56 protein-coding genes (2 of these 56 cut by a window edge) are annotated in these 54710 nt (G+C 71.4%); 23 read left to right on the forward strand and 33 right to left on the reverse strand.

Annotation, left to right across the window (positions count from 1 at the left end; translation table 11 throughout):
- From MQN93_RS30155 to MQN93_RS30165, 3 genes are all read right to left on the reverse strand, one after another.
- On the reverse strand, positions 1 to 125 hold the beginning of the coding sequence (locus tag MQN93_RS30155; RefSeq protein ID WP_037782640.1) for a TerD family protein. 454 nt of this gene lie to the left of the window's left edge; 125 of the gene's 579 nt are visible here — the first part of the coding sequence; the start codon lies at positions 123 to 125; its stop codon lies beyond the left edge, outside the window.
- Between the two features lie 159 nt (positions 126 to 284).
- On the reverse strand, positions 285 to 2423 hold the full coding sequence (uvrB, locus tag MQN93_RS30160) for an excinuclease ABC subunit UvrB (RefSeq protein ID WP_242712024.1): 2139 nt from the start codon (positions 2421 to 2423) through the stop codon (positions 285 to 287).
- 40 nt (positions 2424 to 2463) lie between these two features.
- Positions 2464 to 3330 carry an MHYT domain-containing protein gene (locus MQN93_RS30165; protein WP_242712025.1) on the reverse strand — a complete coding sequence of 289 codons (867 nt, stop codon included), beginning with the start codon at positions 3328 to 3330 and terminating at the stop codon, positions 2464 to 2466.
- A 279-nt stretch (positions 3331 to 3609) separates the two neighbouring features.
- Between MQN93_RS30165 and MQN93_RS30170 the strand changes: the two genes are divergently transcribed.
- The 3 genes from MQN93_RS30170 to fdhA all read left to right on the forward strand — a co-directional run bounded on the left by MQN93_RS30170 (position 3610) and on the right by fdhA (position 6458).
- Positions 3610 to 4521 (forward strand): glycerophosphodiester phosphodiesterase, encoded by a 912-nt coding sequence (locus MQN93_RS30170; protein WP_242712026.1) that lies wholly within the window; start codon positions 3610 to 3612, stop codon positions 4519 to 4521.
- Between the two features lie 50 nt (positions 4522 to 4571).
- Positions 4572 to 5126: a methylated-DNA--[protein]-cysteine S-methyltransferase gene (locus tag MQN93_RS30175; protein WP_242712027.1), complete on the forward strand. Its 555-nt coding sequence runs from the start codon at positions 4572 to 4574 to the stop codon at positions 5124 to 5126.
- A 105-nt stretch (positions 5127 to 5231) separates the two neighbouring features.
- Entirely contained in the window at positions 5232 to 6458 is a 1227-nt protein-coding gene (gene fdhA, locus MQN93_RS30180; RefSeq protein ID WP_016436086.1) for a formaldehyde dehydrogenase, glutathione-independent, read from the forward strand.
- Between the two features lie 84 nt (positions 6459 to 6542).
- On the opposite strand, the gene MQN93_RS30185 is transcribed toward fdhA, so the two are convergent.
- Positions 6543 to 6971 carry a VOC family protein gene (locus tag MQN93_RS30185; RefSeq protein WP_242712028.1) on the reverse strand — a complete coding sequence of 143 codons (429 nt, stop codon included), beginning with the start codon at positions 6969 to 6971 and terminating at the stop codon, positions 6543 to 6545.
- A 92-nt stretch (positions 6972 to 7063) separates the two neighbouring features.
- On the reverse strand, positions 7064 to 7858 hold the full coding sequence (locus tag MQN93_RS30190; protein ID WP_242712029.1) for a methyltransferase: 795 nt from the start codon (positions 7856 to 7858) through the stop codon (positions 7064 to 7066).
- 205 nt (positions 7859 to 8063) lie between these two features.
- Here MQN93_RS30190 and MQN93_RS30195 point away from each other — a divergent pair, with 205 nt between their 5' ends.
- A complete protein-coding gene (locus MQN93_RS30195; protein ID WP_016436083.1) occupies positions 8064 to 9191 on the forward strand; it encodes a magnesium and cobalt transport protein CorA in 1128 nt (375 codons plus the stop codon).
- 18 nt (positions 9192 to 9209) lie between these two features.
- On the opposite strand, the gene MQN93_RS30200 is transcribed toward MQN93_RS30195, so the two are convergent.
- The 3 genes from MQN93_RS30200 to MQN93_RS30210 form a co-directional block, all read right to left on the reverse strand.
- Entirely contained in the window at positions 9210 to 9638 is a 429-nt protein-coding gene (locus tag MQN93_RS30200) for a CBS domain-containing protein (RefSeq protein WP_016436082.1), read from the reverse strand.
- A 154-nt stretch (positions 9639 to 9792) separates the two neighbouring features.
- On the reverse strand, positions 9793 to 10206 hold the full coding sequence (locus MQN93_RS30205; protein WP_242712030.1) for a PPOX class F420-dependent oxidoreductase: 414 nt from the start codon (positions 10204 to 10206) through the stop codon (positions 9793 to 9795).
- A 49-nt stretch (positions 10207 to 10255) separates the two neighbouring features.
- On the reverse strand, positions 10256 to 10888 hold the full coding sequence (locus MQN93_RS30210) for a nucleoside/nucleotide kinase family protein (RefSeq protein ID WP_037782638.1): 633 nt from the start codon (positions 10886 to 10888) through the stop codon (positions 10256 to 10258).
- 177 nt (positions 10889 to 11065) lie between these two features.
- Between MQN93_RS30210 and MQN93_RS30215 the strand changes: the two genes are divergently transcribed.
- The 6 genes from MQN93_RS30215 (at position 11066) to MQN93_RS30240 (ending at position 19165) form a co-directional block, all read left to right on the forward strand.
- Entirely contained in the window at positions 11066 to 11761 is a 696-nt protein-coding gene (locus MQN93_RS30215; RefSeq protein WP_016436079.1) for a DUF2293 domain-containing protein, read from the forward strand.
- Positions 11762 to 12011: 250 nt separating this feature from the next.
- Entirely contained in the window at positions 12012 to 12491 is a 480-nt protein-coding gene (locus MQN93_RS30220; RefSeq protein WP_016436078.1) for an anthrone oxygenase family protein, read from the forward strand.
- Positions 12492 to 12581: 90 nt separating this feature from the next.
- Positions 12582 to 14069 carry a glutamate synthase subunit beta gene (locus tag MQN93_RS30225; RefSeq protein WP_242712031.1) on the forward strand — a complete coding sequence of 496 codons (1488 nt, stop codon included), beginning with the start codon at positions 12582 to 12584 and terminating at the stop codon, positions 14067 to 14069.
- A gap of 980 nt (positions 14070 to 15049) precedes the next feature.
- Complete coding sequence (locus tag MQN93_RS30230; RefSeq protein ID WP_242712032.1) at positions 15050 to 17422, forward strand: PEP/pyruvate-binding domain-containing protein; 2373 nt, start codon at positions 15050 to 15052, stop codon at positions 17420 to 17422.
- Positions 17419 to 18339: a hypothetical protein gene (locus MQN93_RS30235; protein ID WP_242712033.1), complete on the forward strand. Its 921-nt coding sequence runs from the start codon at positions 17419 to 17421 to the stop codon at positions 18337 to 18339. Before MQN93_RS30230 ends, MQN93_RS30235 begins: the two co-directional genes overlap by 4 nt.
- A 199-nt stretch (positions 18340 to 18538) precedes the next feature.
- Positions 18539 to 19165 carry a protein-tyrosine phosphatase family protein gene (locus tag MQN93_RS30240; RefSeq protein WP_242712034.1) on the forward strand — a complete coding sequence of 209 codons (627 nt, stop codon included), beginning with the start codon at positions 18539 to 18541 and terminating at the stop codon, positions 19163 to 19165.
- Positions 19166 to 19214: 49 nt separating this feature from the next.
- Here the strand turns inward: MQN93_RS30240 and MQN93_RS30245 are convergent, their stop codons facing one another.
- The 3 genes from MQN93_RS30245 to MQN93_RS30255 form a co-directional block, all read right to left on the reverse strand.
- Positions 19215 to 20021 (reverse strand): SAM-dependent methyltransferase, encoded by an 807-nt coding sequence (locus MQN93_RS30245; RefSeq protein ID WP_242712035.1) that lies wholly within the window; start codon positions 20019 to 20021, stop codon positions 19215 to 19217.
- Between the two features lie 99 nt (positions 20022 to 20120).
- Positions 20121 to 20375, reverse strand: a complete 255-nt coding sequence (locus MQN93_RS30250) for a DUF397 domain-containing protein (RefSeq protein WP_016436072.1) — start codon at positions 20373 to 20375, stop codon at positions 20121 to 20123.
- Positions 20376 to 21236: a Sco1979 family transcriptional regulator gene (locus tag MQN93_RS30255; RefSeq protein WP_037783015.1), complete on the reverse strand. Its 861-nt coding sequence runs from the start codon at positions 21234 to 21236 to the stop codon at positions 20376 to 20378. It lies immediately after the preceding gene.
- Positions 21237 to 21497: 261 nt separating this feature from the next.
- On the opposite strand from MQN93_RS30255, the gene MQN93_RS30260 reads away from it, so the two are divergent.
- The 3 genes from MQN93_RS30260 (at position 21498) to MQN93_RS30270 (ending at position 24652) form a co-directional block, all read left to right on the forward strand.
- The gene (locus tag MQN93_RS30260) at positions 21498 to 22124 is read left to right on the forward strand and encodes an ATP-binding protein (protein WP_242712036.1); all 627 of its coding nucleotides are present in this window, start codon (positions 21498 to 21500) and stop codon (positions 22122 to 22124) included.
- Complete coding sequence (locus tag MQN93_RS30265) at positions 22115 to 22555, forward strand: hypothetical protein (protein ID WP_242712037.1); 441 nt, start codon at positions 22115 to 22117, stop codon at positions 22553 to 22555. Before MQN93_RS30260 ends, MQN93_RS30265 begins: the two co-directional genes overlap by 10 nt.
- Positions 22556 to 22789: 234 nt before the next feature.
- Positions 22790 to 24652, forward strand: coding sequence for an ABC transporter ATP-binding protein (locus MQN93_RS30270; RefSeq protein WP_242712068.1), 1863 nt, complete (start codon positions 22790 to 22792; stop codon positions 24650 to 24652).
- A gap of 7 nt (positions 24653 to 24659) precedes the next feature.
- Here MQN93_RS30270 and MQN93_RS30275 read toward each other — a convergent pair whose 3' ends face one another.
- From MQN93_RS30275 to MQN93_RS30295, 5 genes are all read right to left on the reverse strand, one after another.
- Positions 24660 to 24842 (reverse strand): DUF8839 family protein, encoded by a 183-nt coding sequence (locus MQN93_RS30275; RefSeq protein ID WP_037782965.1) that lies wholly within the window; start codon positions 24840 to 24842, stop codon positions 24660 to 24662.
- A gap of 167 nt (positions 24843 to 25009) precedes the next feature.
- Positions 25010 to 25699 (reverse strand): DUF899 domain-containing protein, encoded by a 690-nt coding sequence (locus tag MQN93_RS30280; protein WP_242712038.1) that lies wholly within the window; start codon positions 25697 to 25699, stop codon positions 25010 to 25012.
- 66 nt (positions 25700 to 25765) lie between these two features.
- Positions 25766 to 26947 (reverse strand): cytochrome P450 family protein, encoded by a 1182-nt coding sequence (locus tag MQN93_RS30285; RefSeq protein ID WP_242712039.1) that lies wholly within the window; start codon positions 26945 to 26947, stop codon positions 25766 to 25768.
- Between the two features lie 16 nt (positions 26948 to 26963).
- On the reverse strand, positions 26964 to 27179 hold the full coding sequence (locus MQN93_RS30290) for a hypothetical protein (RefSeq protein ID WP_242712040.1): 216 nt from the start codon (positions 27177 to 27179) through the stop codon (positions 26964 to 26966).
- 115 nt (positions 27180 to 27294) lie between these two features.
- Positions 27295 to 28647, reverse strand: coding sequence for an amidohydrolase (locus tag MQN93_RS30295; RefSeq protein WP_242712041.1), 1353 nt, complete (start codon positions 28645 to 28647; stop codon positions 27295 to 27297).
- Positions 28648 to 28784: 137 nt separating this feature from the next.
- On the opposite strand from MQN93_RS30295, the gene MQN93_RS30300 reads away from it, so the two are divergent.
- Entirely contained in the window at positions 28785 to 29750 is a 966-nt protein-coding gene (locus MQN93_RS30300) for an endonuclease/exonuclease/phosphatase family protein (RefSeq protein WP_242712042.1), read from the forward strand.
- Positions 29751 to 29775: 25 nt separating this feature from the next.
- Here MQN93_RS30300 and MQN93_RS30305 read toward each other — a convergent pair whose 3' ends face one another.
- Positions 29776 to 30549: a class I SAM-dependent methyltransferase gene (locus MQN93_RS30305; protein ID WP_242712043.1), complete on the reverse strand. Its 774-nt coding sequence runs from the start codon at positions 30547 to 30549 to the stop codon at positions 29776 to 29778.
- Positions 30550 to 30724: 175 nt separating this feature from the next.
- Here MQN93_RS30305 and MQN93_RS30310 point away from each other — a divergent pair, with 175 nt between their 5' ends.
- Both MQN93_RS30310 and MQN93_RS30315 read left to right on the forward strand, forming a co-directional pair.
- Positions 30725 to 31927 (forward strand): sensor histidine kinase, encoded by a 1203-nt coding sequence (locus tag MQN93_RS30310; protein WP_242712044.1) that lies wholly within the window; start codon positions 30725 to 30727, stop codon positions 31925 to 31927.
- Complete coding sequence (locus MQN93_RS30315) at positions 31924 to 32550, forward strand: response regulator (protein ID WP_242712045.1); 627 nt, start codon at positions 31924 to 31926, stop codon at positions 32548 to 32550. Before MQN93_RS30310 ends, MQN93_RS30315 begins: the two co-directional genes overlap by 4 nt.
- 66 nt (positions 32551 to 32616) lie before the next feature.
- On the opposite strand, the gene MQN93_RS30320 is transcribed toward MQN93_RS30315, so the two are convergent.
- Complete coding sequence (locus MQN93_RS30320; protein WP_242712046.1) at positions 32617 to 33378, reverse strand: nucleotidyltransferase domain-containing protein; 762 nt, start codon at positions 33376 to 33378, stop codon at positions 32617 to 32619.
- Positions 33379 to 33575: 197 nt separating this feature from the next.
- Between MQN93_RS30320 and MQN93_RS30325 the strand changes: the two genes are divergently transcribed.
- Both MQN93_RS30325 and MQN93_RS30330 read left to right on the forward strand, forming a co-directional pair.
- A complete protein-coding gene (locus MQN93_RS30325) occupies positions 33576 to 34175 on the forward strand; it encodes a gamma carbonic anhydrase family protein (protein ID WP_242712047.1) in 600 nt (199 codons plus the stop codon).
- Positions 34176 to 34189: 14 nt separating this feature from the next.
- Entirely contained in the window at positions 34190 to 34666 is a 477-nt protein-coding gene (locus MQN93_RS30330) for a GNAT family N-acetyltransferase (protein WP_242712048.1), read from the forward strand.
- A 54-nt stretch (positions 34667 to 34720) separates the two neighbouring features.
- Here MQN93_RS30330 and acs read toward each other — a convergent pair whose 3' ends face one another.
- From acs to MQN93_RS30350, 4 genes are all read right to left on the reverse strand, one after another.
- Positions 34721 to 36712 carry an acetate--CoA ligase gene (gene acs, locus MQN93_RS30335; RefSeq protein ID WP_242712049.1) on the reverse strand — a complete coding sequence of 664 codons (1992 nt, stop codon included), beginning with the start codon at positions 36710 to 36712 and terminating at the stop codon, positions 34721 to 34723.
- Positions 36709 to 37359 (reverse strand): acetate uptake transporter, encoded by a 651-nt coding sequence (locus MQN93_RS30340; RefSeq protein ID WP_242712050.1) that lies wholly within the window; start codon positions 37357 to 37359, stop codon positions 36709 to 36711. Before MQN93_RS30340 ends, acs begins: the two co-directional genes overlap by 4 nt.
- 110 nt (positions 37360 to 37469) lie before the next feature.
- The gene (locus MQN93_RS30345) at positions 37470 to 38204 is read right to left on the reverse strand and encodes an aspartate/glutamate racemase family protein (RefSeq protein WP_242712051.1); all 735 of its coding nucleotides are present in this window, start codon (positions 38202 to 38204) and stop codon (positions 37470 to 37472) included.
- A 5-nt stretch (positions 38205 to 38209) separates the two neighbouring features.
- Entirely contained in the window at positions 38210 to 39661 is a 1452-nt protein-coding gene (locus MQN93_RS30350) for an NCS1 family nucleobase:cation symporter-1 (RefSeq protein ID WP_242712052.1), read from the reverse strand.
- Positions 39662 to 39804: 143 nt separating this feature from the next.
- Here MQN93_RS30350 and MQN93_RS30355 point away from each other — a divergent pair, with 143 nt between their 5' ends.
- Positions 39805 to 40482 (forward strand): GntR family transcriptional regulator, encoded by a 678-nt coding sequence (locus MQN93_RS30355; protein ID WP_242712053.1) that lies wholly within the window; start codon positions 39805 to 39807, stop codon positions 40480 to 40482.
- Positions 40483 to 40495: 13 nt separating this feature from the next.
- Here MQN93_RS30355 and pip read toward each other — a convergent pair whose 3' ends face one another.
- Entirely contained in the window at positions 40496 to 41458 is a 963-nt protein-coding gene (gene pip / locus MQN93_RS30360; RefSeq protein ID WP_242712054.1) for a prolyl aminopeptidase, read from the reverse strand.
- A gap of 38 nt (positions 41459 to 41496) precedes the next feature.
- Complete coding sequence (locus MQN93_RS30365) at positions 41497 to 42189, reverse strand: uracil-DNA glycosylase (protein ID WP_242712055.1); 693 nt, start codon at positions 42187 to 42189, stop codon at positions 41497 to 41499.
- 96 nt (positions 42190 to 42285) lie between these two features.
- Here MQN93_RS30365 and MQN93_RS30370 point away from each other — a divergent pair, with 96 nt between their 5' ends.
- The gene (locus MQN93_RS30370; RefSeq protein WP_242712056.1) at positions 42286 to 42819 is read left to right on the forward strand and encodes an RNA-binding S4 domain-containing protein; all 534 of its coding nucleotides are present in this window, start codon (positions 42286 to 42288) and stop codon (positions 42817 to 42819) included.
- Positions 42820 to 42925: 106 nt separating this feature from the next.
- Here the strand turns inward: MQN93_RS30370 and MQN93_RS30375 are convergent, their stop codons facing one another.
- Together MQN93_RS30375 and MQN93_RS30380 are read right to left on the reverse strand one after the other, a co-directional pair.
- Positions 42926 to 43372, reverse strand: coding sequence for a DoxX family protein (locus MQN93_RS30375; RefSeq protein ID WP_242712057.1), 447 nt, complete (start codon positions 43370 to 43372; stop codon positions 42926 to 42928).
- A 100-nt stretch (positions 43373 to 43472) separates the two neighbouring features.
- Complete coding sequence (locus MQN93_RS30380; RefSeq protein WP_016435961.1) at positions 43473 to 44372, reverse strand: acyltransferase domain-containing protein; 900 nt, start codon at positions 44370 to 44372, stop codon at positions 43473 to 43475.
- Positions 44373 to 44441: 69 nt separating this feature from the next.
- On the opposite strand from MQN93_RS30380, the gene MQN93_RS30385 reads away from it, so the two are divergent.
- The gene (locus MQN93_RS30385) at positions 44442 to 44717 is read left to right on the forward strand and encodes a DUF6343 family protein (RefSeq protein ID WP_037782602.1); all 276 of its coding nucleotides are present in this window, start codon (positions 44442 to 44444) and stop codon (positions 44715 to 44717) included.
- Positions 44718 to 44744: 27 nt separating this feature from the next.
- Here MQN93_RS30385 and MQN93_RS30390 read toward each other — a convergent pair whose 3' ends face one another.
- The 4 genes from MQN93_RS30390 to rpsA all read right to left on the reverse strand — a co-directional run bounded on the left by MQN93_RS30390 (position 44745) and on the right by rpsA (position 48442).
- Positions 44745 to 45125 carry a tetratricopeptide repeat protein gene (locus tag MQN93_RS30390; protein ID WP_016435959.1) on the reverse strand — a complete coding sequence of 127 codons (381 nt, stop codon included), beginning with the start codon at positions 45123 to 45125 and terminating at the stop codon, positions 44745 to 44747.
- 79 nt (positions 45126 to 45204) lie between these two features.
- Positions 45205 to 45804, reverse strand: a complete 600-nt coding sequence (coaE, locus tag MQN93_RS30395; RefSeq protein WP_242712058.1) for a dephospho-CoA kinase — start codon at positions 45802 to 45804, stop codon at positions 45205 to 45207.
- 45 nt (positions 45805 to 45849) lie between these two features.
- Positions 45850 to 46788: a PAC2 family protein gene (locus MQN93_RS30400; protein WP_016435957.1), complete on the reverse strand. Its 939-nt coding sequence runs from the start codon at positions 46786 to 46788 to the stop codon at positions 45850 to 45852.
- A gap of 154 nt (positions 46789 to 46942) precedes the next feature.
- Positions 46943 to 48442 (reverse strand): 30S ribosomal protein S1, encoded by a 1500-nt coding sequence (gene rpsA, locus MQN93_RS30405; RefSeq protein WP_016435956.1) that lies wholly within the window; start codon positions 48440 to 48442, stop codon positions 46943 to 46945.
- Between the two features lie 380 nt (positions 48443 to 48822).
- On the opposite strand from rpsA, the gene MQN93_RS30410 reads away from it, so the two are divergent.
- Together MQN93_RS30410 and hrpB are read left to right on the forward strand one after the other, a co-directional pair.
- Positions 48823 to 49635, forward strand: a complete 813-nt coding sequence (locus MQN93_RS30410) for a class I SAM-dependent methyltransferase (protein ID WP_037782600.1) — start codon at positions 48823 to 48825, stop codon at positions 49633 to 49635.
- A gap of 4 nt (positions 49636 to 49639) precedes the next feature.
- Positions 49640 to 52117 carry an ATP-dependent helicase HrpB gene (hrpB, locus tag MQN93_RS30415; RefSeq protein ID WP_242712059.1) on the forward strand — a complete coding sequence of 826 codons (2478 nt, stop codon included), beginning with the start codon at positions 49640 to 49642 and terminating at the stop codon, positions 52115 to 52117.
- An 18-nt stretch (positions 52118 to 52135) separates the two neighbouring features.
- On the opposite strand, the gene pgfA is transcribed toward hrpB, so the two are convergent.
- The 3 genes from pgfA to MQN93_RS30430 form a co-directional block, all read right to left on the reverse strand.
- Entirely contained in the window at positions 52136 to 53128 is a 993-nt protein-coding gene (gene pgfA / locus MQN93_RS30420; RefSeq protein ID WP_242712060.1) for a cell envelope lipid trafficking protein PgfA, read from the reverse strand.
- Between the two features lie 25 nt (positions 53129 to 53153).
- Positions 53154 to 53288, reverse strand: coding sequence for an SPW_0924 family protein (locus tag MQN93_RS30425; RefSeq protein ID WP_016435952.1), 135 nt, complete (start codon positions 53286 to 53288; stop codon positions 53154 to 53156).
- Between the two features lie 158 nt (positions 53289 to 53446).
- A protein-coding gene (locus MQN93_RS30430; protein WP_242712061.1) for a lytic transglycosylase domain-containing protein crosses the window boundary here: on the reverse strand, positions 53447 to 54710 show its 3' portion. 455 nt of this gene lie beyond the right edge of the window; 1264 of the gene's 1719 nt are visible here — the last part of the coding sequence; the start codon falls outside the window, past its right edge; it ends in the stop codon at positions 53447 to 53449.

Genomic DNA, 54710 nt, shown 5'->3' on the forward strand with positions numbered 1-54710 from the left:
CGCGAGCCGAACAGGCCGCGCCGGGGAGCCGCCTGCCAGCCGAGACCCATGCGCACCGCGGCCAGACTGCCCCCGTCGTTCTTCTGCAGACTGATGGCCTGACCCTTTGTCATGTTGACGGTCACGCGCTGATTCCCCTCTCGAGCTGTCCCCTGTTGCCGCGGCATCCGCGGTTGACCAGAACCCTACGCAGGCGCACCGACCGTGCCGTACCCCGATCCGTACTTTGTGTCGGTCTTGCAACACAGAGCGGATACACCGAGGTCGGCACGGGAGGCGCCAGGTCAGGCCAGGCCCGCCTCGCGCATCTGGCGCAGTTCCTTCTTCATCTCGGAGATCTCGTCGCGCAGCCGGGCCGCGATCTCGAACTGGAGGTCGGCGGCGGCGGCACGCATCCGTGCCGTCATCTCCTCGATCTGTCCGGTCAGTTCGGCCGCCGGGCGGTCGGTCGGGACCGTCTCCTTGGCCTTGCCCTTCGCGGCCTTGGCCCCGCCGGCCGCCTTGCCGCCGAGGGCGGGCACGGGTGCCTTGGCGCCCTTGCCGTCCTTCGACTTGCGGTAGCCCGAGCCGAGCAGCTGTTCCGTGTCGACGTCCTCGCGGGCGATCTGCGCCACGATGTCGTTGATCTTCTTGCGGAGCGGCTGGGGGTCGATGCCCCGCTCCTTGTTGTAGGCGACCTGCTTCTCCCGGCGGCGGTTGGTCTCCTCGATGGCCTTCTCCATCGCCGGGGTCATCTTATCGGCGTACATGTGGACCTGGCCGGAGACATTGCGCGCCGCGCGGCCGATGGTCTGGATCAGGGAGGTGCCGGAGCGCAGGAAGCCCTCCTTGTCGGCATCGAGGATCGCCACGAGCGACACCTCGGGCAGGTCGAGGCCCTCACGCAGGAGGTTGATGCCGACCAGGACGTCGAACTCGCCCGCGCGCAGCTCGCGCAGCAGCTCGACACGGCGCAGGGTGTCGACGTCGCTGTGCAGATAGCGCACCTGGATGCCGAGTTCGAGGAAGTAGTCCGTGAGGTCCTCGGCCATCTTCTTGGTGAGCGTGGTGACCAGGACGCGCTCGTCCTTCTCGGTGCGGGTGCGGATCTCGTGCACCAGGTCGTCGATCTGGCCCTCGGTGGGCTTGACGACGACCTCCGGGTCGACGAGGCCGGTGGGGCGGATGATCTGCTCGACGACGCCGTCCCCGCGCGAGAGCTCGTAGGTGCCCGGGGTGGCCGACAGATAGACGGTCTGGCCGATGCGCTCCTGGAACTCCTCCCACTTCAGCGGACGGTTGTCGAGGGCGGAGGGCAGCCGGAAGCCGTGGTCGACGAGGGTGCGCTTGCGGGAGGCGTCGCCCTCGTACATGGCGCCGATCTGCGGGACCGTGACATGCGACTCGTCGATGACGAGGAGGAAGTCGTCCGGGAAGTAGTCCAGCAGGGTGTTGGGCGGGGAGCCGGGCAGCCGGCCGTCGAAGTGCATCGAGTAGTTCTCCACGCCGGAGCAGGAGCCGATCTGGCGGAGCATCTCGAGGTCGTAGGTCGTGCGCATCCTCAGGCGCTGGGCCTCCAGGAGCTTGCCTTGCTTCTCCAGCTCGGACAGGCGCTCGCCGAGCTCCTTCTCGATGTCGTTGACGGCGCGCTCCATGCGCTCGGGGCCCGCGACGTAGTGGGAGGCCGGGAAGACGTACAGGTGCTGGTCGTCGCTGATGATCTCGCCGGTGACCGGGTGGAGCGTGGACAGGGCCTCGATCTCGTCGCCGAACATCTCGATGCGGACGGCCAGCTCCTCGTAGACCGGGAAGATCTCGATGGTGTCGCCGCGGACGCGGAAGGTGCCCCGGGTGAACGCGAGGTCGTTGCGCGTGTACTGGATGTCCACGAAGCGGCGCAGCAGCTGGTCCCGGTCGATCTCGTCGCCGACCCTGAGGGGGACCATGCGGTCGACGTACTCCTGGGGCGTGCCGAGGCCGTAGATGCAGGACACCGAGGCGACCACGACGACGTCGCGGCGGGTGAGCAGCGAATTGGTCGCGGAGTGGCGCAGGCGCTCCACCTCCTCGTTGATCGAGGAGTCCTTCTCGATGTAGGTGTCCGACTGCGGGACGTAGGCCTCGGGCTGGTAGTAGTCGTAGTATGAGACGAAGTACTCCACCGCATTGTTCGGCAGGAGCTCGCGGAACTCGTTCGCCAGCTGGGCGGCCAGGGTCTTGTTCGGTGCCATGACGAGCGTGGGGCGCTGGAGCTGCTCGATCATCCACGCCGTGGTGGCGGATTTGCCGGTGCCGGTCGCGCCGAGCAGGACGACGTCCTTCTCGCCCCCCTTGATGCGCCGGGCGAGATCGGCGATGGCCTGGGGCTGGTCGCCGCTGGGCTGGTAGGGACTGACGACCTCGAAGGGCGCCACCGTGCGTTCGATGCTGGAAACGGGCCGCATGGGATCCACCGTACGACCCGGCACTGACAACGCGGTCCGGTCAGCGGTTCTGCGGGGTGCGTGAGGTGCGCCGGCCCTGGTGCCGGACGGGGCGGAGCGGCCGGCGGCGGGGCGGGTGGTGGACCGCCGGATGGGCCGGGACACCCGGCTTGTGCTCGACGGGGGTCCAGTCGGGCTTGCCCATGACCAGCATCGGGTCGAACATCACGACCACACCGGCGATGACGAGGAACGCGAGCGGGCCGACGAGCATGGGCCACAGCAGTGAGGCGGGCGATTCACCGGTGACGGGAGCGCCGGAATGGTGGAGGTGGACGCTGAGGGCCGCCATGCCCGTGTAGTGCATGCCGCTGACCGCGAGCCCCATGACCAGGCTCGCGCCGACGCTCCACAGGAACCCTCTGACCTGCCCGGCCGCCCACAGGGCGGCTGTCGCGGCGCACATCGCGATGACGACGGAGACGGCGACGGTGACCGTGTTGTACTCGAACCTGCCGTTCAGGCGCATCCCGGCCATGCCCAGATAGTGCATGGACGCGATGCCCAGGCCGGTGATCGTGCCCCCGGTGAACAGGGCCGCCCCCTTGGCGCCCTTGTAGCCGACGATGAAGAGCCCGACGCCGACCATCACTATGGCGACCCCGAGGCTGGCGAAGGTCATCGGTCTGTCGTAGTGGATGGGCGCCCCTTCGACCGTGAAGCCCATCATCGCCACGAAGTGCATGGTCCATATGCCGGAGCCGATGGCCGCCGCGCCGAGGGCGAGCCAGCCGGGGCGCCAGGACTGCGCCACGAGCATCGATCTGGTGGTGCAGCGCAGGCCGAGGGCGCCTCCGAGGGAGGCCATGAGATAGGCCACCACCGGCGTGACGAGTCCGTAGGTGAATCCGTCGACCGTGCCCTGCATGCGCGGCTGCCCTTCCCGCCCTCTTCGTCCCGTAACCCGCCGAAATACGCCCCCTCCCAGGACCGCCCGAGCGGTCAGGGTTGAGGCAGAGAGTATGACTCCCACCGGAATGGTCGAACGATTTTCCGGCAAAGAAACACGGCGTTGCCCCACTTGTGCGGCACCAGTGAGCGGTCATGGGCAACACCATTCAATGTGTGGCCATTCTGCACCCCGGCAGCGTTCACGCTCTGCTGTCACAGTTGATCTGTCCGTGATCAACCGATGTGAGGGGTACGCATGTACGCGCGCGCAGTCGCCGCCATCACCGCCGCGCTCCTGGGGGCGGCCGCCCTGCTGATGCCCGGGTCCGACGCCCGGGCCGGTGCCCACGCCCACGCGGACTCCCCCGTCAGGGCGGGCGGCACCGGTGCGCGGCCGCTGGTGATCGCTCACCGGGGGGCCTCCGCACAGGCGCCCGAGAACACGCTCGCGTCCATCGACAGGGCGGCCGAGCTCGGGATCCCCTGGGTCGAGAACGACGTGCAGCGCACCAGAGACGGCGAACTCGTGGTCATCCACGACGACAGCCTCCAGCGCACCACGGACGTGAAAAGGGTCTTCCCCGGGCGGGCGCCCTGGAAGGTGAAGGACTTCACCGCTGCCGAGATCGCGCGCCTGGACGCGGGCAGCTGGTTCGACTCGCGGTTCGCGGGCACGCGCGTGCCGACGCTGGAGCAGTACATGCGCCGCGTCGAGTACAACCGCCAGAAGCTGGTCCTGGAGATCAAGAATCCCGAGCTGTACCCGGGCATCGAGCAGCAGATCCTGAAGCTCCTCGGCAACGAGGGCTGGCTCGACCGGCCGCATCTGACCGGCCGGCTGGTCGTACAGAGCTTCAGCGCGGACAGCCTGCGGACCGTCCATGAGCTGAGGCCCGCCGTCACGACGGCCTTCCTCGGTACCCCGCGCATCGCGGACCTGCCCGGTTACGCCGCCTTCACCGACGGGATCAATCCCTCGTACGGCACGATCTCGCGGGGCTACGTCTCCGCCGCACACTCCGTCGCGGGACCGCACGGCCGGCCGCTCGGCGTCTTCGCCTGGACCGTCGACGACGCGGACAGCGCCCGCCAGGTCGCCGGGTACGGCGTCGACGGCATCATCACCGACAAGCCCGACGTCGTCCGGGACGCGCTGCAGAACCCCTGAGCCCCGCCGCTCCCCCGGGCGTTGTCAGTGGCGGGCCGTACGGTGGGCGCATGGACAGCGATGGGCAGTACGAACAGCAGGTCGTGTGGGCGGTGCTCGGCACGGAGATCGGTCCGCTGCTGCTGGCCGCGACCCGCGAGGGCCTGGTCAACGTCGTCTTCCACGCCACCGACCCGGTGCGCGACAAGGCGCTCGGCCGGCTCGCGTCCCGGCTGGGCAGCGAGCCTGTCGAGGCACCGGACTCACCCCTGCTGGCCGAGGCGATACGACAGGTCCGGGCGTACTTCGCGGGCGAGCGGCGCGACTTCGAGCTGCCGCTGGACTGGTCTCTGATCTCCGGCTTCAACAGGCAGGTGCTGCGCGAGCTGGCCGTCGGCGTTCCGTACGGCGCGGTCGTGGGCTACGGCGATCTGGCCGGGCGGGTGGGCCAGCCGGGTGCGGCCCAGGCGGTCGGGACGGCGATGGGGTCCAACCCGCTGCCGGTCGTCGTGCCCTGCCACCGAGTGGTGGAGAGCGACGGCGGCATCGGCGGGTTCGGGGGCGGACTGGAGACGAAGCGCAAGCTGCTAGCCCTGGAGGGAGTGCTCCCCGAGCCCCTGTTCTGAGGGGGTGCGCGAGGGGTGGCCGGGAGCGGACGGCAGTAGCAGACTCCGCCATGCGCACAGCCACTGGCATCCGAGGAATCGGAGCCGAAGGGACGGCGATCACGCATGAGCGGAAACAGGGCAGTCGCGTATCTCAAGCCGGGAGCGGTGGAAGTAAGGACCATCGACTACCCGACGCTTGAACTCCAGGACGGGCCGGGGGTGGCACCGGACAATGTCGGCCGCAAGGTCCGGCACGGTGTGATCCTCAAGGTCCTCGCCAGCAACATCTGCGGAAGCGACCAGCACATGGTGCGCGGGCGGACGACCGCGCCGGAGGGGCTGGTCCTCGGACACGAGATCACCGGGGAGGTCGTCGAGAGGGGTCCGGACGTCGAGTTCGTCGAAGTCGGCGACATCGTCTCCGTGCCGTTCAACATCGCCTGCGGGCGGTGCCGCAACTGCAAGGAACGCAAGACCGGCATCTGCCTGAACGTCAACCCGGCCCGCCCCGGTGCGGCCTACGGCTATGTCGACATGGGCGGCTGGGTCGGCGGTCAGGCCGAGTACGCCATGGTCCCCTACGCGGACTTCAACGTGCTGAAGTTCCCCGACCGGGACGAGGCGCGCGAGAAGCTGCTCGATCTGACCATGCTGTCGGACATCTTCCCGACCGGCTTCCACGGCGTGGTGAGTTCGGGCGCTGGGGTCGGCTCGACGGTGTACATCGCCGGGGCGGGGCCGGTCGGCCTGGCGGCGGCCGCGTCCGCGCAGCTGCTGGGTGCAGCCGTGGTCGTGGTCGGCGACCTCAACCCCGAACGCCTCGCCCAGGCGCGCAGCTTCGGGTGCGAGACCGTCGACGTCTCGAAGGGCAGCGTCGAGGACCAGCTCGCGCAGATCCTCGGGGAGCCCGAGGTGGACGCCGCGGTCGACGCGGTCGGCTTTGAAGCACGAGCCCACGGCAAGGACGCTCCGGAGGCGCCCGCCACGGTGCTCAACTCCCTGATGGGCATCACGCGCGCGGGTGGCGCCCTCGGCATCCCGGGTCTCTACGTCACGGACGACCCCGGCGGGATCGACGAGGACGCGAAGTCCGGGACGCTGAAGGTGCGGCTCGGCCTGGGCTGGGCCAAGAGCCACCACTTCACGACCGGACAGTGCCCGGTGATGAAGTACCACCGGGGCCTGATGATGGCGATCCTGCACGGGCGTGTGCACATCGCCAAGGCAGTCAACGCGACCGTGATCGGCCTGGACGACGCGCCGCGCGGCTACGCCGAGTTCGACCAGGGCGCCAGCCGCAAGTACGTACTCGACCCGCACGGCGTGCTGAAGGGGGTACAGCCCGTCTGAACCCGGCGAGGAACACAGGAACAAAAGGTGCCCACGCGCACACGCGCATGGGCACCCTCTTGCCCGGGCGGACGCCGTCCTGCGCTAGTCGTAGTGCCGGGCCTCGAAGATGTTGCCGTCGGGATCGCGGAAGTAGAAGCTGCGCCGGGCCATTCCGCGGGCGCCGTAGGAGTCGTAGGAGAACTCGGAGACGGGGACGGTGCGTTCCTCCAGGCGGCTGTGCAGGGCGTCGAATTCCTCGCGGGGCATGGCCAGGCAGACGTGGTTGACCGGGTGGCCCGAGCTGTCGGCGGCCCCGGGCACCATCTTCATGCCCTGCGCCATGGCATGGGGCATGAGGTCGAGGATGGTCTCGTCGTTGAGCCGTACCGAGGGGAAGGAGGCCTCGCCCGCCGCGAACTCGGTGATCCTCAGGGGACGCAGCCCGACCGCCTTCTCGTAGAAGTCGGCCGAGGCGACCGGGTCCTGCACCCACAGGACGACATGGTCGAGACGTGCCGTGTTGTCCGTCATGTTTTCAGGCTGGTGCGGTCCTCCGCGGGCCGCAAGGGTCCGGCGGCACGAAACCCGGCGGCTCCCGCCCCCATGCCCGTCGGCTCCCGCCGCTACGCCTTGCGTCCCCACGCCGAGATCATCGGGGCCGTGGCCAGGTCCATCCCGCCGGCCGCGACATTCGCCAGATGACGGTCGACGTCCTCGTTCGTCGCGATACCGGCGGCGACGAGACGGTCGCGGATCTGCCGGACGGTCGCCGACTCCAGGGCGGCGCAGGCCGCGGAGGTGAGCGGGAAGTACGCGTCGGCCTCCACGTCCCGCAGTCCGGCCTCGCGCAGCAGGCGCGGAAGGCGGCGGCCGTAGGAGAGGTCGGCGCCCCGGTCGGCGAGCAGTCGGCGGAAGCCCTGGCGCAGACGGTTGGCGAGCCGCTCCTCGGGGCCGTGCTCGTCGAGGCAGACCAGGGGCTGCAGGGCGGGGTCGGCGTCCTCGATGAGGAGCATGCCACCGGGGCGCAGGGCCTCGATCATGGACCGCAGAGCTCTTTCGCGGTCCGGTACATGGACCAGGACGAGCCGGGCATGCACCAGGTCGAAGCCCTCTCCCGGCGGTTCCTCGGCGCCGACGTCGTGGACGAGCACACGCACCGGCGGGCGGGCCGCGGAGGCTAGCAGGGAGGTGTCGATGTCGGTGGCGACGACCTCTCCCTCCGGACCGACCTTCGCGGCCAGCCAGGACACCACCGAGGTACCGCCGGCGCCGACCTCCCAGCAGCGCCCGCCGGAGCCGAGGCCGAGCCCTTCGAGGTGCCGGAAGGTCGTGGGGTCGAAGAGGGTGGTGAAGGCGTCGAAGCGCTCCCCCGCCTCGGTCTGCCGGTTGTCGAGCAGATATCCCTCGGATTGCGTCATACCGCGATCATCGCAGTCGTCCGCGCGCCGTCAGCCGCCGGTTGTCCACAGCCGGGAACCAAGCGGAATGCAGTGCTCCCACAGGCTCACTCGCCGCTTTCACAGACCTGGCAAACTGACGCGCCACGGCACACGAAGGCAGCTCACCACCGCGGCGGGCTGCCGACCGCGCTTCGAGCCCGGAGATCCACGCAAGGAGATCCAGATGTCCATGGCAGGGAATCTGCGGAAGGTCACGCACCTCAGCAGGGTCGGCGGCCTCCGCAAGGTGGCACGGCTGGCCCGGCGACGCCCCCGCGTCGACCTGAGCCACCCGGCCCGCTCCCCTCTGGGCTCCTCCGTGGTCAACTGCGTCACCTACCGGGAGGGCGAGCGGGTGCCGGGCGGCAGCGACCTGGTCGACGCCGTGGAGCGGGTGCGCAAGCACGGTGACGGGTTCGTGTGGCTGGGGCTGCACGAACCGACGGACCAGGAGTTCGCGGGCATCGCCGAGCTCTTCGACCTGCACCCGCTGGCGGTCGAGGACGCGATCGAGGCCCATCAGCGTCCGAAGCTGGAGCGGTACGACGAGACGCTGTTCGCGGTGTTCAAGACCGTCTGCTACGTCGAGCACGAGGAGCTGACGGCGACGAGCGAGGTGGTCGACACCGGCGAGATCATGGTGTTCGTCGGCGAGGACTTCGTGATCACGGTCCGGCACGGCAGGCATGGCTCCCTCGGTCCGCTGCGCGAGGAGCTGGAGTCCGATCCGGATCAGCTCGCCAAGGGGCCGGCGGCGGTGCTGCACGCGGTCGCGGACCATGTGGTCGACGACTATCTGCAGGTCACCGACGCGGTCCAGGCGGACATCGACCAGGTGGAGATGGATGTGTTCGCGGAGAACGGCGCGCGGGCGGACCCGGGCCGGATGTACCAGTTGAAGCGCGAACTCCTCGAGCTGAAGCGGGCCGTCGTGCCGCTCACCCGCCCGGTCGAGGATCTCGCGACCCGGCCGATCCGGGTGGTGCCCCCGGAGATACAGGCCTACTTCAGGGACGTCCTCGACCATTTGATGCGGGTGAAGGAGCAGATCGCCTCCTTCGACGAACTGCTCAATTCGATCCTGCAGGCCCATCTCGCGCAGGTCACGGTGGCGCAGAACGAGGACATGCGCAAGATCACGGCCTGGGCCGCGGTGATCGCCGTTCCGACGATGGTGTGCGGTGTGTACGGCATGAACTTCGATCACATGCCGGAACTGCACTGGACGTTCGGCTACCCCCTCGTCCTCGGCGTCATATCCATCGCCTGTCTGGTTCTGCACCGCGGCTTCAGGCGCAACGGCTGGCTGTGACGTGCCTCGCCGGACGGGTCAGCTCGTCGTCGACCTGGCGTAGACGCTGTGGGCGAAGTCGGCGATCTGGTCCTCCGTCAGATGCTGGGCCAGGTCGGCTTCGCTGATCATGCCGACCAACCGCTTGTTCTCGATGACGGGGAGCCGGCGGATCTGGTGGTCCTGCATCTCCCGGAGCACGTCGCCCACATCGGCGCCCGACTCGATCCAGCGTGGGGTGCCGTGGGCCATCTCGCCCGCGGTGACCCGGGCCGGGTCGTGGCCCATGGCCACACAGCCGATGACGATGTCGCGGTCGGTGAGAATGCCGCACAGCCGCTCGTTCTCGTCGCTGATGGGCAGGGCTCCGACGTTCAGCTCACGCATCAGCTGGGCCGCGCGGTCCAGCGTCTCGTGGGCGGGGATCCACTGGGCGCCACGGTGCATGATGTCTCCGGCAGTGGTCATGGGGTACCTCCCGGTGCCGGACGGCCGGCGCGGCGCGGGACGCACCGCTAGTCCCGGCGCCCTACATTCTCGCGGCGCGGCTCGCCCGGTGCACCCGGAACCGCGCGGTAACAGACGAACCGGAAAGGCCGGGCGAGGGGCGTTCAGTGCCGCGTCAAACCGAGAAGCCGACGATCCTGTGCGGGACGACGCGGATGATGACGCGGACCTCGTCGTCCTTCTCTGCGGGCGGGTCGATGCCGAGGTACTTGTGCGAGAGCTCGTGCGGGAGCCGCTTGCCCTCGTCGGGGAGGATCTCGGCGGTGCCGCGGATCTCGGCCGAGGTGTAGGGGTCGGCGAGGTCGAAGACCGAGAGGCTCACACGGGGATCGCGGCGGAGATTGCGCACCTTCTGGCGTCCGTCGGTGGAGGAGAAGAGCACGGTGTCGCCGTCGCGCTTGATCCAGACCACCGAGTTCTGGGGGGCGCCGTCGGGGCCGAGGGTGGCGACGCTGGCGAAGTTCTTGCCGTCCAGCAGGGCGCGGACGGCATCGGTGAGAGGAATCGGATCGCTCGGGGAGGGCGTCATGGGGACAGGCTAACTGCATGCACGCGCATATAAAAGCGGTGAGCGGCGTTCACCCCCGCCACGCCGGGCGGCGCGGATCGTCGGCGCGTACGAGGACGTCGGCGGTGCCGGCCGGGTCGGTCTCGTCCTCGTAGCGCTCGAAGGCGGGGAGGGTCCAGTGCTCGGACTCGGGGGTGCGCCGGTGCAGAGCGCCGGACGAGAGGAGGACATGGACGGTCAGGTCGAAGGGGAACCAGTGCCGCAGCAGGAGGGGACCATGGAGCAACAGGAAGCCGCCGGGCGGGAGTTGGACGTAGGGGCTGCGGGTGGCTCGGTCGGTGACCGGGTCCCACAGGTCCGGCAGCACACGCCCGTCGCCGCCGGGTTCGAGGTGGCCGAAGACCTCGCGCCACAGGGCGCCGGTGTCCAGCCGGCCGTCGTAGTAGGCGTCGATGTCGTGGCGGCCGTACTCCAGCCGGACCGAGGCGGGTCGCAGAAACCCCTCGGCGGCCACGGTCAGGGACGGGCGGCCGCGTATCCGCAGGGCCTCGGCGACGCGCTCCGCGAGGTCTCCCGGGTCGGCCGCGGGGGCTCCGTCGAAGGCGACCCGGGGCCAAGGACTGCCGTCGGCCGGTTCGAGGTCGAGCAGACGCTCGGCGATGAGGTCGCCGAGCCGGTCCCACGTGATCGCTTCCAGTCGCACACGGCCATCATGCGCCGGCCGCTGGACGGGATGCACAAACGGGATGCGCAGAACGGGCAGGCACAGGACGAGGCAGGCACAGGACGAGGCAGGCACAGGGCGGTTCAGGCACAGGGCGGACAGGCACAGGGGGAGATCGGGGTGATCCGAAGTCCGGTCAGGGGGAATGAATCAGTCATGGCACGTCTTGCAACTCCCGGGGCCCGCACCGGGCTTCTCGTCTTCCAGCCGCTCAAGAGACGGATGTGCACGGAGTGTCACGCGGGGCCGCTGGCGCTGCTCGTGCTCGAGGACGGGGCACCGCGGTGTCTCGACTGTGCCGACCTCGGCCATCTGGTGTTCCTGCCGCGCGGCGACACCGCGCTGACGCGGCGGTCACGCGAGGAGAGCACGTTGTCGGCGGTCGTGGTCCGCTTCAACCGGCGCAAGGCGCGGTACGAGCGGCAGGGCGTCCTGGTCGAGGAGGAGGGGCTGGCCCGTGCCGAGGAGCGATGCCTCGCGGACGCCGAGGCGCGACGGCGGCGCCGGGTGCGGGACGCGCGGCGCCGGGCGGCGGAGGACGTGCGGTTCACGGAGGCGTTCGCGGCGGAGATACGGCGGCTGTATCCCGGGTGCCCGGCGGAGCGGGCCCTGGCGGTCGCGGCGCACGCCTCGGTGCGGGGCAGCGGACGGGTGGGCCGGAGCGCGGCGGGGCGCGCGCTGTCCAGAGGCGCGGTGGTCTCGGCGGTCGTGGCCTCCGTACGTCATCTGGACACGCCCTACGACCAGTTGCTGATGAGCGGCGTGCCGCGGCACGAGGCCCGGCGGCGGATCAGGCCGGCGGTGGAGACGGTGTTGCGGGGTTGGCAGGCGCAGAGGGAGGAGGCGGGTTGACGAGGGGCGGGCCGAGGAGGGGCGGGCTGACCAGAGGCGAGTCGAGGAGAGGTGGGCTGACCAGAGGCGGGTTGAGGAGAGGCGGGTCAGGGAGAGGTGGGTTGACGAGAGATGGGGCCTGGGTGGGCGTGCTGGACGTCTGCGTATGTGCCTGCGTTCTTCGGCCATGGTCACCGAGTCGGTACGGCAATTCACTTGAAGTGACGGGAGGTGCCGGGGATGATCTCGGCTCGACGCGGGAGTTGACGACATGATCGATGGACCGTATCTGTGGCTGACGGTGCTGGGCGTGCTCGGAACGGGCCTGGTGGCGGGGGTTTTCTGCGGGTTCTCGACGTTCGTGATGAGGGGGCTGGCGTCGCTGCCGCCCGCGCAGGGTGTCGCGGCGATGAACGCGATCAATGTGACGGCGGTGATGCCGGCGTTCATGTTGGTGTTCGTGGGGTCGGCGGTGCTGTGTGCGGTGCTCGCCGTGGTGACGTTCGTGCTGTGGCCGGGCGACGGGAAGGTGGAGTTGCTGCTGGGCAGCGCGCTGTATCTGTTCGGTTCGTTCGGGGTGACGATGGTCGCGAACGTGCCGCGCAACGACGCGTTGCTCAGGCTGGATCCGGGCACTCCGGAAGCGGCCGCGTACTGGCCCTCGTATGTGCGCGAATGGACCTTCTGGAACCACGTTCGCACGGTCGCGTCGGCGGGAGCGGCAGTGGCGTACGTGCTGGCGCTGAGGTGAGCGCACCGGCGGCGCTCCACCCCTCTGCGGGGGTGGCCCCGGAGTCGTATCGTGGCCGGAAGAGGGCTTGCGTAGGCAAGGGAGACGGCCATGGCCGATCCCAAGGGATTCATGACCACGCCTCGCCGGGACTGGCCTCGACGGCCGGTCGAGGAGCGGGTCAGGGACTGGCACGAGGTCTATGTCCCCGGGGCGCTGCTGCCCATCATCGGCAAGCAGGCGGACCGGTGCATGGACTGCGGTATCCCGTTCTGCCACGACGCGTGCCCGTTGGGCAATCTGATCCCGGAGTGGAACGACCTGGTCAGCCGGGACGACTGGCGGGCGGCGGCCGACCGGCTGCACGCCACGAACAACTTCCCCGAGTTCACCGGGCGGTTGTGTCCCGCGCCGTGCGAGGCGGGGTGTGTGCTCGCCATCAACCAGCCGGCGGTCACCATCAAGAACGTCGAGGTGGCGATAGCCGACAAGGCCTGGGAGTCGGGTTTCGCGCCGCCGCAGCCGCCGGACCGGCTCTCCGGGCGGACGGTCGCGGTCGTCGGGTCGGGGCCCGCTGGGCTGGCGGCGGCGCAGCAGTTGACCCGGGCGGGGCACACGGTCGCGGTGTACGAGAAGGACGACCGGCTCGGCGGGCTGATGCGGTACGGCATCCCCGAGTTCAAGATGGAGAAGCGCCATCTGGACCGGCGGTTGGAGCAGATGCGGGCCGAGGGGACGAAGTTCCGTACGTCGACGGCGGTCGGGCGGGATGTCGGGGCGGTGGAGCTGCGGTCGCGATACGACGCCGTGGTGGTCGCCACGGGGGCGACGGCGTGGCGTGAACTGTCCGTACCCGGGCGGGAGTTGGCCGGGGTGGTGCAGGCGATGGAGTATCTGCCGCTGGCCAACCGGGTGCGGGAGGGGGACCTGGAGACCTCGCCGATGTCCGCCGCGGGCAGGCATGTCGTCATCGTCGGCGGCGGCGACACGGGGGCGGACTGCCTGGGGACCGCGGTGCGTGAAGGGGCGGCGTCCGTCACGCAGTTGGACATCTACGCCCAGCCTGGCGCCGACCGAGACGAGGAGATCGAGCCCTGGCCGACGTACCCGAAGATCTACCGGATGTCGGCCGCCCACGAGGAGGCCCGCGATCTGCGGACGGCGCCTGCGGCGGACGTGGACGCGCGGCTGTTCGCGGCGTCCACGCTGCGCTTCGAGGGGGACGCCTCGGGATGTGTGCGGTCGCTGCACCTGGTCGAGGTGGACGCGGCGCGCAGCCCGCTGCCCGGCAGCGAACGGACGCTCCCCGCCGACCTGGTGCTGCTCGCGCTCGGCTTCTCCGGACCCGACCGCGGGGACGGGCTCATCGACCAGCTGGGCCTGGCGATGGAGCCGCGCGGCACGATCACCCGCGACGCCTCCTTCGCGACGAACGTGCCCGGGGTCTTCGCGGCCGGGGACGCGGCACGCGGGCAGTCGCTGATCGTGTGGGCGATCGCGGAGGGGCGCGCCGTGGCGGCGGCCGTCGACAGCTACCTGACCGGCAGCTCACAACTACCGGCACCGATCGGCCCGTACGACCGACCGATGGCGGTGTAACGCGGACCGCGCCGACCGGACCGTACGACCGACCGAGGCGGTGCATAGCGAACCGGCCGGGGCCTCCTGCCACCGCCCGACGGCCGTGCAGCGCGGACCGGCCGGGGGCCGCCTTCGGAGAAGTGCCAGGGCGGGGACTGCGCAGGGACGAGCCGGGGGCTGCTGCAGGTGATCGACAGCTGTCCGACCCGCAGATCACGGCTGCCCGCGCCGATCGGACCGTACGACCGGCCGATGGCGGTGTTAGTGCGGACCGGCCGGGACCTCCGCCACCGCCCGACGGCCGTGCAGCCCAAACGGGCCGGGGGCCCGCCTTCGGAAAAGTGCCGGGGCGGCGGGGCCTGCGCGGGAACCAGCCGGGGGGCTGCTGCGAGTGATCGACAGCTGTCCGACCGGCAGTTCGCGGCCGCCCGCGCCGATCGGACCGTACGACCGGCCGAGGCGGTGCATAGCCGACCGGGTGGGGCCTCCTGCCACCGCCCGATGGCCGAAGACAGCGGACCGGCCGGGGATTTGCCTCCGGAGGAGCGCCGGACCAGCCGGGGACCCGCCTCCGGAGGAGTCCCGGAGCGGTGGGGACTGTCCGGGTGCCGGCCGTCGGTCACTGCGGCCGTGCAGCGCGGAGCCGTTGGAATCTTCCGCCACCGCCCGATCGCCATGCAGCCCCCACCAGACACGGTCCTGCCTCCGGAGGAGCGTCCGCGGTGGTCGGTCCTGCTCGGGGACGAGGTGAGGGCTGCTGCCGGGGGACGAGGCTGGGGTGCGGCCTCATGCCCGTTCTGGATTTCTGCTTTGAGTTGTCCGAAAAGTGGCTTCTGGGCTACAGGGATCCGAACGGCGGTGGGATCCTCGTAGAAGGAGGCGTGCCGCGTTCGGCCGGGTCCCCGCCCACTGCGGCCGCCCCATCCTTCGTTCCGCCGTCAGGCGCAGGGCCACCCCCGCGCGTCCCCCCTGTTGGCGGCCGGTCCTGGAGGGTGTCGATGACAACTCTCGACGAACGTCACGGAGAGGGTGCACGAGACGGGGACGGGGGCAGGGGCGAGATCGCCCTCGATCCGACCGGGACTCGGGGCCCGGCCACCGTCCCGCTGGATCTGCCCGGTGCCGCACTCTCCGACCACACAGGGTCCAAGGCCGCGAATCTCGCCCGTGCAGCCGCTGCCGGGCTGCCCGTTCTGCCCGGCTTCGTGATCCCGCACGGGGGCGGTGAGGACACCGTCGCCCTGCGGCGCGCCTGGCAGGAGCTCTCCGACGGCGGCGCCCGCCCGCTCGTCGTGCGCTCCTCCTCGCCGCAGGAGGACACGGAGGAGTCGTCGCTGGCGGGCCAGTTCGCCTCCGTGCTCGATGTGCGCGGCTGGCGCGCCTTCCGCGAGGCCGTACGCACCGTCCTCGACTCGGCCCGGCGGCCCGACGGGTCCACGGCGCCCATGGCCGTGCTGGTGCAGCCGATGCTCACCGCGCGCATCGGCGGGGTGATGTTCGGCGCCGATCCGGTCGAGGGGCGGGCCGACCGGATGCTGGTGAGCGTGGTGTGGGGCGGCCCGGACGGCCTGGTCAGCGGGGAGCAGGCGGGGACCAACCACTGGCTGAACCGGTACGGGCGGCTGCTGCGCACCGAGCCGTCGGACGCGGACTCGCCGCTCACGCGCACCGAACTGGCACGGTTGGCGCGGCTCGCCCGCAGGGCCCGGCGGGTGTTCGGCGGGCCGCAGGACATCGAGTTCGGGTTCGACGGGGAGGGACGGCTGTGGCTGTTCCAGAGCCGCCCCATCACCGCCATGGCGGCGCGGCCCGCACGCGGGGCACGGCTGCTGGGGCCCGGCCCGGTCGCGGAGACCCTGCCGGGGCAGCTGACACCGCTGGAGGCCGATCTGTGGGTGGCGCCCATGGCCCGCGGGCTCGCGGCCTCGCTCGACATCGGCGGCAGCGCGTCGCGCCGGCTGCTGCGGACGCAGCCGGTGGTCACGACCGTCGGCGGGAGAGCCGCCGCCGATCTGCGCCTGCTGGGAGCCGTGGCGCCGAAGCACCGCTGGCTGGCGCTGCTCAACCCGGCGCCGGGAGCGCGCAGGCTGGCCGCAGCCTGGCGGGTGGGCCGCCTCGGCGCTGCGCTGCCCGGCCTGGCGACGGATCTCCTGGCCGACGTCGACCGGCAGCTCGCGGAGATCCCGCCGCCCGCGGACTCCTCCCGCGCCGAACTCGTCACCGCCCTTCGCTGGAGCCGTGCCGTCCTGGTCTCCCTGCACGCGCAGGAGGCCCTGGCGGGAGCGCTTCTGCGCGACACTGCGCAGCGCCGCACCGCCGCGGGCGCCGCACTGACCGCCCTGGCCGACGCCCGCGCCCGCGGCGTCCCCGACGACCGGGTGACCGCCACCGACCCGGTGATCCTCGCGCTCACCGCCCCGGCCCTACGAGGCCCGGGCCGCCTGCCGGACGAACAGAGCGTGCCGCTTCAACGACGGCAGACGACGGCAGACCTGGGCCGGGAACCCGATGAACGGCATCACGCCGAGCAGACCCGGAACGCGGTGCCGGCCCGGCACACGGAGCCCGCCGGGCACACGAAGCTTGCCCGGAACACGAAACCGGCCCCGCACACGCACCCAGCCCCAAACACCAATCCGGCCCGCCACAGGGAGCTCGCCCAAAACCCCGAACCCGCCCGGCACCCCCACGAACCCCACCCCACCGCCGACCTCCCACCCCGGACATACAAACCCCACCCCACCCCCAACCTCCCACCCCGCGAATCCCTCCGCCTGCGGATTCGTTGGATACAGGAACTGCAGGTGCGGCTGGTCCGGGAGGCCGGGGCGCGGTTGGGGCTCGATGTGGAGCGCGTCGGGCTGTTGCGCTGGCGGGAGTTGGCCGCCGTACTCGAAGGGGCCCCGCTGCCCGCCGATCTGCACGCGCGCGTGCCGGACCCCGCGTCGCCGCCGCTTCCGGACGCGTTCCGGCTCGCGGCGGACGGCGTGGTCGTCGCCGAGCGGGCGGACCGGTCGGGCGACGGCACGCGGGGCGTGTCCTCGGGCCGCGCGGTCGGCACGGTCTGGGACGGGACGGGCCCACGGCCGCCGGACGCGGTCCTGGTCGTGCGCACCCTGGACCCCGCGCTCGCGCCGCTGCTGCCCGGGCTCGCCGCGCTGGTCGCCCAGACCGGCAGCCCACTGTCCCATCTCGCCGTGCTGGCAAGGGAGTTCGGGCTGCCCGCGGTGGTCGGCGCCACGGACGCGGTGCACCGCTTCCCGCCCGGTTCCCGGCTCACCGTCGACGGCACGGCGGGCGACGTGCGACCGGGCGACGTACGACCGGGGGACGTACAACCGGGCCACATACAACCGGGGGACACGCCATGAGAAGGATCGCCTACGTCTTCGGAGGTCTGGCCGCGGCCGGGGCCGGTACCTATCTCGTCGTCTACCTGTACCGGTGGCAGTGGCAGCGGGCCATGCTCTGCGGGGTGCTGCTGCTGGTCGTCGAGGTGATGCTGCTCGGCATCGTGCTGCTGGGGCGGCTGACCCGGATCGAGGAACGCCTGCGCGACAGCGACCGGCGGCAGCGGGAGGCGGCCGCGCGTCAGGACGACGTACTGGCGCGGCTGCGCGCCGAGCCCGCGCGGGAGCCGGGCGGCCGGTTCCGGTGGCTCGACGACTCGGTGGACCGTACGTATGTCTTCGTGCCGGTCCTCATGGTCACCGGTGTGCTGCTGTCCGGGCTCGCCTGGGTGGTGCAGCGGATCGCGTCGGCGACCGCGCGGCCGGCGGAGCGCCGGCTCGCCGGGCGGCTCGCCGTCCTGTCGGCGCCGGGCCCGGCCGTGTACGACGACCTGGAGGACCTGCCGCCGCTGGGCCCGGCGCGCTCACCGCGCCGTGTCGCGCGCGTGGCGGTGGTGACCGTGGTAGGTGCCGCCCTGCTCACCGCGCTCGTCGTGGGGCTCGCCCAGCTCACCCAGACCCGGGAGGAGGCGGCCGCCGCCAACGAGGCGACCTCCGTGCTCCTCCAGGTGGACATGCGCGGCGGTACGGCCGCGACGGCCGACCGGCGCGCCCTCGCCGCGGAGCAGGTCTGGGAGCGCTGCCGTGACTCCACGTCCGTACCGCTGCGTCACGCCGCGCTCGCCGACCTGGGCGACGGCGTGTACGCCGGGGTCGTACGGCCCGCCCTCACCCCGCACGACCGGATGCGGCTGCGCGGCTGCCTGGAGGACGCGACCCTCGACCGCGCCCACCTCACGGTGATGGCCATCGGAGACGCGGACGCGGACGACGACTGAGACGAACGCCCGCCTTCGCACCCTGTAAGACCTGCATACACACACGTACACGGACAAGACGGTTATCCCGGGTGCGGGCTACCATGCGAGGGCTCCCCGTCCCCCACCCCGTCGGTCGCCCATGGCTGTTCTCACCGCAACGCTGCCCCGCCCTGCCTTCCGCAAGCGCCCCCTCGCACGGCGCACGCTACGGATCCTCATGGCCGCGGCCGTCGGATACGTCGCACTGTGGGCCACCGGCGCCCTGGGCATCCTGGCCCTGTCGTACTGGGCCCGCGAGGAGACGCCCGCGCCGCCCGGGACCCGCACGCTGCAGGGCGTCCACCACTTCCAGCCCGTGGACGTCGACGGCCGGCTCTGGCGCGGCGCCGCCCCCTCCCCCGCCGGTTACCGCGCGTTGGCGAGCATGGGCTTCACGACGGTCGTCGACCTGCGCGCGGAGGACCTGAGCGCGGCACAGCTCGCGGGACCCGGCCGGGCCGGTCTGAAGACCGTGCGGCTGCCGATCCGCGACGGGCAGACACCCAGGCCCGAGCAGGTGCGGCGCCTCCTCGACGTGGTCGCGCGGGCGCAGGGGAAGGTGTTCGTGCACTGCGGCGCCGGAGTCGGCCGTACGGGCACGATGGCGGCGGCGTATCTCGTGCAGACCGGACAGCAGTCGTCCGCGGCGGCGGTCCGCCGCAATCTCGCGGTCGGACCGCCGTCGATCGAGCAGATCTACTACGGCCTGAACCTCACGCCCACCAGGGCCGAGCAGCCACCGCTCCCGGTGGTGGTGGTCAGCCGGCTGGTGGACGCCCCACGGCGCATGTGGTCGTGGGTGTGACGTACGCCGGGCCGCGGGGACACGACCCGGCGCCACGAGCACGTACGGACTACGGCTTGCGCCCCACCGCCCCGTACCCCGGGATCACCCCGTCGTCCTGACCGGGAACCGGCTCGCCCAGTTCGGGATGCCACAGGTGCGGCACCTCGACGCCGGGTTCGACGAGTTCGAGGCCGTCGAAGAAGCGCGTGAACTCCTCGCGGGAGCGCAGGGCCAGGGTGACGCCCGCCGCCTTGAGCTTCTCGGTCGCGGCCCGCGACTCCTCGGGGGTGAAGTCGGCGGTCGCATGGCTTGCCACCAGGTAGCTCCCGGAGGGGAGTTGGGACAGCAGCCGGCCGACCAGCTCGTGTGCGCCGTCCTCGTCGGAGACGAAGTGGAGCAGCGCGATGAGCGAGAGGGCCACCGGGCGGTCGAAGTCCAGGGTCGCGCGTGCACCGGCCAGGACGGCGTCCGGGTCGCGGACGTCGGCCTGCAGATACTCCGTGACGCCCTCGTCCGTGCCCTTGAGCAGGGCGGCGGCGTGGGCGAGCACGATCGGGTCGTTGTCGCAGTAGACGACGCGGGCCTCGGGTGCGATCTCCTGGGCGATCCGGTGGAGGTTGGGCTCGGTGGGGATGCCGGTGCCGACATCGAGGAACTGCCGCACCCCGTGCTCGGCCAGCCAGCGTGTGGTGCGGTGCATGAAGGCCCGGTTGACCCGCGCCATCACCGGCACACGCGGGTCGAGGGCGAGCATCTGGCGGCCCATGGCCTCGTCGACCGGGTAGTTGTCCTTGCCGCCCAGGTACCAGTCGTACATCCGGGCGGGGTGGGGTCTGCTCGTGTCGATCGTCGGCGGGGGCTGCTGCCCGGTCATGACGGACTCCAGGGATGTCTGCCGCAAATCAAGGTCAACTCAGTGCCAAATCAAGGGTGGTAGGGATGTGACGGAACAACAGAAGCTGAAAAACGGGCCTCACGACAGCAGAAAGTCGGCCTCACCCGCCTTGGCGCCCTCGATGAAGGCCGTCATCTCGTCGCTGGTGTAGATCAGCGCCGGGCCGTCCGGGTCGGTGGACTGGCGGACGGCGATCCGGCCGTCGGCGAGCTTCATCGCCTCCAGGCAGTTCCCGCCGTTGCCGCCGCTCCACGGCTTGTGCCAGCCCTCGCTGCCCAACTCCCGCGCGGGCATGCCGTTGTAGACGTGTTTGCGCGGCTTGATGCGATCCATTCACAACTCCTTGCGGAGATCCCGGAGGATCTCCTTCGTGCGATGTGCCGTAGCGGCCTGCGCCGCCATGCGGTCCATGACCTCGAGGTGGGTCGCCACCTCGGAACGCGCGTCGAGGTAGACCGCGCCGGTCAGGTACTCGCTGTAGACCATGTCCGGCAGTTCTGACATGGCAAATCGGAACAGCACGAAGGGCCCGTACGTGCCGGGGTGCGGCCCGTTGGTGAAGGGCGCGACCTGCAGCGTCACGTTGGGCAGCTTCGTGGCGTCGAGCAGTCTGTCGATCTGAGCACGCATCACCTCCGGGCCGCCCACCGGGCGGCGCAATGCGGTCTCGTCCATGACGGCCCAGAAACGGGGCGCTCCCTGACGTGTGAGCAGTTCCTGGCGCTGTATGCGCAGGGCGACATGGCGCTCGATGTCTTCAGGCCTGGTCTGACCGATCGCGCCCAGCTTGAGCACTCCGCGCGCGTAGTCCTCGGTCTGCAGCAGGCCAGGCACGAAGTGCGGGTCGTAGGAGCGGATGAGGGCGGCCGCCCCCTCCAGGCTGACGTACATGGAGAACCAGCCCGGCAGAATGTCGTGAAACCGCTGCCACCAGCCGGGCCTGTTGGCCTCCTCGGCCAACTGCACGAAGGCCACGGCCTCCTCGTCGGAGACGCCGTAGGACTTCAGCAGCAACTGCAGGTAGGGGATCTTGAGGGAGACCTCCGCCATCTCCATGCGGCGGACCGTCGCCGGGGCGACGCGGAGGATGCGGGCGGCCTCCTCGCGCTTGAGCCCCGCGCGCTCCCGCAGATCCAGCAGACGGCGACCGAGGACGACTTGACCGACCGTCGGCGCGGACCGCGGTTCGCTCACGCTCCACCTCCACCACGTCGTGTACGTCCCTGTCGTCGCCGACAGGGCGGCCACCAGGGCCCTGGCCTGCCGCACCAGCATGCTCACAGCCATACGGCGCCATTCGAAGACCCATTCGAAGACCTGTACGGATCTCCGTTGATCCCAACTGGCGCCGCTCAAGATGCTGTTGCGAGCAGTGTGCCACGGCATTTCACAGCGTCACACAGCACTCTGCATTTTTCAGAGTGACACTTGCCAAGTGTTCACGGCGGGGCGATAGTGGCAAGCGTGATTCCGTCCGCGCCCTTAGGAACAGACGCTGCCGCAGGCCGCCTGCCCGGTCTCGGTACCGCCGCGGAGGTGGCGCCCGACAGGGCCGCCGCCGAACGCCGGTTCCGTTTCGAGCTGGCCGCACATCCGGGCTCTCCAGCGCAGGCCAGACGCCTGACGAGGGCCCGGTTGAACGTGTGGTCGGTGTGCGAGGACATCTGTGACACCGCCGCGCTGGTGATCTCCGAGCTGGTCACCAACGCCCTCGTGCACACGGCGAGCAGCCACATAGTCTGCGAGCTGCACGACGGCGACGAACTGGTGCGCATCACCGTGCGTGACCAGGGCTGCGCGCCGGGCGAACCCCATCCCTCGCCCGCGCGGCCCGAGGAGGAGCACGGGAGGGGACTGCTCCTCATCGACGCGCTCTGTGAGGCATGGGGCGCGCATGAGAACGGCCCGGGACTGCTGGTCTGGGCGGAGCTGCCGCGCAAGCCCGTTCCGGGCCACGACTGCGGGCCCTGCAACGACCTGGGCTGGGGAGCCCGCCCCAAGCCGGGCTCGGCCGGCGGCCCGGGGGACGAGGACGGGACGGACGCACACGGACGGTTCGGGACAGGAGGCACATGGCGGTGAGGGCAGGGTCCGGCCGCCAGGTGCTGAGCCTGGACACGCTCGTCCGACTGCGGCGCGGTCTGCACACGCCGGGTACGCCCCGGCGGCTGCAGGTGCCCGACGGCATGACGGCCCCGCTGGGCTGCGACGCGGTGGAGATTCCCGCCCGTCTCGGCCCACTGGTGCTGCCGCGGCTGCCACGTGTGGGGTGTGTGTACGCCGATGACACGCACTGGTGGTGGCTCGTCCCGTCCGACTCCGACTACGCGCTGGAGTGGCCGGCGCCCACGCAGTACGCCGCCGGGGCGGTAGTTCCGGACGCCCCGGCGGTCCCCGACCTCATCCACCGGCCGACCGGCACGGTGCCGTACACCCCGCCGATCCCGCTGTATCTGGCCGTGTGCCTGGTGACGGGGACGACCCCGACCTGGTCCCGGTCGGCCGTCGCGTAGACCGTGACCGCCTGACCACCGGGCGCCCCGAGGCGTGCGCCCGCGCGCTCACCCCTTTTGACATGCGCTCTCCCCCGAGGGTCCCGGCCCGGCGATAGTGGCCGTTCGTCGACGAGGATCGGGGGGCCGGCGGTGGCGGCATCACAGGGCGGGCGGCGAAGGCGCGGCGGCAGGATCACACCGGAGGTCTCCGAGTCGGAGCAGCTGCTCTTCGGCGGACCCCTGCGCTACGACATGGGCTGGAACCAGCACCGGGACGCCTTTCTCGAACTGAACTTCCGGGCCATGGTGACCCGGCTGCCGACCCTGCTGAGGTCCAGCTTCGAGCTGGCCTGGCAGGCCGACCGGCGGGCGGCGCGGATCGTGCTGGCCGCCGAGATCGGCCGGGGCATGGCCCAGGCGGTGAGCCTGCTCGCGGTCAACAGCGTGCTGGGCCGGCTGATCACCGGCGGGGCGATCGAGGACCGGCTGCGCGGTGCCGTGCCCGCGCTGGTCGCCATGGCCGTCGTCATGCTGTTCGGAACGCTGCTGCGGGCCGCGTCGACGTATGCCACCGGGCGTCTCGAGCCCAAGGTGGAGCGGGTGGCCACGGAGCTGTATCTGGAGCGGGCGGCGGCCGTGGAGCTGGCCGCGATCGAGGACCACGCCTTCCACAAGCTGCTGGACACCGCGCAGTACGGCGCCTCCTCGGCCCGCCGGATGATCTCGTACGCCACGCGCGTGGTGAACGCGGTGATCTCGCTGATCGCGGCGGCGAGCGTGCTGACCGTGCTGCACCCGGCGCTGCTCCCGCTGCTCGCGACGATGACGCTGCCCAGCGCGTGGAGCGCGCTGACGAACGCCCGGCGGCGCTACGAGTCCTTCCACATCTGGGTGCAGCATGCGCGTGCGGGGCATCTGATCAGCGAGCTGCTCACCGAGCCGGCCGCCGCTCCGGAGATCCGGGTGCACGGGGTCGGGCCCTTCCTGCTGCGTCATTTCCGCGCGATGTCGGAGGCCGCGGAGGCGGAGCAGACCCGGCTGGCCCGGCTCGCGGCGCGCACCGGGCTGATCGCGTCGGCCTGGACGGGCCTGGCGACCATGGCGACGTACGCGACGCTCGGCGGGCTGCTGCTGAGCGGGGCGATGGCGCTGTCGGTGGCGGGGACGGCGGTGATCGCGATCCGCACCGGCTCCTCCAGCCTGGACAGCCTGGTCCTGGAGATCAACGCGCTCCACGAGGAGGCGCTCTTCGTCGGCGATCTTCAGAAACTTTACGTGGAGGCGGCCGAACGGGCGATCCCGGTGGGCGGCGACCCGCTGCCGGAGCAGCCCCGTGAGATCCGGTTCGAGAACGTCACCTTCAGCTATCCGGGCGAGTCCGCCCGTCCCGCGCTCGACGACGTGACGCTCACGGTGCCGCTCGGCGGGATCGTGGCGCTGGTCGGCGAGAACGGCTCCGGCAAGACGACCCTGATCAAGCTGCTCGCGGGCCTGTACACGCCGGACGCGGGCCGGATCATGTGGGACGACGTCGACGCGGCGACCGCGGACCGCCACCAGCTGGCGGAGCGGGTCGCGATGCTCGCCCAGGACTTCAAGCGCTGGCCGTTCACGGCCCGGGTCAATGTCGCCGTGGGCCGCTCGTCCGCGCCGCTGACCGAGGAGCGCATGGCCACCTCGCTCGCCGAGGCCGGGGCCGAGGACGTGGTGGAGAACCTGCCGCGCGGTCTGGACACCCTGCTGGCCCGGAACTTCAGCGGCGGCCACGAGCTGTCCGGCGGGCAGTGGCAGCGGCTCGGCATCGCGCGGGCGGCCTACCGGCGGGGCCGGATCCTGGTGGTGGACGAGCCGACGGCGGCCCTGGACGCGCGGGCCGAGCTGGAGGTCTTCGAGAAGATCCGGGCGCTGGCCTCGGCCGGCCAGACCGTGATCCTCATCACGCACCGGCTGGCGTCCGTACGCCACGCGGATCTGGTGCACGTCCTGGACCGGGGCCGTCTCGCGGAGTCCGGCACCCCGGAGGAACTGCTGGCGAGCGGTGGCATCTACGCGGAGCTGTACTCGCTCCAGGCCGAGCAGTTCAGGGCGCCCGTGCCCGCCCCGAAGGCGGGCTGAGAGCACCTCAGGCGATCGCGTCCACGCCCGTGTCCTTGCGGACGATCACCAGGAACATGTCCGTCGCGAGGTCCATGACCACCTCGGCGGGCAGCCCTTCCTGCCGTCGCGCATGCGCGAACTCCTCCGCGGGCCAAGAGCCTCGCGGCCCACCTGCGGGAAAGCGTTCGAGCACTGTTCGCCCGTTCACCATCTCGCACCTCCAGAAAGCGTCGTCCTGTAGGAGTTAACGCCCAGGAGGGGCCCATCGCCTCGCTCAGTTGCCGTACTGAGACGTAGTTGACACTTGTTCAGCGCGGAGTGTGAAGGTCCGGTCACTCATTGAAGATCCCGGTCGCTTCGTGACTACTTTCTGTTTCATTCCTCGTACTCGTCGTGATAGCGGATGCGCGCACTGCCCGCAGGCGCCCCAAGAGCCGACGCGCACCCCTCTGGTTGCTCCCACTCCTCCTGCCGGCCCAGCGCCGTCAGGTCCAGGAGGCTGGTGGTCGAGCCGAGTCCGTCGAGACCGCGCTCGTACGTCGAGTAGGTGTGGAAGACACGCTCGCCGTCCCGCAGGAAGCAGCTGATGCCGGGCCGCTCGACCGACTCCCCCGCGCGCTCCAGGGTCACCTCGAAGTCGCGGTTGAAGTCGGTGCCGTACGACGAGTACCAGGGCACCGTCCAGCCCATCCGCGCCTTGAACGGCAGGATCTTCGTGTACGGCGCCCGGGAGACGGCCGCGAACGTGGTGCCCCTGACCTTGAGATGGGCCAGATGTCCGATCTGGTCGAGAAATCCCGAACAGCTGCGGCAGCCGGCGTCCCACTCGGGCGCGAACATGAAGTGATAGATGACGCGCTGCGGCCGGCCCTCGAACAGGTCCGGCAGGGTGGCCTTGCCGTCCCCGCCCTCGAAGACGTACTCCTGGTCGATCTCGACCATGGGCAGCCTGCGCCGCTCGGCGTTCAGCGCGTCCCGCGCGCGCGTGGCCGCCTTCTCCTTGGCGAGCAACTCCTCGCGTGCGGCATGCCACTGCTCGCGCGGGACGATCTCCGGAAGCGACATGGCCCCTCCTGTGCAACGGTCCGTCGGGGGTGGTGACCGACCGGAGGGGCGAAACTCATCGCTGCCTCAGAAATTTTTCTGCGCGTACGTCACCGGCAGCGCGACCAGGCCGCGGGCGCGCAGCGAGCGGCGCCACCGCAGCTCTCCTTCGCCGAGGGCGAGTTCGGGGAAGCGTTCGAGGAGGGCGGCGAGCGCGATCTCCGTCTCGGTGCGGGCGAGCGGCGCGCCCAGGCAGTAGTGGATGCCGTGGCCGAGGGCGAGATGGCCGGAGGCGTCGCGGGTGAGGTCGAGGCGGTCGGGCTCGGGGAAGCGGGCCGGGTCGCGGTTGGCGGCGGACGGGGAGACCCAGACCGTCTCGCCGGCCGGGATGGTGACACCCGCGATCGTGACGTCCTCGACCGGGAAGCGCCGGATGGCGAACAGGGCGGGCCCTTCGTAGCGGATGAACTCCTCGACGGCATTGGCGAGTTGTGCGGGGTCCTCGCGGACGGCGGCGAGCTGTTCGGGGTGCTGGAGCAGGGCGAGCACGGAGTTGCCGATGAGCTGGACCGTGTTCTCGTACCCGGCGAAGAGGATGAGGAAGGCCAGCGACATCAGCTCGTCCTCGCTGAGCCGGTCGCCCTCGTCGCGTACGGCGATCAGGTCGGACAGCAGGTCGTCGGCGGGCTCGGCGCGCTTGGCGGCCAGCAGTTCGGTGAAGAAGCCGAGCATGGCCGCGACCGCTTCCCGGGCGGCGCCCGGCCGTGCCGGGTCCGGTGTGATGAGCGTGTCGGTCCACTCGCGGAAGTCCCTGCGGTGGCCGGCCGGGATGCCGAGCAGGTCGCAGATGACGGTGATGGGCAGGGGCGCGGCGTAGGCGGCGACCAGGTCGGCGGTGCCGTGCGTGCCGAGGGCGTCGAGGAGGCGGTCCGCGGTCTCCCGAACGGGTGTGCGCAGTTGCTGGACCCGGCGCGGGGTGAAGGCACGGCCGACCAACCGCCGGACCCGGGTGTGGTCCGGCGGGTCCATGTTCAGGAGGTTGGCGTCGAGGGCGGGCGGCAGGGAGAAGCCCTTGTACGTCCCCGCCGTCGCATGCCGTTTGTCCAGGGACAGCCGCGGATCGGCGAGCGCGGCGCGGACGTCGTCGTAGCGCGTGACGATCCAGGCGGGCGTACCGTCCGGTCCGGTGATGCGGTGCACTGGCGCGCTCTCGCGCAGGCGCCGGTACACGTCGTACGGGTGGTCGAGGAGGCCGTCGGCGGGGTCCATGGGGCCAGCGTAGGGGTCAGGGGCTGTCCAATTGCGCTACGCCCTGCGCGAGTTGACCCAGCACGTCGAAGATCCACCGGCCGAAGGGGGTCGGCGCGATCAGCACGCCGAGGGCGAGGGCGAGCCAGACGGTCAGCCATGCGTCGGAACGGGTGCGGGCCAGCGGCTTTCGGCGTGCCCGCAAGAAGACGACGACAGCGAGCAGCACCGCCACATCGATCGTGAGCTCCATCGGCCGGCCTCCCGTCTGACGAGAATTCCCGGCCTTCCTGTGTACCGTGAAATTACTGGGCGCGACGGCCCGGTCACCGCTGGTTGGCGTCAAAGCACTTGTCTGCGACCGGTTTTCAGGTCTTGTAATCCTGGATGCGGCGGCCATGGCCGCGGTCGACGAGTGCGGGCAGCCGCTCCCCCAACTCCCGTACGACCGAAGGGACATCGAGGGTGAGGAGCTCCCGGTCGCGCATCAGGACCCGTCCGTCGACGATCGTGGTGCGGACGTCGGAGGAGCGCGCGCTGTGGACGAGGGTGGCGGCGAGGTCGTGGACGGGCTGGGTGTGGGGGCCGGTGAGGTCGACGAGGACGATGTCCGCGCGCCGGCCGGGGGCGAGGGTGCCGAGAGTGTCGCCGAGGCCGACGGCCCGGGCGCTCTGCAGCGTTGCGTGGTGCAGGGCTTGACGTGCCGTCAGCCAGCGGGGGTCGCCCGTCGTGGACTTCTGGATGAGCGCGGTCAGCGCCATCGACTCCCATACGTCGAGGGAGTTGTTGGAGGCCGCCCCGTCCGTCGCGAGGCCCACGGGGACGCCGATGTCCCGCAGCGCGCGGACCGGAGTGGTCGTGGGCCAGGCGAACTTGAGGTAGCCGCGGGGCGCGGAGGCGACGGCCACTCGTCCGCCGGCGTTCTCGAGGAGCGGCAGGTCCCGTTCGAGGATGCCGGTACCGTGCGCGATCAGGACGTCGGTGTCCAGGATGCCGGTGCGCCCGAGTACCTCGATCGGGGTGACACCGTGCCGGTCGAGGCTGACGTCGGTCTGGTCGCGGTTCTCGGCGGCGTGGAGATGGACGGGCAGACCGTGCTCCCGGGCGAGGGCCGCGGTGGCGGCGAGGTCGGCGTCGTCGACGGTGTAGGGAGCGTGCGGGGCGAGCGCCGTGGTGATGCGACCGCCGGCGCCACACCGGTGCCGTAGCGCGAACTCCAGGGATTTCTCCCGGCCTTGGGGACCCTGGGAGGAGAAGTACGCCTCTCCGAGGTGGGCGCGCATCCCGCACTCCTCGACGACGGCGGCGACCGCGTCCATGGCGAAGTAGTGGTCGGCGAAGCAGGTGACCCCGCCGCGGATCATTTCCGCGCAGGCGAGCCGCGCCCCCAACTCCACGTCCCGCTCGGTGAGGTTGGACTCGATCGGCCAGACGACGTCGTTGAACCACTCCTCGGTGGGCAGGTCCTCGGCGACGCCGCGCAGCGCGACCATCGGCGCGTGGGTGTGGCAGTTGATCAGGCCGGGCATCGCGACCTGGCCGCGCCCGTCGATGCGTTCGGCCGCGTCGAGGTGCCGCACCGCGGCGGCGGTCGTCACGGCGTCGACGAGCCCGTCGCGCACGACGACGGCCGCGTTCTCCGCGAATCCGGGCCGTTCCTGCTCGTCGTGCACGAGGACGGTGCAGCCGGTGATGACGAGATCGGCGGGAGAGTCGGTCATCCCGCCAACGTACGACGTGGTCCTCGGGCCGTGTGAGCCGAACCGCGCATCCTGTCCCGGCTCTGTCGCGAATTCGGTCGGAGCGGCACTCTGGCGTCACCGCAGCTCGCCCTGCCGCTTCCGGAAAGGGGCCCGGCATGCTCCTCGGCACCTGGAACCTGGAGAACCTCTACCGGCCGGGCGGCCCCTTCGGCCCGAAGGACAAGGCCGCCTACGAGTCCAAGCTCGCCGCCCTCGCGGTTGTGATCACCGCCCTCGACCCGGCGCTGCTCGGCGTGCAGGAGGTGGGCGAGCCCGAGGCGCTGCGGGACCTGGCCGGGATGCTGGACGGCGACTGGCACACGGTGCTGTCCGAGCACCCGGACGGCCGGGGCATCAGGGTCGGCTTCCTCAGCCGTACCCGGCCGCGGGTCCTGGCCGACACCAACGCCTTCCCCGCCGCGCTGCGTGCCGTGCAGGAGGACGACTCCGGTGCGGGGGTCTCGGCGGCCGGGCGCGGTTTCCTGGCCGTGGAGACCGAGACCGACGCCGGCGCGCTGAGGGTGGCCGTGGCCCATCTCAAGTCGAAGCTGCTGTCGTATCCGGGCAACCGCTTCTTCCCCCGCGACGAGGGCGAGCGCGCCCGCTACGGCGCCTACGCCCTCTACCGGCGGGCCGCCGAGGCGACGACCCTGCGCGCCCTGGCCGATGTCCTGCTGGACGGGGACGGACGCGAGCGGGACGTCGCCGTGCTGGGTGACCTGAACGACGAGGTGCAGGCGGCGACGACGCAGATCCTGCTCGGCCCGCCGGGCTCCGAGATCGGCACGGCGGGCTACGACCGCCCGGACAAGGGCGACGCGGCGCGGCTGTGGGACGTGGCCCCGCTGATCCCCGCCGAACAGCGCTACTCCCGCGTCAACTCCGGGCGCCGCGAGCTGATCGACCACATCCTGGTGAGCCGTCGACTGGTCCGGCGGGTGACGCAGGCCGGGACGGGTGTGCCCGGTGACGGCGCGCTGCGGCTGCCGTCCGTGGGCGTCGATCCGGCGGAGCGCCGCGGGGCGGCGGGGTCGGACCACGCGCCGGTGTGGATACGCGTGGGGCAGCAGGACCGGACGTAGCAACTCCCGTGCCCTTCCCGGGAGTTCACTCTGCCGTGACCCGGATCTTGGACTGTCCGTGCGGGAGTTCCTCCCAGTCGGCCATGAAGCGGGCCCGCAGCCCGTGCTTCTCGGCCAGCGCGATCAGGGTCTCCGTGCGGTAGTAGAAGTCCTCCCGCAGCACATGGTGTTCCTCCCCCTCCGTGCGGTCGAAGGTGAAGTCGAACCAGCCGCCCGGTGCGAGCACCCGGCCCACATGGGTCAGGCACTCCTCGATGACGGAGAGCGGCGAGTGTGAGAAGACGCTGTGCGCGTGGACGACGTCGAAGTGGGCGTCGGGCAGGAAGGCGAACGTCAGGTCCCGCACGGGGGTCAGGCACGGCAGCCGCTTCTGCAGGCCCATGTCCACGACGGTGTCCTGCGCCGCGAACAGGATGTCGGGGGAGATGTCGATGCCGTAGTAGTGCCCGGGCTCCAGATGGCGGATGAAGCGCCAGCCGCCCCGCAGGTTGCCGCAGCCGATCTCCAGCATGCGGTGCTCGGGGCGCAGACCGTGGCCGATCAGGTAGTCGAACTGCATCGCGCCCAGCGCCATCCAGCGCTCCCGGTTGCGGCTGCCGACCGCAGCGTCCGGGTCGGCGCGGGTGTCGGAGCGCATCACGGCCCGGTAGTAGGAGATGTGGTCGGGGTGGCGGCGGCCGAGCCACCAGTCCCGCGTGGAGCGGGCCAGATGGCGGGGCACCCGGTCGGGGTGGCGCAGGGCGTAGGCGACGCGGTGGCCGAGGGCGGCGCGGTTGGCGGTGAGGTTCTTGGCGGGCATGGCGGTGCGGTCCTTCCGAGGCGGGGTGGGGGCTCTGCGGTGCTGTTCAAAGCCTCGGTGCGGGAGCACGGTGTTCGGCTCGCCCGACCGGCGCGTGTCCGCGTGCGGTCCGGGTGATCACGATGTCAGCCGATCGGTTGATGCGATCCGCTGCCGGGCGCGTTAGACACGGAGCATGCAGAACACCACCGAGGCGGACGAGCACCGGCTGAACGCGGTCGTGCATGCCGCGTTCTTCCTTCTACTGTGCTCCTCCTTCGCACGCTTCCTGACCCACGACCGGGGCGGGGCACGTACGGGCTGGATGGTGGCGCTGTTCGCCGCGTTCTTCCTGCTCTACGTCCTCGGCCAGGTCGTGGCCCCGCCCCCGCGCGCCGGCACCCCGCCCGGGGCGCGCCATCTGATCTGGCTGGGTTCGGTGTCCGCGGTGTGGGTCGCCCTGCTGGCCCTCGCCCCGAGCGCCACCTGGTGCGCGATGCCGCTGCTGTTCGCCGGCCTGTACGCGCTGCCGCCGCGGATCGCGGTGCCGCTGGCCGGCGTGCTGACCGTGCTGGTGGTGATCTCCGAGGTGCGAGTGGCGGACGGTCCGCTCAACCCCAACATGATCGTGGCCCCGCCGGCCGTGGCCGCGGTCGCCACCGCCGTCTTCGTCCATCTCCAGCGCCAGGCGGCACGCCAGCGCGCGATCGTCGAGGACCTGGTGCGCACCCGGCGCGACCTGGCGGCGACCGAACGACGCGCGGGCGTCCTGGCAGAGCGGCAGCGACTGTCGTCGGAGATCCACGACACCCTCGCGCAGAGCCTGTCCAGCCAGCAGATGCTGCTGCAGGCGGCGGAGCGCGTGTGGGAGACGGACCCGGACGCGGCCCGCCAACACGTCGGCAGGGCGGCCGAGATCACCTCGCGCGGGCTGGCCGACGCCCGCCGTCTCGTCCACGACCTGGCACCCGCCGACCTCGCGGAGCAGCCCCTGCAGGCGGCGCTGCGCGCGCTCGCCGAGCGGGAGACAGGGCCCGGTCTGACGGTCGGCTTCCGGCTCGACGGCGACCCCGGCCCGCTCCCGGACCGCGTCCAGGCCGCCCTGCTGCGCATCGCCCAGGGCGCCCTGGCCAACGTACGCGAACACTCCGCGGCCACCCGTGCCGCACTGACCCTGACCTGTCTGGACGACCAGATCTCGCTGGACGTGGCGGACAACGGGCGGGGCTTCGTGGCGGACGCCGTGCCCGCTCCCGGACGCAACCGCGGCCACGGTCTGCCGGCCATGCGCATCAGGGCCGGTCAGTCGGGCGGCACGCTCACCGTGGAGTCGGCACCGGGCGAGGGCACGGTCGTCTCGGCCGCGATTCCGCTGGCCCCGCAGGAGGTGGCCTCGTGAGCACGCCGGTACGTCTGCTCCTGTGCGACGACCATGCGGTGGTACGAGCCGGTCTGCGCGCCCTGCTGTCGAGCGCCGACGGCATCGAGGTGGTCGGCGAGGCGGGCAGCGGGGAGGAGGCGCTCGCCATGGCGGGGCGCCTGCACCCGGACGTCGTGTTGATGGACCTGCAGCTCGGCGAGGGCATGGACGGGGTGACGGCGACCCGGCGGCTGACCGCTCAAGGCGGCACGCGCGTCCTGGTGTTGACGATGTTCGACACCGACGCCGACATCACCCGCGCCATCGAGGCGGGCGCCACGGGGTATCTGCTGAAGGCGGAGCGCCCGGACGAGCTCTTCGCCGCGATCCACAGCGCCGCGTCGGGCCGTACGGCGCTGTCGGCCCCGGTGGCCGACCGTCTCCTCGCCCGGATGCGCAGCCCCCGCCCCACCCTGTCCGACCGCGAGCAGGAGATCCTCACCCAGCTCGCCCGCGGCCTCGGCAACCGCGAGATCGCCCGCGCCCTGTTCATCAGCGAGGCGACGGTGAAGACCCATCTCGGCCGGATCTACGCCAAGTTGGAGGTGGAGACACGGGCGGGCGCGGTGGCGGTGGCCAAGGAGCGACGGCTGCTGCCGTGATGCCCATGCCCCTACCGTCCGGCCTGGGCCTTCCTCGCCACTATCCGGCCAGGGCCTTCTGCACCACTATCCGGCCAGGGCCTTCTTCGCCTCGGTCAACGTCGCGACGAGCGAGTGCGGTTCGGGGTCCAGGTGTGTCAGGAGGCGGTCGATCTCCCGCAGTCCCGCACGTTCGATGAGCTTCTTCTCGTTGGTGACCCACTCCCCTCGCGCGGCGAGGACGGCGTGTGCGGTCTGGGTGGTGGCGAGGGCGAGGGCGCCCGCGACCTCCGTGAGGCGGCCTGCCGGGGCGTGGTTGGTCCTGGCGTAGGAGAGGGTGGCCGCGGCCATGCCGCGCCAGCGGGGCGGGGCGGATTCCCGGAGGGCCGGCGGGTAGTGGGCGGGGCGGGGTGCGACGCCGTGGAGCACCCGGTTGACCGCGAGTTCGGCCACCACCAGATAGCTCGGGATCCCGGCGAGGTGGAACAGCAGCGGCTCCACCCGGAAGCGTCCGGCCTCGGCCTCCGCCAACTCCCGTTCCACCACGTCGAGATCGCGGTAGTGCACGTCCACGCGACGTCCGTCGATCGTGAGCCAGGCGCCGCCGTTGAAGACCCCGCCGCCCCAGCCGCCGATCTCCGAGACCTCGCCCTCCCAGCCGACGGCTCTCAGGTGGTCGGGGTCGAAGGGACCGCGGTAGTAGACGGCCAGGTCCCAGTCGCTGTCGGGGCGGTGGGTGCCCTGGGCTCGGGAGCCGCCGAGGGCGACGGCCTCGACCGTGGGGAGCGCGGCGAGGCGCTCGGTGACGGCGGCGAGGAAGGCCCGGTCGTCGGCGTGCGTGGCGGACATGGGTGCAGGATGCCTGCCGGACCGCCGCCGGTGCCAGGCGTTATCGGCGGACACCGCAGCGCCGGCCGGCGGGCGCCCGCCGAAATTCGGGTGCGCGGCGGTCCCCGGCCGCGGATGATCGGCGTCGGGTGTGCCGGGTACCCGGGCGGCTGAGGGAGATCGCCGTTCGCCCGTCGCCGCACCAAATGGAGAGTCGGATGTTGATCGAGCACCGCGGGTTGCGCCCCGTCGTCCCCGATTCCGCGTATGTCGCTCCGACGGCCGTGCTGTGCGGGGCGGTCACGCTCGGCGAGCGGGCACGGATCCTGCACGGTGCCGTGCTCAGCGCGGAGGACGGGCAGGTGCACGTCGGCTCGGACGTCGTCGTGATGGAGAACGCCCTGGTGCGCGGGCGGGCCGGGCATCCCGCCGTCATCGGTGACGCCGTGCTGGTCGGGCCGCACGCCCACGTCAACGGCGCGACCCTGGAGGACGAGGTCTTCGCCGCCACGGGAGCCTCCGTCTTTCCCGGGGCCGTCGCGGGCCGGGGCTGCGAGCTGCGGATCAACAGCGTGCTGCACGCCAACTCCGTGCTGCCGCCCGGCACCGTCCTGCCCATCGGCTGGATCGCGGCCGGGACGCCGACGGCCCGCCTCTTCGCACCCGGCGACCACGACGAACTGTGGGCCGTGCAGAAGGAGTTGGACTTCCCCGGCACGGTCTACGGCGTCGCCCGCGGCACCTCCATGCGGGACATCATGACCCGCCAGACCGACTTCTACGGCGCCCACCTGGACGACCGCATGCTCGACGACTGACGGGAGCCCCTTTCTTGCCTGCCGAATCCGCCCAGCCCTCCACCGTGCACCTCCGCAGGGCCATCGCCCGCGACGCCCCCGAAGCCGCCGATGTCTGGCTGTGTTCCTTCGCCGCCGCGCTGCCCACCGTCGTCCGGCCGCGCACCGACGACGAGGTGCGCGCGTACTTCCGGGAGGTCGTGGTGCCGCAGCGCGAGACCTGGGTCGCGGACACCGGCGCCGAGGACGGGATCGTGGGGGTGATGGTGCTGGGCGACGGCGAGCTCTCCCAGCTCTATCTGCACCCCGACTGGCGCGGACGCGGCCTCGGCGACCGTTTTGTCGCGCTCGCCAAGGAGCGGAACCCGGGCGGGCTCGGGCTGTGGGCGTTCCAGGTCAACAAGCCCGCCCGACGGTTCTACGAGCGGCACGGCTTCGTCGCGGTCACGTTCACGGACGGCGGCGGCAACGAGGAGCGCGAGCCGGACGTCCGGTACGAGTGGCGGCCCTGAGCCGAGCCGTACCGGCCGTACCGGACGTGTCCCTGTCCCGTATGCGGTACGGATCTACCCCTCCTCGTCCCCCGCCCCGCCGGCCTCCGGCAGCCGTTCGCGGATCTCGACCATCACCGACGAGTCCGTCAGCGTCGTCACGTCGCCGAGGGCCCGGTTCTCGGCGACGTCCCGCAGCAGTCGGCGCATGATCTTGCCGGAGCGGGTCTTGGGGAGTTCGGCGACGACCAGGATCTGCCGGGGCCGGGCGATCGGGCCGATCTCCCTGCCGACGTGGGCGCGCAGTTCGGCCGCCACCTGATCGGCTCCGGCGGACTCCGCATGGCTCGCGTCCCCGCGCAGGATGACGAAGGCCACGACGCCCTGCCCGGTGGTCGGATCGCTCGCGCCGACCACGGCGGCCTCCGCGACCATCGGATGGGAGACCAGGGCCGACTCGACCTCCGTGGTGGAGATGCGGTGGCCGGAGACGTTCATGACGTCGTCGACCCGGCCGAGCAGCCAGATGTCGCCGTCCTCGTCCTTCTTCGCGCCGTCCCCGGCGAAGTACATGCCGGGGAACCGCGACCAGTAGGTGTCGACGTAGCGCTGCTCGTCGCCCCAGATGGTGCGCAGCATGCCGGGCCACGGCTCGGTGAGGACCAGATAGCCGCCGGAGCCGTCGGGGACCGGCTTGCCGGTGTCGTCGACGACGTCGGCCGCGATGCCGGGCAGGGGGCGCAGGGCCGAGCCCGGCTTGCAGACGCTCACCCCGGGCAGCGGGCTGATCATCTGGGCGCCGGTCTCGGTCTGCCACCAGGTGTCGACGACCGGTGTCCGGTCGCCGCCGATGTACGTGCGGTACCAGATCCACGCCTCGGGGTTGATCGGCTCACCGACCGAGCCGAGCAGCCGCAGGGAGGACAGGTCGAACTCGGCCGGGATGCCGGCGCCCCACTTCATGAAGGTGCGGATCGCGGTCGGGGCGCAATAGAGGATCGTCACGCGGTACTTCTCGACGATCTCCCACCAGCGGCCCTTGTGCGGGGTGTCCGGTGTGCCCTCGTAGAGGACGGAGGTGACGCCGTTGGCGAGGGGGCCGTAGACGATGTACGAGTGGCCGGTGACCCAGCCGATGTCGGCCGCCGTCCAGAAGACGTCCCGTTCGGGCTTGACGTCGAAGACCGCCCAGTGCGACCAGGCGACCTGGGTGAGATAGCCGCCGGTGGTGTGCAGGATGCCCTTCGGGCGGGCGGTCGTGCCGGAGGTGTACATGATGTACAACGGGTGTTCGCTGTCGAACGCCTCGGCCTCGTGCTCGGCCGGCTGTGCGTCCACCAGGTCGTGCCACCACACGTCACGGCCGTCGGTCCACTCGACCTGCTGGCCGGTGCGGCGGACCACCAGCACGCTGCGCACGTCGGGGCACTGCCGCACCGCCTCGTCGACGGCCGGTTTCAGTGCCGAGGGGTTGCCCTTGCGGTAGCCGCCGTCCGCGGTGATGACCACGTGCGCGTCGCAGTCGAGGATGCGGCCGCGCAGCGCCTCGGCGGAGAAGCCGCCGAAGACCACGGTGTGCGGGGCGCCGATGCGGGCACAGGCCAGCATCGCCACCACCGTCTCCGGGATCATCGGCATGTAGATCGCGACGCGGTCGCCCGCGCGGACGCCGAGCGACTGCAGGGCGCCTGCGGCCCGGCAGACGTCCGCCGTCAGCTCGGCGTAGGTGAGGGTGCGGGTGTCGCCCGGCTCGCCCTCCCAGTGGAAGGCGACCCGGTCGCCGCGGCCGGCGGCCACGTGCCGGTCGAGGCAGTTGTACGCCGCGTTGAGGCGCCCGCCGGTGAACCAGCGGGCGAACGGGGCGCGGCTGAAGTCCAGTACCTCGTCCCAGGGCCGTGCCCAGTCCAGCCGGCCGGCCGCCTCGGCCCAGAAGGCGAGGCGGTCGGCGTCGGCCCGTTCGTAGTCCGCCGCGGTGGCGTTGGCCGCGTCGGCCAGGTCGGGGGGTGGCGGGAACCGCCGTTCCTCCCGCAGCAGGTTGGAGAGTGTCTCGCCGCCCGGGTCGGTCATGCGTGGACTCCGGCGACGGGGCCGCCGCGGTGCTCGCGGTGCCCTCCGAGGCGCTCGCCGATGTTCGGGAGGACCGGCACGACGGCACGGTGGTAGGTGGAGTTGGTGACGCCGGCGAACGACGCGTACCAGGCGCACACGGCGGTGACGAGGCCCAGCCAGCCGCCGGCCTTGGTGGTGTCGGGCGACTGCGCGAAGTCGGCGACGCACAGCACGATGTAGGTGGCCGCCAGGGTCACGAACACGGCCAGGATCGCGCCGGTGGTGCGGGTCGCGGCGATGGCCATGTAGGCCGTGAAGACCGCCCACACCAGCAGGAACAGACCGGTCGCCTCGTGCGCGCTGGTGGCGGGCAGGTCCGGGGCGACGAACTTGGCGAGGGCGGCGTACGACATCCAGAAGGCGCCGTACGAGCAGAAGGCGGTCGCGCCGAAGGTGTTGCCCTTGCGGAACTCCCACATGCCGGCGAGGAGTTGGGCGAGGCCGCCGTAGAAGAGGGCGAGCGGCAGTACGACGGCGAGCAGGTTCTTGTCGGTGATCAGGTCGGCGTTGAAGACACTGAGGACGAAGGTCGTCGCGGCGAAGGCGGCGAGGCCGAGCGGGCCGGGGTCCGCGATGGGTGCGGTGTCGGCGGTTGGGGTGCTCATATGCGCCTCCTCTGTGATCCACATCACAAAGATGTAAGATCCAGTGTAGGCAGCATCTATTTCGGCCGGAACCCGAGAAGCCTCATGAGACGGGTGCTATGCCAGAACTTTTACCGGTCTTCACCTTCCGAGCGCACTCGCCCCCATACCCTCCGTTTGGGCACCGGCTCCGCATAGCCGCCCGAGCGGCTCGTCGTCAGGCCCAGGGCGACCAGCGACTCCGCCAGCTTCACGGCCGCGCCGACGCCGTCGACGACCGGCAGGCCGAGCTTGTCGCCCACCGCGCGCTGCAGACCGGTCATCCCGGCGCAACCCAGCACCAGGACCTCGGCGCCCGCCTCCCGCACCCGCTCGGCGGCCGCCAGGAACGCCGCCTCGGTGCGCTCGGTGTCACCGAGGTCGAGCACACCGAGGCCGGTTCCGACGACGGCGGCGCAGTTGCGCCCGACCCCCGCGAGTTCGAGGCTGTCCTCGATCTGGCCGCAGGAGCGCTCCAGGGTCGTCACGACCCCGTACCGGCGCCCCAGCAGACAGGCCAGATGTGCCGCGGCCTCGGTGATGTCGACCACCGGCACATCCACCAACTCCCTTACTCCTTCCCGCCCGTGCTCCCCGAACCCGGCCATGACCACGGCGTCGTAGGACGGTCCCTCGTAGGTCCGCAGCAGATCGATGACGGCGGCTGCCGAGAGGTAGCTGTCGAGCCAGCCCTCGGCCGACTCCGGCCCCCACGCGGGGGTCAGTCCGAGGACGGTGGTGCCCGGGCCTGCGGCAGCCCGGGCACCCTGCACGATCTCCTCGGTCATCTCCTGCGTGGTGTTGCAGTTGGTGACGACGATCCGCACGTGTGTCAGACCTCCTGTCCGGCGGGCTCGCGACGGCCCAGCAGGAGATACAGCCCCGCCCCGAGCGCCGTGCCGACGAACCACGAATACGGGGCCACATCGCTGAAGGTCTTCACCAGGGCCAGTACCGCGGCGACCGCCGCGGCCGGCAGGAAGGCCCACAGGGCCCGCGGGTTGACGCCCCTGCGGTAGTGATAGCGGCCTCCCGGCGCGCCGTTGAAGAGCTCCTGGACGTCCACACGACCGCGCTTGATCAGGTAGTAGTCGACCATGATCACGCCGAACAGGGGCCCCAGGAAGGCTCCGAGGCCGCCGAGGAAGTAGTTGACCACGGTGGGGTTGGAGAAGAGGTTCCACGGCGTCACGACCAGCGCCGCCACCGTGCTGATCATGCCGCCGACCTTGAAGCTGATCTTCTGCGGCCACACGTTGGCCAGGTCGTACGCCGGTGAGACGAAGTTGGCGACGATGTTGACGCCCATGGTGGCGACGGCGAACGTGAACGCGGACACGACGAGCACCCAGGTGTTGCCGATCTTCGCCACCAACTCCGCCGGGTCCGTGATGGCTTCGCCGAACACCTCGAGCGATCCGGCCGTGACGATCACCGAAACGACCACGAACGCCGTGGAGTTGATGGGCAGGCCCCAGAAGTTGCCGCGGCGGACGGTGCGGTAGTCGGGCGCGAAGCGGGAGAAGTCGCAGAAGTTGAGCATCAGCGTGCCGTAGGTGGCGAGGATCAGCCCGATCGCGCCGAACCACTGCCGCCACTGCTCGCCGGTCGAGACCGGGTGCGGGGTGGAGGTCAGCGAGATGCTCCAGCCGGCCTTGGACAGCACCCACACGGCCAGCGCGATCATCACCAGCCAGATCGCCGGGCCGCAGAAGTCCTGGAACTTGCGCACGGACTCCATGCCGCGGCTGATGATCGCCGCCTGGATCAGCCACAGCGACACGAACGACACCCAGCCGAGCGCGTCGAGCCCCAGGAAGGAGTGCTCGGTCCAGGACGTCAGGCCCGGCCAGGCCGCCAGCAGCATCACGTTGACGGCGACGGAGGCGAGATAGGTCTGGATGCCGTACCACATGATGGCGATCACGGCCCGGATCAGGGCCGGGATGTTGGCGCCCCAGACGCCGAAGCTGATGCGGCTGACCACTGGGAAGGGCACGCCGTGGCGCTGGCCGATCCTGCCCATCCAGTTCATGCCGACGTAGATGATCACGAAGCCGGCGAGCAGGGAGGTGAAGACCTGCCAGACGTTCATGCCGAGGACCAGCAGTCCGGCGGCGAAGGTGTAGTTGCCGAGGTTGTGGACGTCGGACATCCACATGGCGAAGAGGTCGAAGACCTTCCAGTTCCGCTTCTTCGCGGGTGCCAGGTCTTCGTTCGTCAGGCGTGGATCGGGGGTGAAGGCTGGTGCGCCGGTGGCTGCGGCGCGATCGGCGAGGGACACGGGGCCTCCAGGGACGGGCGGACGGAGGACGGCAGCCGTTTGGTATACCAAACAGCCGCATGGTCCCGTCGTCAAGCACTCGAACCGAAGTCGTTCGCGTTACCGCTCCGTAAAACCTCCCGGGAGTCGGGGAAACTGGGTCCATGAGCTCCATGACGAAGATCGAACCCCTGGGCGCGATCCGCGAGCGTGTGCTGGCCGGCCTGCGGCAGGAGATCATCTCCGGCACGCTCCGCCCCGGCGACAGGCTGGTCGAGCGGGAACTCGCCGACCGCTTCGGGGTCTCCAGGGTGCCCGTCCGCGAGGCGATCCGCGCGCTGGTCACCGAGGGCTTCGTGCACTTCGAGACGCCACGCCGCGCGCTCGTACGCCGTCTGACCCGGGACGACGTCAGGGAGCTCTTCGAACTGCGCGAGGCCCTGGAGGTCTACGCAGCCGGGCTCGCCGCCGCGCGCGCGACGCCCGAGGACCTGGCCGAGACCGAGAAGCTGCTCGCCTCCGCGGCCGCCGCGACCGAGGCGGGGGACGCCGAGGCGATCACGGACATCAACAGCCGGCTGCACGACCGCATCATGGCGATGGCGGGCAACGGCCTGCTGACCGAGGCCCTGGAGCCGGTCGCCGGCCGGCTGCGCTGGATGACCCGGCGCAACGAGGAATGGCCCCATCTCCTCGTGGAACACCGGGAGTTGTACGAGGCGATCGCCTCCGGAGACCCGGAACGCGCCCGCGCCCAGGCACTGGTCCACGTGCGGACCAACTACCGCTCCACGGTGCGACATCTGTTCGGGGAGGCCGAGGAGGACACCGCGGAGGCGTAGCCCAGCTGCCGCCTCAGCGGTGGGCGTACTTGTCCGTCGCCGCCACCAGCGCCTCGGCCATGTCCGGCGCCCCCGCGTTGTGCCCCACGTCGTCCACCATCACCAACTCGCTCCCCGGCCAGGCGTGATGGAGCCGCCACACGATGCCGAGGAGGTTGCCGAAGTCGAGGCCGCCCTGGACGAGGGTGCCGGGGATGTCCTTGAGCTGGGGCGCGTCGCGCAGCACGACGCCCTGGTCGTCGCCCTCGCCGAGGAAGTGGCCGTGGCCCCAGTAGTGGGTGACGGTACGCGCGAAGGCCATACGGAACCGCTCGTCCTCGTACCGCTCGACCGACCTCGGCGGCGCCGGGATGATCGCCGTCTCCCAGTCGGTCCAGGCCCGCGCCGCCCGCGCCCGGACCTCGGGGTCGGGCGACTCGATCAGCCGGTTGTAGGCGAGGGCGAGGTCGCCGTCGCGCTCCCCCTCCGGCAGCCCGGCGAGGAACCGCTCGAAGGCCTCGGGGAAGATCCGGCCGAGCCCCCTGGTGAGCAGGGCCGTCTCGGGATCGGAACCGGTCGCGACGCCGGTCAGCACCAGCTCGGACACCGCCTCCGGGTGCGTCTGCGCGTACCGCAGCCCCAGCACCGAACCCCAGGACACGCCCCACACCAGCCAGCGCCCGATCCCCAGGTGCCGCCGCAGCAGCTCCAGATCGGTCAGCAGATGCCGGGTGGTGTTGACGCTCATGTCGGTGTCGTACGCGCTCGCGTGCGGTGTGGAACGCCCGCAGCCGCGCTGGTCGAGCAGCACGATGCGGTAGGCCGCGGGGTCGAACAGGCGCCGGTGGTAGGGGGTGCAGCCCGAGCCGGGCCCGCCGTGCAGCACAAGTGCAGGCTTCCCTCCGGGATTTCCGCAGCTCTCCCAGTACACGCGGTTGCCGTCGCCGACGTCGAGCATGCCGTGGTCGTACGGCTCGATCTCCGGATAGAGGGGCATCAGGGGACCGTAGCCCCTCCGCGGCCCGGCCCGCCTCCCTATTTCACCGCCAGCCCGGCCGCCTCCCCCGCCGTGCGCAGCACCTCCCGCAGCATGTCCGGGGTGAGCTTGCCGGTGAAGGTGTTGCGCTGGCTGACGTGGAAGCAGCCGAAGAGGTCGATGCCGTCGAGCGGCACGCGCGTGCCGTGCCCGAAGACGGTCCGCGGCCGGGGCACCGCCCAGCCCGCCTCGGCGAACGCGGGCAGCGCGGCCTGCCAGCCGAAGGCTCCGAGCACGAGCACGGCCCGCAGGGTCGGGCGCAGCAGCTTCAGCTCCTGGACGAGCCAGGGGCGGCAGGTGTCCCGCTCACCGGGCGTGGGCTTGTTCTCCGGCGGGGCGCAGTGCACCGGCGAGGTGATGCGGACGCCGTGCAGTTCGAGCCCGTCGTCCCTGCTCACGGCGGTGGGCCGGTTGGCGAGACCCACGTCGTACAACGCCTGGTACAGCACGTCCCCCGAGCGGTCACCGGTGAACATACGGCCGGTGCGGTTGCCGCCGTGGGCGGCCGGGGCGAGACCGATGATCGCGAGCGGGGCGTCGGAGGGCCCGAATCCGGGCACCGGTCGCGCCCAGTACGTCCAGTCCCGGAAGGCCGCACGCTTGGTCCGGCCGACCTCCTCGCGCCATGCGACGAGCCGCGGACAGGCCGCGCATCCCGCGACCCGGTCGTCGAGCTCGGCCAGGCTGTCCATGGCTCCACGGTACGTCGATGACCTCCGGGAACGGGACGCGGCCCGGGGTCGCAAAACCGCCGGGCGTACCCGCGGAAGCGGACTAAGGTCGAGGACATGGCTTCCGAAGCTGACGAGGAGAAGAAGGCCGGGCCGGGTTCCGGTGAGCAGCCGGCCCCGGCGGCCGTCGACCCCGCGATCGCCGCCGCCGTGGCCGCCGCGGAGGCCGCCGCCCCGGCGAGCGGTGAGAATGTGCGGATCGACAGCTGGATCTGGGCCGTACGCCTGATCAAGACCCGCTCGCTCGGCGCCGCCGCCTGCAAGGGCGGACATGTGCATGTGAACGGCGAGCGGGTCAAGCCCGCCCACTCCGTGCGGATCGGCGACGAGGTGCGGGTGCGGCAGGAGGGCTGGGAGCGGGTCGTCATCGTCAAGCGGCTGATCCGCAAGCGCGTCGGCGCCCCGGTCGCGGCCCAGTGCTACGTCGACAACTCGCCGCCCCCGCCGCCCCGCGAGGCCTTCGCCCCGGCAGGCATCCGCGACCGCGGCACAGGGCGCCCCACCAAACGCGACCGCCGCGACATGGAACGTCTGCGCGGCATGATGGGCGGCGGCGCGGGCCCGGGTGCGAAAAGCCCCCGCGGACGCTGACGCGGAACGGCGCCCGACGGCACGACGACGAGGGCACACGACAGTGGTGGCGCCCGGCCCGGAACCTCGCAGGTCCGGCCGGACACCACCACCGTCGTGGCCCGTTTCATGCCCGTCGTCGCACCAGCCGCAGCAGATCGGCGTTGGAGCTCCGGCGTGCCCAGGCGATCAGGGCCAGCGGGACGATGAGGATCAGCGGGGTCGCCGCGTTCTCCCCGTCGAAGACGGTCAGCTGGACGACGAACGCGCCCACCATGAGCCCGCTCAGCGCGATCGCGGCGACCGACTGCAGCAGCGGGACCAACAACGCGACGCCACCGGCCAGTTCGAGCGCGCCAATGGTGTACATCCCGGCGCTGCCCCAGCCCATCCGGTCGAAGGTCTCGACGGCGTACGAGATCCCCATCAGCTTGGGCACCGCGCTGGCGACGACGTAGAAGAGGGCGATGATCACCTGCAGCGTGCGCAGGCCGATCCGGGCGCGGCGGCCCCGGGCGGTCGTGGACTCGGCGACGACGGGGACGGAGGCGACGCGGGCGGCGGTCTCGGACATGGGGTTCTCCTGTGTGAGCGGTGCGTGTTGCTGTCACAGAGGTAGACCGGCCGTTGCGTCGTAACTCATCGCCGCCGGGCGGAGATTCACGGAGGCCGCGCTAGAGCGCAAACCACCCGTGCCCGATGTACCAGTGTCCGCCCGCCCTCAGGTGGTCCCCCACCGCACGCTCGACGGCCGTGCGCCGCGGCAGTGTCCCGACGGCCAGCTCCGGGTCGCCGAACACGAACTGGACCGGCTCTGTGTCGGCCTGCTCGCGGTCCTCGTGGACGATGTGGAAGCGGTCCTGGAACCGGACGATGTTGGAGTCGGCGGGCAGGTACTGCTTCAACTGCCCGTCCAGCAGCCAGGAGTGGCACAGCGCGGCCCGGAACTTCTCCTCCGGGTAGTGGGTCGCGAAGAAGTCCGCGGCCAGCGCCAGCGAGCGCTCGCACGCCGCCGGGGACAGCGGACCGAGACAGTCCGGGATGTGCAGGTTGAGGCAGAGCGCACCGGACCCCATGTCCAGGCCGGCCGCCGTGAGCGCCCGCGCGGTGCGCTGCCCGGGCCGCGTCCGCTCGAACTGCAGCCGCCCCAGCTGGTACAGCTCCCCCCTGAAGTGCCGGGTCAGCCACCACGGCGCCTGGACGCCCGCCCGGCCGTACCGCCGGCGGTGCACGGTCATGTTCCGGCCCAGGTCGGCGAGAGTGCGCCGGGAGACGTCGGCCGGGATGCCCCGCGCGCGGTGGTACGCGCGCGTGTACGGCAGCGCGGCGACGAAGACGTACACGGGGAAGCAGCGCTGCAGCGGACCCGACGCCCAGTCGAGCTGCGGCAGGTCCACCGCGCCGCCCACCTCCCCCATGCCCCGCACCAGCTCCTCGACCGACGCCCGCAGGAAGCGCAGCAGCTCCGGGTCGTCGGTCACGCGTCGGCCCATCCGGACGAGCGCGTTGATGTCCTCGTGCGGTACGGCGAGGTCCAGCAGCACCTCGGCCAGCTCATCGGCATCCGGCAGCACGCGTCGACCCCCTGGTCCCGTTCCCCTTGGTGAACGTACGTCCCGAAGAGTACGTTGCCGACAGGAGCAATGATCCGGATGCGTACGGGCAGTGAGCCGACGACCGCGCGCAGTGCACTGCGGGCGCGGTTCTGGCTGAGCGTGTGGGGCCTTGTCTGGGCGGTCTTCGGCACGGCCGCGTTCGCGCTCGCCGGGCGCCCGGGATGGGCGGCCGCCTGCGGCATCCTGTGGCTGGTGGTCACCGTGGACATGGCCGTCGTCCTCCGGCACATCCGCCAGGGCCCGCACTACCAGCCCGGCCGGGACATCCCCCCGTACCGCCCGCCGGAGAGCCGGCTGCGGTGACCGGTGCTGCGGCGACCGGTGCTCATGTCACGCGTCGAACTGCGCGGCCTTGAGGTACTGCGGGTTGGGGTCCAGGGCGGCGGCCAGCCTGAAGTGGCGCTTGGCCTGCTCGGACTCGCCGCGGCGCTCGAAGGTCCGGGCGAGCGCGAAGTGCGCGAAGGCGTTGTCCGGCTCGCGCTCCAGGACGATCGTGAACTCCAGTTCCGCGGGCCGCAGTTGGGCGGCGGCGAAGAAGGCACGCGCGCGCAGCAGCCGGGCGGCGGTGTTCTCCGGGTGCGCGGCGATGACGGAGTCGAGCAGCTTCACCGCGCCCCGCGGATCCCGTGCGTTGAGCAGCTGCTCGGCGGCACGGAAGTCGATGACATGCGTCTCCGGAGTACGTCCGGTCGATCCGCTGGTCTCGGGCACGGCACAGTCCTTCCCTTGCTGAAGCGGTTCAACGCCCCTGGCGGAGGCCCTATTCCGGATACTGCCGCGGCGGGCCCCGCTACGCCTGCGCTCTGCGCACCAGTTCCGCCCAGACGTCCTTCACGCGGCGCTCCAGATCCGCGAGCGGTACGTCGTTGTCGATGACGACGTCCGCGATCTTCCGGCGCTGTTCGCGCGTCGCCTGTGCGGCCATGCGCGCCCGGGCGTCCTCCTCGGTCATGCCGCGCAGCCGTACGAGCCGGTCGAGCTGGGTCTCGGGGCTCGCGTCCACGACGATCACCAGGTCGTAGAGCCCGGCCAGGTTGTTCTCCGTCAGCAGCGGCACGTCGTGGACGACGACCGCGTCCTCGGCGGCCGCCTCCTCCAGCTCACGGGAGCGTGCGCCCACGAGAGGGTGCACGATCGAGTTCAGCAGGGCCAGCTTCTGCGGATCGGCGAAGACGATCGAGCCCAGCTTCGGCCGGTCCAGGCTGCCGTCGGGGGCGAGCACCTCCTCGCCGAAGGCCTCGACGACGGCGGCGAGACCGGGCGTCCCGGGCTCGACCACCTCACGCGCGATCCGGTCGGCATCGATCAGCACGGCCCCGCACGCAACGAGCAGCCGCGACACTTCGCTCTTGCCGGCCCCGATTCCGCCGGTCAGCCCCACCTTCACCATGAGCGGCAGCTTAGGGCCTGACGCCGGCGGCCGGACCGCCGGAGGTCAGTTGTCGCCCTCTCGCTCCGCCAGGAACCGCTCGAACTCCATGCCGATCTCGTCCGCCGTAGGGATGTCCATGGGCTCGGCGAGCATGTTGCCGCGGCTCTCGGCGCCCGCGACGGCGTCGTACTGGTTCTCCAGTCCCGAGACGAGGGCGGTGAGCTCCTCGTCGCCCTCCTGGATCTGGCGGTCGATCTCCGTCTGGGTGCGGTGCGCGTCGTTGCGCAGGGAGTGCGCGACGGCGGGGAGCACCAGACCCGTGGCCGCCGTGATGGCCTCCAGGACGGTCAGGGCCGCGTCCGGGTACACGGACCGGGCGATGTAGTGCGGTACGTGCGCGGCGACGCCGAGCACGTCGTGCCCGGCCTCCATGAGGCGGTACTCGACCAGGGACTCGGCGCTGCCGGGGACCTGGGCCTCGTCGAAGGGGCTGCTGTGGCCCGGTACCAGGTCGGTGCGGTTGCCGTGCGGGGTCAGGCCCACGGGGCGGGTGTGCGGGACGCCCATGGGGATGCCGTGGAAGTTCACGGACAGCCGGACTCCGAGCCGCTCCACGATCTGCCGCACGGCCGCGGCGAAGCGTTCCCACTCCACGTCCGGCTCCGGGCCCGACAGCAGCAGGAAGGGCGCTCCGGTGGCGTCCTGGACGAGCCGGACCTCGATCGTCGGGTCCTCGTACGCGCTCCACCGGTCGCGCTTGAAGGTCAGCAGCGGCCGGCGCGCGCGGTAGTCGACGAGCCGGTCGTGGTCGAAGCGGGCGACGACCTGGTGGGGCAGCGAGTCGAGCAGCCGGTCGACGATCTGGTCGCCGGTCTCGCCCGCGTCGATGTATCCGTCGAAGTGGTAGAGCATGACAAGGCCGGCCGATTCCTGTGCGAGCGCCATGTCGACGACAGCCAGGCCCTTCGGCTCCCATGCGTACAAACCCTGCGGATCAAGCACTGTGACCGCTCCTCCTCGTGTTCACAGGTCTCAACACGCCCTGGAGCAGGGGCATTCCCCGCGCGGTGCTTTTCACAGGGACGGGCAGCACTGAGGGGCCGCACCTCGAAAGGTACGGCCCCTCAGCTATCGGCTAGGCCTCAGCGGCAGGCGTTCAGCTCTGGCCGCCGGCCAGCTTCTCGCGCAGCGCGGCGAGCGCCTCGTCCGAGGCCAGCGCGCCGGAGTTGTCCGGGCCCTCGGAGGAGTACGAACCGCCACCGGACGCGGCCGGGGCCGCACCCGCGGTGTCGCCACCCTCGGCAGCGGCGGCAGCGTCGGCCTCGCGGCTCTTGATGACCTGCTGCTGGTGCTGCTCGAAGCGCTGCTGCGCCTCGGCGTACTGGTGCTCCCACGCCTCGCGCTGGGTCTCGTAGCCCTCGAGCCAGTCGTTGGTCTCGGGGTCGAAGCCCTCGGGGTAGATGTAGTTGCCCTGGTCGTCGTAGGACGCGGCCATGCCGTACAGGGTCGGGTCGAACTCGACCGTCGCCGGGTCGGCACCGAAGGCCTCGTTGGCCTGCTTCAGCGAGAGGCTGATGCGGCGGCGCTCGAGGTCGATGTCGATGACCTTGACGAAGATCTCGTCGTTGACCTGGACGACCTGCTCCGGGATCTCCACGTGGCGCTCGGCCAGCTCGGAGATGTGGACCAGACCCTCGATGCCCTCGTCCACGCGGACGAACGCACCGAACGGAACCAGCTTCGTGACCTTGCCGGGCACGACCTGGCCGATCTGGTGGGTGCGGGCGAACTGCTGCCACGGGTCTTCCTGGGTCGCCTTCAGCGACAGGGAGACACGCTCGCGGTCCATGTCGACGTCGAGGACCTCGACGGTGACCTCCTGGCCGACCTCGACGACCTCGGAGGGGTGGTCGATGTGCTTCCAGGACAGCTCGGAGACGTGGACCAGACCGTCGACGCCACCCAGGTCCACGAAGGCACCGAAGTTGACGATCGAGGAGACCACGCCGGAGCGGACCTGACCCTTCTGCAGGGTCGTGAGGAAGGTCTGGCGGACCTCGGACTGGGTCTGCTCCAGCCAGGCACGGCGGGACAGGACCACGTTGTTGCGGTTCTTGTCCAGCTCGATGATCTTGGCCTCGAGCTCCTTGCCCACGTAGGGCTGGAGGTCGCGGACGCGGCGCATCTCGACCAGGGAGGCCGGGAGGAAGCCACGGAGGCCGATGTCGAGGATGAGACCACCCTTGACGACCTCGATGACGGTACCGGTGACGATGCCGTCCTCTTCCTTGATCTTCTCGATGGTGCCCCAGGCACGCTCGTACTGGGCGCGCTTCTTCGAGAGGATCAGGCGGCCTTCCTTGTCCTCCTTCTGGAGGACCAGGGCCTCGATCTCGTCACCGACGGCGACGACCTCGTTCGGGTCGACGTCGTGCTTGATCGAGAGCTCGCGGCTCGGGATGACACCTTCGGTCTTGTAACCGATGTCGAGCAGGACCTCGTCCCGGTCGACCTTCACGATGACGCCGTCGACGATGTCGCCGTCGTTGAAGTACTTGATCGTCTCGTCGATCGCGGCGAGGAAGGCTTCCTCGTTACCGATGTCGTTGACCGCAACCTGCGGGGTGGTGGCGGTGGTCTCGGTGCTGCTCGTCATGTGGGAAAGGGCTCCGGTACGGACATTGAAGTCGTAGGTACTGCTACGCCGGGAGCCCGTATCGCTCTGATGAAGCCGGACAGCCAAGGAAGCGCCCCACCGGAGAACGGCGACGGCGCCTCGAGAACCGAGGGGACATACAACAGATGCGAGCGCAGCCTGCTACGTCTGAGGTGCGCAGGCCCGCAGCGCAACTTGTAGCATACGGGGGCAGCCGGACAGGGTCAACGCACGAACGCGCACACCCGGGGCGGATCGCCCCATACCCGGCACAAGAACAGTCTCCGGAGGCCACGCAGGCCTGCGACACCCCTTGTGTGACACCGCCGAGCGGGTGGACGCCACCGCGAGGGTGACGGAAGAGTACGACGAGGGAGCCGATCATCCAAGAGGCCGAAGCGTTCGAACCCGAAGCGACCCGGCGCACGGCGGACGTCGCGGAAAGCGCCCGGGCCAACCGGGGCTGGTGGGACCGGAACGCGGACGAGTACCAGGTCGAGCACGGCACGTTCCTCGGGGACGACCGTTTCGTGTGGGGTCCCGAGGGCCTCGACGAGGTGGAGGCGGAGCTGCTCGGCCCGCCGGAGGAGCTGAAGGGCAAGGACGTCCTGGAGATCGGCGCCGGTGCCGCGCAGTGTTCGCGCTGGCTGGCCGGTCAGGGCGCCCGTCCGGTCGCCCTCGACATCTCGCACCGCCAGCTCCAGCACGCGCTGCGCATCGGCGGGCCGATCCCCCTGGTGTGCGCCGACGCGGGCGTGCTGCCGTTCGCGGACGGCTCCTTCGACCTGGCCTGCTCGGCGTACGGCGCGCTGCCGTTCGTCGCCGACCCGGTGCTGGTGCTGAAGGAGGTGCACCGGGTGCTGCGCCCGGGCGGTCGCTTCGTCTTCTCGGTGACCCATCCGATCCGCTGGGCGTTCCCGGACGAGCCCGGCCCGGAGGGGCTGAGCGTCTCCGCCTCCTACTTCGACCGCACGCCGTACGTCGAGCAGGACGACGAGGGCCGCGCGGTCTACGTCGAGCACCACCGGACGATCGGCGACCGGGTGCGGGACGTGGTCGCCGGCGGCTTCCGCCTCGTCGACCTGGTCGAGCCGGAGTGGCCGGCCTGGAACACGTCGGAGTGGGGCGGCTGGTCGCCGCTGCGCGGGAACCTGATCCCGGGCACGGCGATCTTCGTGTGCGTACGAGACTGAGCATGTGATCCGTTACGACGCCCTGGACGCGCTGCCGGTACGCGGCGCCCTGCCCGCTCTGGACGACGCCCTGGAGGGGCACGGCACGGCGGTCCTGGTGGCGCCTCCCGGCACCGGCAAGACGACGCTGGTGCCGCTGGAGCTGGCCGGGCTGATCGGCGGCGGCCCGGCGCGTCGTGTGGTCGTCGCCGAGCCCCGCCGTATCGCCGCGCGCGCCGCCGCGCGGCGGATGGCGTGGCTGCTCGGCGAGAAGGCCGGGGAGAGCGTCGGGTACACCGTGCGCGGCGAGCGGGTCGTGGGGCGGCACGCGCGCGTGGAGGTCGTCACGACCGGTGTGCTGCTGCAGCGGCTGCAGCGCGACCAGGAGCTGGCGGGCGTCGACGTGGTGGTACTCGACGAGTGCCACGAGCGGCATCTGGACGCCGACACCGCCGCCGCCTTCCTCTGGGACGTGCGCGAGACGCTGCGGCCGGAGCTGCGGCTGGTGGCCGCGTCCGCGACGACCGACGCCGAAGGGTGGGCGCGGCTGCCGGGCGGCGCACCGGTGGTCGAGGCGCAGGGTGTCTCCCACCCCGTCGAGGTGGTGTGGGCGCCGCCGGCGCGTCCCGTACGGCCGCCGCACGGCATGCGCGTCGATCCCGCGCTGCTCACGCATGTGGCGTCGACCGTGCGGCGGGCACTGGCCGAGCGGGACGGGGACGTGCTGTGCTTCCTGCCGGGCGTGGGTGAGATCGCGCGCGTGGCCGGGCAGTTGGGGGGCCTCGGCGATGTCGACGTCCTCCAGGTGCACGGGCGCGCGCCGGCGGCCGTGCAGGACGCGGTGCTGGCGCCCGGCGAGCGGCGCCGGGTCGTCCTGGCCACCTCGGTCGCGGAGTCCTCGCTGACGGTTCCGGGGGTACGGGTGGTCGTGGACTCGGGGCTCGCGCGGGAGCCCCGGGTCGACCACGCGCGCGGGCTGAGCGCGCTGACGACGGTGCGGGCCTCACAGGCGGCCGGACGGCAGCGGGCGGGGCGGGCCGGGCGGGAGGCGCCGGGTGCGGTGTACCGGTGCTGGGCCGAGGCCGAGGACGGCCGGCTGCCGCGCTTCCCCGCACCGGAGATCAAGGTGGCCGATCTGACGGCGTTCGCGCTGCAGACGGCCTGCTGGGGCGATCCCGACGCCTCCGGGCTTGCGCTGCTGGACCCGCCGCCGGGCGGGGCGATGGCCGCGGCACGCGGCGTGCTGGCCGCCATCGGCGCGGTGGACTGTGCCGGGCGGGCCACGGAGCGGGGAGCGCGGCTGGCCCGGCTGGGTCTGCATCCGCGGTTGGGGCGTGCGCTGCTGGACACCTCCGGCCGGGGCGCCGAGGTGGTCGCGCTGCTGTCCGAGGAGGCGCCGAGGGAGTACGGGGACGACCTGGCGGCGGCGTTGCGCACGGCCCGGCGCGGGGGTGACGCCTATGCGGCGCGGTGGCGGGCGGAGGTACGGCGGCTCACGTCGGGCGAGAGCGAGAGGAGCGCGCCGACGGCGGACGAACGCACCGTGGGGCTCGTCGCCGCTCTCGCGTTCCCGGAGCGCCTCGCGAGGGCCGACGGCGGCTCCTACCTCATGGCGTCCGGCACCCGGGCCGAACTCCGTGACGGCAGTCCCCTGCGCGGCGCCCCCTGGATCGCCGTGGCCGTCGCCGACCGTCCCGTCGGCAAGGGGCACGCGCGCGTGCAGCTCGCGGCCGCGGTGGACGAGGACATGGCCCGCTCGGCGGCGGCCTCGCTGTACTCCGAGGCCGAGGAGGTCCACTGGGCGGGCGGGGACGTCGTGGCGCGGCGGGTGGAGCGGCTCGGGGCGATCGAGCTGGCGGTGCGGCCTCTGACGGACGCCGCCCCCGGCCTCGTACGCGAGGCGCTGCTGGAAGGGCTGCGGCAGGAGGGGCTCGGGCTGCTGCGGTGGCCGGCCGACGCCGTCGTACTGCGACAGCGGCTGGCCTTTCTCCGGCTGCATCTGGGCGAGCCCTGGCCCGACGTGTCCGACGACGCGCTCCACGCGCGCGTGGACGAGTGGCTGGAGCCCGAGCTGAGCCGGGCCCGGCGGCGCGGCGACCTCGCGCGGATCGACGCCGGGCAGGCGCTCGGCAGGCTGCTGCCGTGGGCGTCCGGGGAGGCGACACGGCTCGACGAACTGGCTCCGGAGCGCATGGCCGTGCCGAGCGGCTCCAGGATCCGGATCGACTACGGCGATCCCGAACAGCCCGTGCTCGCCGTGAAGTTGCAGGAGATGTTCGGGCTGCACGAGTCGCCGGCCGTCGCGGGCGTACCGCTGCTCGTGCACCTGCTCTCCCCCGCGGGCCGCCCGGCCGCCGTCACCGCCGACCTCGCGTCCTTCTGGAAGGACGGCTACAAGGGCGTACGGGCGGAGCTGCGCGGCCGGTATCCGAAGCACCCGTGGCCCGAGGACCCCGCCACCGCCGAGCCGACGCGGCACACCAACGCACGGCTCAGGCGCTGACGGTTCGGGCGCCTGCGGTCAGGCGCTGACCGGTTCGGGCGCCGCGGACTCGGCCGGTGCCGGGTCGGCCGGGCGGCGGCTGCGGGCCTCCAGCCAGAAGGAGAGGGCGAGCAGCAGGATGCCCAGGGTCAGAAAGCCCCAGGGCAGATAGGACGTCAGCAGCAGGACGAGGGTGCGGTTGGACTTGACCAGGTTCACGGTGTGCTCGATGTAGTCCTCGCGCATCTTCACGTGTCCCGCGAACGCGGTCACCTTGTCGCGGCCGCCGAGGAGGGTGCCGCCGCGCAGCTCCTCCTTGTGGATCTCCTCGCCGTAGACGGGTGCGCCGGTGACCGGCTCCACCCAGAACTTGCGGACCGTGGTGTACCAGCGGGTGGTGCCGGTCTTGGCGACCGACTCGGGGGTGATGCCCTTGACGGGCATGGTCTTGGGGAAGGGGACCTTGGTCCAGGGGACGGTCTGCTCGAAGTAGTAGACCTTCAGGCCGCGGAAGTCCTGCGTCCCCTTGTAGTGGATGGGGTTGGTGGTACGGGTCTGGGCGTCGAAGTACTCGTAGTCCCGCTTCTGGGTCAGGAAGGGCCACTTGAACTCGATGCCGTCCCGCTTGACCGGGTCGCCGTCGACCATCTCGCCGGTGGCGTGGACCGGGTCCTGGCTGTGCGCGTCGAAGATGTAGCGCTCGGGGATCTTCGAGACCATCTTGCCGTCGGGGCCCTGGACGTAGGACAGACCGTCCCAGACGACGACGTCCCGTCCGGCCGTCTTCTCGATCTGCTGCGAGGCCTCCACATTGCCCTTGAGGGTCTGCACGATGGTGACCTCGGAGACCTTCCGCGCCTTCATCGTGCCGTAGTCGAGCAGGGTCGCGCCCTTCGCCACCAGCACCATGTCCTGGTACTGGTCGGCCGGGATCTTGGCGAGCCGCGGGTAGGCGTAGTAGCGCAGCAGTGGGGACAGGGCCGCGAAGAACACGGCGAAGGCGAGCAGGACCAGACTGGCCTTGCGGCGCATCTCGGCCTCCCTCCCGGGCGGGCGGTCAGGGGTGGGTGGGCACCGTCGTCAGCAGTGGTTTCGGGGACGTGCTGCCCGACGGCGAACCCATCGCGGTGATCGTGAGGATCAGGGCGAGGGCGACGGCGAGACCGGTCGCGGCGGCGATCAGGGCGCGCATGCCTGCCTCCCGACGGACTGGAACTGATACATCGTCAGGTCCGGCACCGTAGCAACGGGTGGCCGAGATGAGAACACGTTGCACACGGACGAGGGCGCCCCGTCCGACGGATCGGAGGGGCGCCCTCGTCGTGAGGTGTCGCGAGGTGTCGTGCGGTGTTACGCGGAGGGGCTCGCCGACGTGCTGGGCGACGGGCTCGCCGAGGTGTCGGCCGCGGCCACGGTCAGCTGGACGTCGAGGCTCTTGCCGCCCGCCGTGGTGATGCGGAGCAGGAAGGTGCCGGTGGTGTCGTCCGCGTACAGCTTGGGCAGCTTCAGCAGACCCTTGGCGTCCGTCTTGAGGTCCTTCAGGGTGCGTACGGGCTTGCCGTCCGCGTCCTTGAAGTACGGGCCCTTGTCGATCTCGGACGCGTCCAGCTTGGACTTGATGAGGGTGGCGGTGGCGCCGACGTTGTCGGCGACGGCGCCCTTGTAGGTGGCCTTCACCTCGACCTGGTCGGCGAACTCGCCGCCCGGGGTGCAGGTCAGCGCGGTGTCGCTGGTGCGCACGAGGGTGTCGGCGACGCGCTCGGTGACGGTGGCCGCGTAGTCGATGGCCTTGATCGAGCGGCCCACGACGGTGGCGCGGACGGTGAGGTCGCCGGTCTTCTCGCCCGCCTGCAGGGCGGGAGCGACGGCCACGCCGGTGTCGTTGGTGACGACCGTGGCGACCTTCTCGCCGCCGGTGAAGGTGGTGTCGGTGTCGCCGACGACGGTGAAGCGGATACGGACCTTGGCGACGGCCTTGCCCGCCTTGGTCACCGCCTTGGCGCCGACCTTCTCCGTGAAGGCGTCGCCGGCCATCGCGGTGAGCGTGCCGGTGCCCGAGTTCGCCAGGTGGTCGACGGTGTCGGTGGGCGTCGGCGAGGGGCTGCCCGGGGTGGTCGGCGCATCCGGAGTGCCCGACGGCGGCTTGGGGCTCGAACCGCCGTTGTCGTGCGGGGACTTGGACGGCTTCGGGGTGGTCGTCGGCTTCGGGCTGCTGCCCGCGCTGCCGTTGCCGTCGCTGCGGTGCGACGGGATCGTGCCGGTGCCGTCCGGGATCTCGTGCGTGCCCTTGCGGTAGAACTCCAGCCACGACAGGACGAGGTTCAGATAGTCCTGCGAGTTGTTGTAGCTGAGGATCGCGCTGTTGAGACCGGACTGCTCGGACATGTCCCAGTCGTTGCGGCACAGGTAGTGACCGGCGGCCAGGGCGGCGTCGTAGATGTTGTTGGGGTCCTTGACCCCGTCGCCGTTGCCGTCACGGCCCGCCCACGCCCAGGTGGACGGGATGAACTGCATGGGGCCGACAGCCTGGTCGTACGAGCTGTTGTCGTCGTACTTGCCGCCGTCGGTGTCCTTGATCAGCGCGAAGCCGTTGCCGTCGAGCTGCGGGCCGAGG

It is taken from the genome of Streptomyces spinosisporus, assembly GCF_022698145.1.
In the GTDB taxonomy this organism is placed as follows: Bacteria; Actinomycetota; Actinomycetes; order Streptomycetales; family Streptomycetaceae; genus Streptomyces; species Streptomyces spinosisporus.

What these genes read in the sequence shown, in the direction of transcription:
- MQN93_RS30300 (WP_242712042.1), top strand. Translation starts at nt 28,785, where the DNA reads ATGCTCCTCGGCACCTGGAACCTGGAGAACCTCTACCGGCCGGGCGGC.
- MQN93_RS30320 (WP_242712046.1), bottom strand. Translation starts at nt 33,378, where the DNA reads ATGTCCGCCACGCACGCCGACGACCGGGCCTTCCTCGCCGCCGTCACC.
- MQN93_RS30385 (WP_037782602.1), top strand. Translation starts at nt 44,442, where the DNA reads ATGATCCGGATGCGTACGGGCAGTGAGCCGACGACCGCGCGCAGTGCA.
- MQN93_RS30285 (WP_242712039.1), bottom strand. Translation starts at nt 26,947, where the DNA reads ATGGACCCCGCCGACGGCCTCCTCGACCACCCGTACGACGTGTACCGG.
- MQN93_RS30265 (WP_242712037.1), top strand. Translation starts at nt 22,115, where the DNA reads ATGGCGGTGAGGGCAGGGTCCGGCCGCCAGGTGCTGAGCCTGGACACG.
- MQN93_RS30170 (WP_242712026.1), top strand. Translation starts at nt 3,610, where the DNA reads ATGTACGCGCGCGCAGTCGCCGCCATCACCGCCGCGCTCCTGGGGGCG.
- MQN93_RS30215 (WP_016436079.1), top strand. Translation starts at nt 11,066, where the DNA reads ATGGCACGTCTTGCAACTCCCGGGGCCCGCACCGGGCTTCTCGTCTTC.
- MQN93_RS30375 (WP_242712057.1), bottom strand. Translation starts at nt 43,372, where the DNA reads ATGTCCGAGACCGCCGCCCGCGTCGCCTCCGTCCCCGTCGTCGCCGAG.
- MQN93_RS30165 (WP_242712025.1), bottom strand. Translation starts at nt 3,330, where the DNA reads ATGCAGGGCACGGTCGACGGATTCACCTACGGACTCGTCACGCCGGTG.
- MQN93_RS30310 (WP_242712044.1), top strand. Translation starts at nt 30,725, where the DNA reads ATGCAGAACACCACCGAGGCGGACGAGCACCGGCTGAACGCGGTCGTG.
- MQN93_RS30325 (WP_242712047.1), top strand. Translation starts at nt 33,576, where the DNA reads ATGTTGATCGAGCACCGCGGGTTGCGCCCCGTCGTCCCCGATTCCGCG.
- MQN93_RS30370 (WP_242712056.1), top strand. Translation starts at nt 42,286, where the DNA reads ATGGCTTCCGAAGCTGACGAGGAGAAGAAGGCCGGGCCGGGTTCCGGT.
- MQN93_RS30230 (WP_242712032.1), top strand. Translation starts at nt 15,050, where the DNA reads ATGACAACTCTCGACGAACGTCACGGAGAGGGTGCACGAGACGGGGAC.
- MQN93_RS30235 (WP_242712033.1), top strand. Translation starts at nt 17,419, where the DNA reads ATGAGAAGGATCGCCTACGTCTTCGGAGGTCTGGCCGCGGCCGGGGCC.
- coaE (WP_242712058.1), bottom strand. Translation starts at nt 45,804, where the DNA reads ATGGTGAAGGTGGGGCTGACCGGCGGAATCGGGGCCGGCAAGAGCGAA.
- MQN93_RS30220 (WP_016436078.1), top strand. Translation starts at nt 12,012, where the DNA reads ATGATCGATGGACCGTATCTGTGGCTGACGGTGCTGGGCGTGCTCGGA.
- pgfA (WP_242712060.1), bottom strand. Translation starts at nt 53,128, where the DNA reads ATGCGCCGCAAGGCCAGTCTGGTCCTGCTCGCCTTCGCCGTGTTCTTC.
- MQN93_RS30250 (WP_016436072.1), bottom strand. Translation starts at nt 20,375, where the DNA reads ATGGATCGCATCAAGCCGCGCAAACACGTCTACAACGGCATGCCCGCG.
- MQN93_RS30355 (WP_242712053.1), top strand. Translation starts at nt 39,805, where the DNA reads ATGAGCTCCATGACGAAGATCGAACCCCTGGGCGCGATCCGCGAGCGT.
- MQN93_RS30240 (WP_242712034.1), top strand. Translation starts at nt 18,539, where the DNA reads ATGGCCGCGGCCGTCGGATACGTCGCACTGTGGGCCACCGGCGCCCTG.
- MQN93_RS30270 (WP_242712068.1), top strand. Translation starts at nt 22,790, where the DNA reads ATGGGCTGGAACCAGCACCGGGACGCCTTTCTCGAACTGAACTTCCGG.
- MQN93_RS30340 (WP_242712050.1), bottom strand. Translation starts at nt 37,359, where the DNA reads ATGAGCACCCCAACCGCCGACACCGCACCCATCGCGGACCCCGGCCCG.
- uvrB (WP_242712024.1), bottom strand. Translation starts at nt 2,423, where the DNA reads ATGCGGCCCGTTTCCAGCATCGAACGCACGGTGGCGCCCTTCGAGGTC.
- MQN93_RS30305 (WP_242712043.1), bottom strand. Translation starts at nt 30,549, where the DNA reads ATGCCCGCCAAGAACCTCACCGCCAACCGCGCCGCCCTCGGCCACCGC.
- MQN93_RS30245 (WP_242712035.1), bottom strand. Translation starts at nt 20,021, where the DNA reads ATGACCGGGCAGCAGCCCCCGCCGACGATCGACACGAGCAGACCCCAC.
- pip (WP_242712054.1), bottom strand. Translation starts at nt 41,458, where the DNA reads ATGCCCCTCTATCCGGAGATCGAGCCGTACGACCACGGCATGCTCGAC.
- MQN93_RS30190 (WP_242712029.1), bottom strand. Translation starts at nt 7,858, where the DNA reads ATGACGCAATCCGAGGGATATCTGCTCGACAACCGGCAGACCGAGGCG.
- rpsA (WP_016435956.1), bottom strand. Translation starts at nt 48,442, where the DNA reads ATGACGAGCAGCACCGAGACCACCGCCACCACCCCGCAGGTTGCGGTC.
- MQN93_RS30205 (WP_242712030.1), bottom strand. Translation starts at nt 10,206, where the DNA reads ATGACGCCCTCCCCGAGCGATCCGATTCCTCTCACCGATGCCGTCCGC.
- MQN93_RS30195 (WP_016436083.1), top strand. Translation starts at nt 8,064, where the DNA reads ATGTCCATGGCAGGGAATCTGCGGAAGGTCACGCACCTCAGCAGGGTC.
- MQN93_RS30185 (WP_242712028.1), bottom strand. Translation starts at nt 6,971, where the DNA reads ATGACGGACAACACGGCACGTCTCGACCATGTCGTCCTGTGGGTGCAG.
- MQN93_RS30280 (WP_242712038.1), bottom strand. Translation starts at nt 25,699, where the DNA reads ATGTCGCTTCCGGAGATCGTCCCGCGCGAGCAGTGGCATGCCGCACGC.
- MQN93_RS30225 (WP_242712031.1), top strand. Translation starts at nt 12,582, where the DNA reads ATGGCCGATCCCAAGGGATTCATGACCACGCCTCGCCGGGACTGGCCT.
- MQN93_RS30425 (WP_016435952.1), bottom strand. Translation starts at nt 53,288, where the DNA reads ATGCGCGCCCTGATCGCCGCCGCGACCGGTCTCGCCGTCGCCCTCGCC.
- fdhA (WP_016436086.1), top strand. Translation starts at nt 5,232, where the DNA reads ATGAGCGGAAACAGGGCAGTCGCGTATCTCAAGCCGGGAGCGGTGGAA.
- MQN93_RS30175 (WP_242712027.1), top strand. Translation starts at nt 4,572, where the DNA reads ATGGACAGCGATGGGCAGTACGAACAGCAGGTCGTGTGGGCGGTGCTC.
- MQN93_RS30295 (WP_242712041.1), bottom strand. Translation starts at nt 28,647, where the DNA reads ATGACCGACTCTCCCGCCGATCTCGTCATCACCGGCTGCACCGTCCTC.
- acs (WP_242712049.1), bottom strand. Translation starts at nt 36,712, where the DNA reads ATGACCGACCCGGGCGGCGAGACACTCTCCAACCTGCTGCGGGAGGAA.
- MQN93_RS30290 (WP_242712040.1), bottom strand. Translation starts at nt 27,179, where the DNA reads ATGGAGCTCACGATCGATGTGGCGGTGCTGCTCGCTGTCGTCGTCTTC.
- MQN93_RS30200 (WP_016436082.1), bottom strand. Translation starts at nt 9,638, where the DNA reads ATGACCACTGCCGGAGACATCATGCACCGTGGCGCCCAGTGGATCCCC.
- MQN93_RS30365 (WP_242712055.1), bottom strand. Translation starts at nt 42,189, where the DNA reads ATGGACAGCCTGGCCGAGCTCGACGACCGGGTCGCGGGATGCGCGGCC.